The following is a 57,671-nucleotide window of genomic DNA, read 5'->3' as shown; positions in this document are numbered from 1 at the left end:
TAGGAACTGAACGCCGTCACTCGCGCGCAGTCCCGTGAGTACAACTCCTGCACGGGCGTAGCGGATACCGGCGGTCGGAAACAGATCAGGCAGGATCACACTGGCAGCTTTCGTAAGCGCGATCGGGTCATCGGTCGGCATGGCCAGCGGAACAGCCCGGTGGGCTGAATGCGGGACGGTTCCTTCGTCGGCCCAGCCGGTCGAAGCCCACACCGAGAGCACGCCGGCGACGGACCCCTGGGCCCGAAGACGGGCTGAGACCCGCTGGGCGTAGATCGACAGAACCTGATGCATCTCGTCAGGGTCCGTAAGCTTGCGCGAGAAGCTCCTGGAATAGATCAGCTGGTCCTTGGCAGCCGGCGGCTGGGTCTCCAGCCCGATACATTTTTGCCCGCGCAGCTCCAGGATGGTTCTTTCCATGACGACGGAGAACCGTTTGCGGAGCCATTTGGCATCAGCGTCACGCAGTTCTCTGGCCGTGTGGATGCCGAGCGCAGCCAGGCGCTTGCCGTTACGCCCGGCGACGCCCCAGAGGTCAGTCACATGGAGGGAGTCAAGGATCCGGTCAAGCTGCTCCTCCGAAAACCGCCGGAGATCGAGAACTCCATTGAACGCGGGGTTTTTCTTGATGCCGAGAGCCGCTACCTTGGCGAGGGTCTTCGTGGGACCGATCGCGACGCGGACAGGAATTCCGGTCAGCTGGAGGACAGTCCGTCGGATCTCCTGTCCCCGTGATTCGAGTTCTTCAGGAGCGCCCCGCAGCTTCAGCCAGCTTTCGTCGATCGAATACACTTCCTGCCACGCACTGAAGCGGCCCAGAATGGTGGCAACCCGTGCACTCAGCGAGCCATAGAGCTCATAGTTCGATGACCTGGCTTCGACGCCCTTGGCCTGGCACCAGCCGCGGATCTTGAACCACGGCTTGCCCATGATGTCAGGATCGAGCTCCTTCACCAGCGGGCACGCGGCAACCACACAGCCGTCATTGTTCGAGAGGACAAGGGTCGGCCGGTCATGCAGCGTGGGGTCGAAGACGCGCTCCGCGTTGGCGTAAAAGGAGACGCAGTCTACGAGAGCGATTTGATCGGATGCTGGGGTGAGAGTCGTCATTGCCACGGCTGGAGACTATAGGCGGGGTCTGACACCACGTTTGGTTTTCGCAGGAGACAGAATCCATGTGACCACGCCCCAGACTGACATCTCGGTGTGTTCGTGGAGAACGACGTCCGCATAGTCAAGGTTCTCTGCCACGAGAACGGTACGTCCCTGGATGACGTCCAGCCGCTTGACGGTGTATTCGCCGTCAACGACGGCGATCACGATCTTGCCCGGAACGGGATCGATCCCCCGGTCCACGAGCAGCAGGTCGCCGTCATTGATTCCGGCTCCGGTCATGGAATGGCCGGCTGCACGCCAGACAAATGTACATGTTGGGTCCCGGACCAGGTGCTGGACAAGATCAAGGTCCCCGGACCAATATCCCTCTGCAGGGCTGGGGAAGCCGCAGGCGACGGCTTCCGGCGCGAACGGGAGTATCAGCGGCTCGTCGAGCGCCAACGGTTCTGGCTGCGAGGCCTGCATGTCCACTTCCTTTTCGAACATATGTTCGATGGAATCGTACGCCCGGGCGGGAACGGCACGCAACGTGGAGCAACTGCCGGGCGGACCGGACAGGCCTGGGCTCTGGGACTGCGGGCAGGAATAAAGGCCCCGGTGCGCTTCATGCGCGTCGGGGCCTTCTCTTTTTCGCACGAACGGGAGGTGCGAACCAACGTTCAGCGGCCCCGGCCTTGGGGTCGAGGAACCGAGGCCGCCTGGGACACGCGATCAGGCGCTGACCGGGTGACGCAGATGACTCCACCTCTCTGCCCGACCTCTCCGCAAAGGTCTGTCACAAGTCATTGCCCAATCATTCGTGACAGACAATCGAATGACGTTAGAATGGACTCGTACATCAGTCGAATATGACAGGAGAGGCCAGACATGACCGTCGTCGACGAGCCGAAGGCTGCGCCTCCCGCTGCGCGGGCTGCGACCAGGTCCGGTGGACCGAGCATCGACCAGAACGGCAGCGACCGCAGGGAGCGGGTCTTTACCCGCCTGTCCTCGGACGAGAAGCAGCGGGCGGAGTACTGGGCGCAGCGGCGCGGCTACCCCTCCGCCAACGAGTACTACGCCGAGGCGATCGCCGAGAAGATCCGGCGCGAGAATCTCGACTTCGACATCCCTGATCTGCTCACCGCGCGTATCAACCAGGTCGTCGACGAGCTCAAGGCGCTTTCGACGAACAACGCCAACCTCGAGCGGGTCGTGACCATGGGCTTCGATTCCCTGCTCGGGCTGACCAGGGGCGACAACTATCTGCTGGACGAGGAGAACGGGGAGCTGACGTGAGCCAGGGGCTGAACGAGATCATGCCGTCCACCGACGAGCTGATGGACGTCGACACGTCCTTCCTCGATGCGTACCGGACCGGCGGGAGCGAGGGCCTGAAGCGGGCCCAGGAAGGGGCACAGCCGGCGGAGCCGGAGCAGGACACGCCGGAGAAGGATGAGGCCCCGCAGCAGAGCGCCGAGAACCTTGACCGGGACACCGGTGCCGGCCAGCGTGGAGGCTCGGGAGCAGGCAGCGCCACTCCCCCGGCCCAGAGCGACGCCGTCGCCGTGGACAAAGCAGCGATGCCGCAGGTGCACGACGACGCAGACGCCGAAGCACACCCCGCGGCCCTCCCGGTGTCGCCGCCGGAAGATGCCAGCCTCCTCCCGCCCGTCCCGCTCCAGCACACCGACCATCAGGAGGCCGTGCAGTCTGCGGCGGCCAGGGGCGGCTCCGGCGGAGGGGACGAGGGCAGCGAGTCGTTGCCACAGAGCGGCTTCCGGCTCGACGGCGTGAAGAGCCAGCCTGCCGTCCGGGCCCTGCCCGAGGCAATCGTCGGCGCGCTGCGGGAGCAGCTGCGCTCAGCGGCCGTCCGTGAGCTCGGTGTCGGCGACACGGCAGCCCGCGAGTTCGCCGAGCGGTTGAGCCAGGCAAGCCTGGTCACGGCCTTTCTGCTGGCCCAGCTCGACCTTGGACTGGCGACTGATGCTGCCACCCGGCGCGCGGCGCAGCTGTTCCGCTCCCGTGATCCGCTGCTGGGCAGCATCGCGGCGCGCATGGAATCCCTGGAGCGGAGGGGCCGTGAGCAGACCCAGGGCCTGGCCGCGCTGCACGGGCAGCTGGGTGAGGTAAAGGAGACCAGCGCGGCGATCGAGCAGGCACTCGCGTACTCGATCGCGGACCGCACGAGCAACTTCCTGCGCGGCTCGCACAATGTCCACGAGGCTCCGATCACGCACAAGGACGCGGTCTTCGTCCGGGACCGGGTGCGGGAGGCGACGAAGAAGCAGGCGAAGCTCGAGCGCGAGCGGGAAGGGCGGCCGATCCGATGAGCGCCGTGACGCACTGGAATACAGCGAACGGTCCTGGGGTGCGTCTCCGCGAACCGTAAAAAGGGTGGCTTGTGACGGGACAATTTGTCGAATCGGTGAACTTTGCCCGACGATCAGGGCATGGAAACTGCTGCCGGGTCCGATCCGAACTTCAGCCGCGTCGGAGCAATCGCGCTCGACACAAACATCTTCGCCGAAGCGCCCGGCATGGAAACACTGAGGTCTCTTTGTTCCCGCGCTGATAAGCACGGGCGCATTGAAATCTGGGTAACGGACACCGTTATCTGGGAATGGGGCCAGCACCTACACGGCCACCACGTATCACTCCGGGCTGCGACAAAGAAGCTTCACAGTGCCGGGTTTTCGGTGGAGGTCCCGGATGAAAAGACAGCCAAAGACATCGCGCTGGACCTGAGCGGGGTCATCACATCCTTGGGGTCCAGCATCCGTGTCCTCAGTACCGCAGATTTTGCCCATGAAGCTCTTCGTGACCAGATCCTGCTGGAAGGACCGGCCAAACGAAAGAGTGAGGTAAAAACCGGCGCAGCCGACAGTGCTCACCTCCGGGCGTACATCCATGAGGGGCGAAGCCGGGACCTGGAGTATGTAGTTGTCTCGGCAGATAAGGACACCCGCACCGCCTATCAGCAGTGGCTCGGGACCGAAGGTCCCCACATCTTCAGCGATCTCAGGAGGGCCACCGAAAAGATATTTGGTTCAGTTCCAAGTGATGCCGACGGGCTCAGCTTGGCTCTGCGGCTTGCCTACGAGGGCAATGTTCTGTTGCGGGACGTCACGATCAGCGAAGGGAATATGGGTGACTGGGAGGATCTGGTACCCGACGATATTTCCTCCCTTTCGTTCGACGTCGATGCCGCCTCGGCCAAACTCGTCGGACTCAACCACACCAAGCAGGACGCCACTGCATTGACGTTCACGGCCTTCTATCTTGCGGAGGTGAGGATCGCAGGTCTTCTGGAATCTCCGTGGAGCCGTGGAAGCACCAGGACGCAGGAAGCAACTGTTCCAAGGGCCCTTCTGCGAGCGGATATTTCCCTGCCCGCGGGGTCCACGTCAGCTGAGGATGCGCTGGTGACAAATTGCTATGTCGATGCAGGTGGAAGTGGCTGGAGGGAGCAAAGTGACGCGCTGGACAACGTCATGGATGCTCTTACTCTGGTCCCGGGGATCACCGTCGAACTTGATGGTCTGGCGTCTTGGCCGGAACAGAGGAGGAGTCAATCCTCCAATCTGCTGGTAGACGTTGCCGGGGTCCCCTTGGATCTCACCCTTTACGGCAGTTACTTCGGCAACTGGGAGTTGACGGCTTCGTATGGCGAGCGGAAGGTCATGCTGAAATGCGACGACCTTGGGGTTGGCTTTACCGATCCGGAAGGCGACGGCATCCCCGAGTACTACGACATCACTGCATTCGGCAGCGAAGCGTGGTCAGGGAACGCGGAGTTCGCAATCAATGAAATGCTGTTTGAGGCCCGACGCGCAGAGTTGACAGGCAGTGCCAACGATACTGAAGAAGAATCGCCGCAGTGAATGCGGCTCTCCGGCGCGTCGGAATGGCGAAACCGGCCGTCCCGTGAACCTGGGCCGCTGACCTGCGCCCCTCTGTAGTCGAAACGATCAGCCCGTTGCCATCAGGCAACGGGCTGATTTTCATTCCAGAGGCTGCAAGGAGGCCCACGGCCTGGCCGCTACGACCGGACGGTGAGCCGGCCTTCCTTCATGTCGTCGCGCAGCTGCGACAGCATGTACCAGTGCGCGCCTTTGGGCTTGAGGGAGATGTAGTGCTCGTGCTGCTTGCCATCCTGCTCCCAATCCAGGACCATCTCCGGACGGCGCAGCAGGCCCTGGTATTCGTCGACGTCGGCCCGGATTTCCACGCGCACACGTTCGTCCGCAGGCGGCACCAGCAGCACCGCGACGTCGCCCTCGTAGCTCAGTGAGACCTCCTGGGCGAGGAGCCGCCGTACGTCGGCCGTGCAAATCTCTCCGCGGGCGACGTCGAAGACGTTCTTGCCGTGCGTGGCGCTCTCCCAGGCGTCGATGCACTCGATCAGCATCGAGCACCCCTGGGCGATACGGATGATGTCCGCCTCGTCCGGCGGCCAGCTGCCTTCCTGCATCTCGATGAGCATGCTGCTGAAGTCCTGTGGTGTGCGCAGGAAAGCGTGGTCGAGGGCCATGGGATTCGTGCTCCTGGGTCGGGCGTGAGCGGGTGGCGACTCTATAGACGTTACCTCGATCCGGGGTCGTCGTGAATGATCCAGGCCCTCTCTGACCGGCGTGCCGGCGCGGGCCCTCGCCGCTCCCACTCGACTCGCTGGGCGACTCGCTCAGACTCGCCATTCGACTCGTTCTGTCGATAGACTTGTGACTGATTTATGAGTCGACTGGTTTATGAGTCACCGACGAAAGGGAGTCATGATGGTTGTCGGGATCCTCACCGAGAAGCCGAGCGCGGCGCGGCACTTCGCTGCAGCCCTCGGCGGCATGAACGGCACGTACAACGGGGAGCAGTTCGTCATCGCCCACGCCCGGGGGCACCTGTACGAGTTCGTCGATCCGCACCGGATGGTGGCGGATCCGGACGTGGCCGGGAAGTACCGGACCTGGGACCTGGGCAACCTGCCCTGGGACCCTCAGCAGCTGGACTGGAGCCTGGAGGTGATCAAGAACGCGAGCTCTGTCGCCGCGGACGTGAAGCGGACCCTGTGCAAGTGCGACGAGATCGTGATCGCCACCGACGTCGACCCCACGGGCGAGGGCGGCATGATCGCGGTCAATGCCTTCCTCGAGTTGGGGCTGAAGCCGGGCAAGTGGTCGCGCATGTACTTCACTGATGAGGCTCCGGCCTCGCTGCAGAAGGCCTTCGCCGCGCGCAAGGTCATTCCGTCACTCCTGGACTTCGACGAGTACCGCAAGGCGCGCTACCGCTCACAGTTCGACCTGCTCTCGATGCAGTTCACCCGCATCGCCACGAACATGGCCCGCCAGTCCGGGCAGGACACGGTGCTGCGCCAGGGCCGGTTGAAGTCGGCGATGGTCAAGCTCGTCGGCGACCAGCTGAAGGCGTACAACGACTACGTCAAGAAGCCGTTCTTCCAGAACCGGTTCCGTGACGAGAACGACGTGATGTACACGAACCCGGAGGAGCCGCGGTTCGACCAGAAGGACCAGGTGACGAACCAGTACGGCCCCTCCCCCGTCGTGCTCGACGGCAAGGCGACGAAGCAGACCGCGCCACCGAAGCTGCTGGACCTGGCCGCACTGTCCTCGCTCCTGGTGGGCAAGGGGATCAAGGCCCAGCTCGTGCTTTCGACCTACCAGTCCATGTACGAGGCCCAGGCCGTCAGCTACCCGCGCACTGCCGACGTGACGATCACGCCCGAGCAGTTCGACGAGCTCGCGCCCCTGGTGGACAAGATTGCCGGGGTCGTGGGTGTGGACGTGAAGCTCCTGACGCACCGCCAGCCGCGCAAGACGCACGTCAAGCCCCAGGGCGCGCACGGTGCGAACCGGCCGGGCCCGAAGGTGCCCGCTTCACTGGACGAGGTCGAGCAGCGCTTCGGCAAGGCCGGCCGCCTGATCTACGAGACGCTGGGCAAGAACTACCTGGCGATGATCGCCGAGGACTACGTCTACGAGCAGCAGAAGGGCCACGTCAAGGACTATCCGGACTTCGTGGGCATCGCCAACGTGCCCATGTCGGCAGGCTGGAAGGCGGTGTTCGATCCGGACGCCGGCGACGACACCGCCGAGGGCGACGAGAACGAGTCGGCCAAGGGCCTGGGCACCAACGCTGAGCCCTTCGTCTTCGAGGGTGCGAACAAGCGCCCCGAGCACCCGAGCATGAAGTGGCTGATGAAGCAGCTGGAGAAGCGCGACGTGGGCACGGGTGCCACCCGGACCTCGACGTACTCCGAGGTGACCTCGACGAAGACGAAGTACCCGCTGCTGCTGGAGAAGGGCCGCAAGCTCACCCTCGCCGAGGCCGGGGACATGAGCTGGCGGCTGCTTCCGGGCACCCGGATCGGCGACCTGGCGCTGACCGAGAAGGTCTATGCCGATATGAAGGAGATTGCCGCAGGCACCGGCCCGAGCGCAGAGGAGCGCCTCGCGGTCGTGGCCGACTGGGTGCGCGAGGACATCGCGACCATGCAGAAGAACGCCGCGACGATGCGCTCCGCACTGGGGCTCAAGGAGGAGGCCGTCACCCGGAAGGAGCGGGCGCAGGGCACCTGGGCCAAGACGGGCAAGGATGTGGTGTTCGCGCGTGAGTGGGGCGGCCACCGCTTCACCGACGACGAGGTCGCCCGGCTGCTGGCCGGGGAGACGATCGAGTTTTCGGCGAAGAGCACCACGGGCAAGGCCTATGAGGTCTTCGGCGAGCTTGGCGAGGGCACCTTCAAGGGCCGGAAGTTCGTCGGGTTCCAGAAGCTCGGCTTCGGCCGCCGCGACGCCAGCGGCAACGCTCTGCCGCCGGCGTCCTGGTGCCACTACACCTTTACGCCCGAGGAGATCGACCTCCTCATGGCTGGCGAGGGCGTCGAGTCCAGCGACTTCGTCTCAAAGAAGGGCAACCGCTTCCAGTGCAAGGTCTTCTTCCGCGAGGAGAAGAAGGGTGAGGGTAAGAAGATCGTGCCTGACTTCGAGGCCTCCCTGGACTCCCCGCCGAAGAGCTGGTGCGGGGTTGCCTTCACCGACGATCAGCTCGCGGCACTGGCCGCGGGCAAGACGATCAAGGGTACGGGCTTCACCTCGAGCAAGGGAAAGAAGTTCGACGCGACCTTGGCCTGGAAGGACGAGGGCGGCAAGAGGAAGCTCGTCCCCTCCTTCGGCTGAGGTTGCGCAGACTCGTTCCTGAATGATTATTCGGAGGTCAGTCCGATAGACTGTCCGTCCACGTACATCAGCACGCCACGGCACCGCCCGACGGCATCGGATCGCACGTCCGAGTCCGTTGGGCGGTGCCATTCTTGCGTCAGCCACGCTCGATTCGATAGGTCTATCTAAGGTAGAGTAGTCATGTATCCCTCGTCTATGAGGGCATTCGGACAGGCACAGACAAATCAGTGGTGGCAGCAGGGAGAGATTCATGGCGAAGATGTCGTACAAGGTGCCGACGAGCCTCAACAGGTCGTTCCTCGACCACGAGATCACGCTCAGCAAGGGCGGCTGGGCGGCGAAGCCCTCCCCCATCAAGCAGCTGTTCTTCTTCGGCGGGGGCGCGCTGGCGCTGCTGTGGGCGGTGACGCAGACCTTCGTGGCGAGCTCGGGTCCGGTGTTCATCACGCTCTTCGTCATCTGGGGCCTGGCACTGATCGTCTACTTCGGCGGCATGACCAAGACGAAGGAGCTGCGGGCGATGAACGTGCCCGCCCTGCTGGCGTACGCCCCGTCCCGGGCACGCAACGTCTTCACCCGCCGCAGCTCGGACCCGAGCGACTTCTACTCGATCGTCGGCATCGACGGCATCGAGGAGGACGGCCGGATCCACTTCTCCGACGGCGGTGAGGGGCAGGTCTACCTGGTCGTGGGCTCAGCGTCGTACCTGCTCTTCGACGAGGACCGCATCGGCATCCTGGACCGGGTCGACGCCTTCTGGCGCAAGATCGACACGAACTGCGAGTGGTCCTTCGTCACCACGAAGGAGCCGCAGCGGATTTACCACCAGGTGGCCTCGCTCGAGCACCGCAACCACGCCCTCGAGGTCCGCGACCCTGACCTGATCGAGCTGCAGAACGAGCAGTATGACATCCTCACGCAGCACGTCGGTGGCAAGTTCACCTCGATCCACCAGTACCTGCTGCTCAAGGGCAAGAGCGCTGACGCTCTGCGCCGGGCGCACATGGTGCTGCAGTCCGAGGTCGAGGGGTCCGCGCTGATGATCAAGGAGGCTACGGTCCTCGACCGCGAGGAGACCGAGCCCATGCTGCGGGTCTTCTACCAGGGCATCGAGGACGACCTGCACTCTCTCAAGGCCTCACTGAACTGACCGGGCCGAGCTGGACGAACAAAGGAAGGACGAAGGGTGACATGGCGCTGATGACGAAGGCCCGCGCGCAGCTGGGCATTCCGGGGAAGAAGCCCCGGGGCGGGGACGCGACGGCCGTGCCGGGCGTGGATGAACTGGAGGCCGCTCTCGACGGCGATCCCGCCACGGACGGGACGGCGGAGCCGTCCGAGGTGACCGCGCCGGCGGTCGCCGCTGAGCCGGCCGAGGTGGCCGAGCCGAAGAAGAACTGGTGGCAGCGCCGCCAGGAGATGAAGAAGCTGGAGGGGCGGTTCGACTCGTATCCGCACCTGCTGGCGCTCAAGCCTCGGGAGAAGTACGTCTTCCGCTCCGACTACTTCGAGGTCGACGGTTCCGTGGCGTGCGTGCTCGCGTTCTTCCACGACGACGCCGCGCACGACAACTTCGCCGCGTTCTGGGGCATCGACCGGATCCCGGACGGGCTCGACGAGCGCGTCACCGCGGTCGTCCTGGAGCAGGTGCGCCGGATGGACGAGAAGTGGGTGGATTCGTTCACCAAGCAGTCGGAGAAGCTCGACCGCCTTGACGCGAACGAGCAGGAGGAGACCGGCACGACCTCCTCCAAGCGCAAGGCCGCCAAGATCTCCTCCGACCTTGAGGTCACCATCGGCGAGATCCAGGACGGCGCGAGCTACCTGTCGGTGCACAACCGCCTGTTTCTCAAGGCTCCGGACCTGGAGACGCTGGACGACTCGGTCGACCGCGTCACGCGGCTGTACATCGACCGCTTCGGCACGCTGAAGGCTGCGGCGTACGCCGGCGAGCAGCGCCAGGAACTCTCGGGCCTGTTCAAGAACAACGAGAAGAAGCGCGGCAAGGGCTTCCACTTCACCTCGACCGAGCTCGCGGGTTCGTACTCGCTGGTGACTAACGGCCTGAACGACCGGGGCGGCGAGTACGTCGGCTACATGGTCGGCGACGTCAACAACTCGGCCGTACTCATGGACGTGAACCGGTACGAGCACCACGTTGTCGTGGCAGACGCGACCCTGAGCGAGTACCTGGACCGCCAGCGTGTGTCGAACATGTGGTGCTCGAAGATCTCGCAGGCCTGCATGCTCGGCAACCGCTCGGTGGTCCACCTCGTGCTGGACGGGGCGGACCTGGACAAGCTCGGCCCGAACTTCGAGCGGCTGACCTCGCGCGTGGACCTGAACCGCGGTGACGTCAACCCCTTCGAGCTGTTCGGCGACGAGGACGACGAACTGACGGTCTTCGCCGCGCAGATGGAGAAGCTCAAGCTGATGTTTGAGCAGCTCTACGAGACCACGGACGGGGCAATCGGCTCGATCATCCGCTCCGCGCTGGAGGACACGGCGACCGACTTCTACGTCGAGCAGGGCATGTGGCGGCACAACGCCAAGGACCAGCGGCACCGCCTGCGCGTGGTCAACATCCCGCACCAGCAGGTGCCGCGGCTGCAGATGTTCGTCTCGTACCTCGACACCGCGCACAAAGCCCTGCTGAACTCAAGCAAGACCGACCCCGACCAGCTGCGCGCGTACAACGTGCTGCGCGGCATCGCGAACACGATGCTCAGCACGAACGGCGACCTGTTCAACAACCACACGGCATCGGCCGTGGACGGGGTCCGGGATGCCCGGCGCGTGGTCTACGACTTCTCGCGGCTGATGCGCCGCGGCAAGGGCGTGGCCATGGCCCAGCTGGTCAACATCGTCGGCTTCGCCGTCGGCAAGCTCGGGCTCGGGGACACCGTGGTGATCCACGGCACCGAGCAGATTGACGACCGCGTCAAGAAGTACCTGCGCGACCAGTTCGACCACATGCACGAGCGCGGCGGCCGCGTGGTCTACAGCTACAACGACGTCGACAAGATGCTCGCGGACTCGGACTTCAACAAGTTCGACGCCGCGGACTACACGCTCTTCGGGCCGATGCGCGACCGCACGGTGGCGGAGTACCAGAAGCAGCTGCACCAGCAGATCCCGCCGGACCTCGCCCAGCTCATCACGACCAAGGGCGAGAACCTTACCTACCTTCGCCGGGACGTGTCGAACGTGGTCTTCCACCTCGACCTCGCGCTGGGGATCAACCCCTTCCGCGAGGCCCAGCGCAGGCAGGTTCGCCTGGAGGCCGCCAAGGCCGACGAGGCGGCCCGGATGGACCAGCTGATGAAGGACAAGCCGGCACCCGGCGCGAAGCTCACCAGCGCCCGCCAGGGCGTCGAGTCCGAGGAGGACCGCTCTGAGGACCAGGTGGGGCGGGCCGACCGCAGGAAGGCCATGAAGAAGGCCGGGACCGCCCCGCGGAAGCTGGGCAAGTCATGACGGCCATCACGGACACGACAGACAGGAAGGGAAAGATGAACGGGACCATCACGCTCGCGGCGCGGGCCCGGGCCGCGGCGACTGCCCGGGGCGGGCTGGTGTGCGTCCTGGCTCTGTCGCTGCTCGTGGCACTGGTTGTGCCGCTGCTGATGACGGTGTTCGCGCCATCGGCGCACGCTGCCGACGACGAGGACCGCGACAATTACTCGCTGTACCAGCTGGCGTCGAATGCCTCGACGTACTTCAGTCAGGAGAACTCCCCCGAAGGCAAGGACAAGCCCGAGGATCGGATGAACGAGGACTGGCGGGCGATCACCGCCGACCCGGCGACGGGCGGCGACATGCTCGGCTACGCCGACTCCGAATTCAGCCTCTTCAACGTAGTCGGCTGGCTCTTCGCCGAGGCGACGGGCTCCACGCAGACCATCGGGTACGACACGCTGAATGCGACAGCCAGCGGCAGCGGCAAGAACGTCTACTCCGGCATGGTGGACTACGCCCACTTCGGCGCGGCCAACGCCGACCTCGGCCTGGACACGATGTCCTCGGGCATCGGTGGACAGATCCTGTCGCTCATCGGCGGCGGCGCGATCTGGCTGCTCTACGCGATGGCGCTGGCCGTGGGCACGCTGTTCTATCTCATCATCCAGCTGCTGAAGGTGCTGAACCCGTTCATGTGGTTCTACCAGGCGGTCGCAGGCGTCGCGGACTCCGGCGGCAATACGAACAGCGCGCACCAGCAGGACCTCGCCGACGGGATGACCGGTGGCCAGGCCGGCGGCGGTGCCCTGGCGGGCCTGCAGCACTGGATCGCAAGCTGGTACGGCCTGCTGCAGTCCATCGCCTGGGAGGCGCTGGTCCCGCTCTTCATCGGATTCCTGATTATTGGCCTGGTGCTGTTCAAGAAGATGGACCGCGGCTCGGCGATCAAGAAGCTCGTCGTGCGCGTCGTCTTCATTGGCGTGGGCCTTCCGCTGATGGGTTCGATGTACACCGGCGTCCTGGACAAGTTCGATGACTCGCTGCTGGGCCAGCACGCCGGCCCGACCCGTGTGGTGCTCTCCACGTACGTGGACTTCGAGGCCTGGATGATGAACGACCGTCTCGGCGTTCCCGATGAGGCCGTTATCGCCTGGGACAACGGCCAGGCCAGCAACAACGCGATGATGTCGGTGCGCACGACGGCACTGGCGATCAACAAGCAGGCGCACGGTTCGACCTTCTGCGACATCAGCGTGGGCCCCGGTGCGACCAATGCCGAGACGGCCTGGAAGAACAGCCTGGTCGGCATGGAGGGCAGCCCGGCGGGCGACTTCAACGCCGTGGGCGAGACCTTCGGCATGCTCAACAGCTACATCTCGGGCCAGATTACATCGGCGTCGGACTTCGAGTCGGGCATCAAGAGCGCGATTACCAACCTGCCGGTCAACAGCGATGTGAAGAAGGAGTGGTTCATCGACAAGAAGTCCTACGGTGACAGCGACAACTTCGGCGGGCACGGCGAGTCGGACTACATCCCGACCAACCACCCGGTGCTGGCGGCCGGCGGCAAGGGCCTGACCTCCTCGAACCCGGGCGGGAACACGACGAGCTTCTCGACCCAGGGCACCAAGCACGGCTGTGGGTTCTCGGTCTGGGCGGACAACGCCCCGGTCTCCTGCAACATGTCGGCGCTGTCGGCGTACAACTACCTGAACACCGGCTTCGGCCCCGACTCGATGACGATGTACAGCTCGAACAACGTCACCAGCGGCCTGACCCGCGAGGACCACATGGCGGTCAGCCAGGTCGGCACGGGCCCGGCGAAGTTCATGTACTGGCAGAACGCCGGCGTCGTGTTGGGCAGCATGGTCCTGCTCGGCTTCTGGTACGCCATCGGCATGCTGGTGGGCGCGGTCAAGCGCACCTTCAGCCTCGTGGCCGCGGTGCCGTTCGCCACGCTGGGCGCGATCGCCGCGATCAGCAAGGTGATCGTCTACTCCGTCGCACTGATCCTCGAGGTGCTGGTGACGCTGTTCATCTACCAGTTCGTCTCGGAGCTGCTGATCTCCATCCCGGACATCATCTCCGGACCGGTGTCGGCCTGGGTGTCCCAGGACGGCCTGTGGGGCTCAGGTATGCTCGGCGGGATCATTGTGGTCATCCTGACCCTGATCTCCTCGCTGCTGATCATCGGCATCACCTTGGCGCTCCTGCGGGTGCGCAAGGTCGTGCTGCAGGCGATGGACGAGGTGTTCACCAAGCTCGTGGACAAGTTCCTCGAGACCAACACCGCACCGAAGCCGGACAAGAGCGGCATGCTCCCCGCGCTGGCTGCGGGAGCCGGGGCCGGAGCGGGCATGGCCATGGGTAACAAGCTCGCCTCCGGCGTCGGCGGCAAGCTCGGCGGCAGCGGGGCCACGAAGCCCGGCGGCACCCCCGGTGGCAGCAAGGGCTCGTCGACCAACGCCGGCGGCCTGAACGGTGAGCAGAAGTCGCTTGCTGCCGGGAAGGGCGCGCTGGCCCTGGCCGCCGGTCCGAACGACGGTCCGGAAGCCGGCCCCGACGGCGGCAGCCCCGCCGGCCCCGGTCCGGTTCCCGGCGGTGGTGGTGACAGCGGCGGCCGCGGCCCGTCCGCTGGTGGTCCCGAGGGTCCCGGCGACAAGGGCGGTCCTCTGCAGCTCACGGGCGGCAAGGCGGGGAGCTCCCGCTCCGACAAGGAGACTGCTCAGACCCTGAGCGGCAAGGGCGGCCTGTCGAACCTCGGCTACAGCACCGGCCAGGGTCCCTCCTCGCGGGGCGGCCAGGCCACCGGCGGCCAGACGAGCTTCGGGCTCGGCGGCGCGCAGGGTGCTCCTGGTACCGGGCAGCCGGGCCATGGCCAGGGTCAGGGCCAGAAGCGGGACGGGCTCACGGGCGGCACCGATAGCGGTGCGCACACCAGCCGTGGCCGCAAGGCGGACGCCGGCCAGTCGGCACCGACGCAGTTCGGCACCGGACAGCAGGCGGCTCCTGCCTCCTCGGGCCAGGGCCCGCGCTTCACCGCTGGCACCGTCGGGCCCGCGCAGGTGAACCCCGTCGTCGCAGCGGTCCCGGGGATTCCGGGCACCCGGGCGACGCGGGCCGCCGAAGGCCAGCAGCCGCAGGCCAACGCGGGTTCCGGCTCCCGTGCTGTGCAGGCAGGACCGGGTATCCCGCAGGCCAGCGGCAGCCAGCGCCGCAGCCCGCAGGCTCCGGTCCAGGCTCCGACCGGCCAGGGCAGTGCCCACCGGGCTCCGGTCCAGCCCCGCACCGGCGCTCCGGCGCAGGCGCAGGGCCAGTCCGGTCAGCGTCCGCAGGCCCCGGCTCCTGCTCCGGCTCCTACCCAGCCCCGTGTCGGTGGCCGGGTTACCGGAGGCGCTCAGGGCAGCCAGGGTGTCCAGCCGGCTCCACGCAGCGGACGTCGACCGGCACCGGCGGCTCAGGCTCCGAAGGCCCCGGCCCCGGCCCCGAAGCCGTCGCAGCCGGCTCCGGCCCAGCCGCGGCGGACGGCGGATCCGGCTCCGAAGCGCACGGACGATCCCGTGTCGCGGAGGAAGCCGGCTGAGGACCCGAAGAACTGATCGTTGGTGATGAGGGCGGCGCACTCCGACAAGGGGTGCGCCGCCCTTTGCCTGCCACGGGGGAAAGGATGGACCGGATGAATCTGCGAGGCAAGGCGCGCGACGAGTTTCCGCTGGGCTGGTGGCACTCGGGGCGCTGGTGGCTCGAGGGAGCGCGCGAGCTGGCGGTGAACTGCCTGGCCGCGATGGCTGCTGTGTTATTCCTGCGCGAGGCGCTGCGGCTGGTCCGCGATCGCGACAGCCCCGCTGATCTGGTGCGCCGGCGGGTGCCGACGGAGGGTTGGGCGGCAGGGCTCCTGCTCGGGTGCATGGCTTTGGGTAGTTCAACGGCCCTGGCGGCCGTGGCAGCACAGACGGGCTCCTCCGAACGGGGACTGGTCCAGGCGGCGGTCCTCATCGCCATCTTGTGGTGGCTGGCCAACGTGGTCGTTTCAGTAACTGCGCTTGCGGTGCTGGCCAGGTCGCGGGTCCGGCACCGGGACACCTGGGCCGAGATCGATTTCGTCGAGACATATGCGCCAAAGTACGGACGGCCGCCGGAGACGATCGAGGAGTACCGGGCGCTGCGCCTGAAGGGCGGACGGCTGTAGGACTCATACGGGACTGCCAGCCAGTCAGACACGAGAAGACCCCGTGGACGTGATGTCCACGGGGTCTTCTTTTCCCGTCGGGCGGCAATCGTACTGCAGCACCGGCCTCAATCCCTCCGGGGGCCCTTGTCGAAGATCCGCGAGATGCGGTCGATTCCCTCGGCGCTGAAGATGTCCGAGACGGCACCGGCGGTCCCGCTGCGCGGCAGCTCCGAGCGCAGGGTGAGCTTGGCATACCCCCTGGTCGGCCGGGACTCGATGACGTAGACGATCTCGTGCGAGACGAAGGCCGAAGTGGCCGAGTCCGGCTTCTTCTGGTGGGTAAGCACCCGGAAGCCGGCCCGGGTGCCGATGTAGTCGAAGAAGCGTGTGAGTTTCTCCTCCTCGAGCTGCCGCCGCTCCCCCGCGTTGCGGCCGGAGACTTCGATCAGCTGGATGTGCGTGCAGTCGACATCGTCCGTCGGCCGGCGGATGTCGTCGAAATCCCAGGTGGCTCTTGCTGCGCGCAGCTGCTCGTCGCTGGGGTACGCCACCCGCTCCTTGTAGTACCTGATCGGTCCGATGAGCGTCATGTCCGACCTCCTGCATCCTGTCTGGCGCGCGGGCGCATCCCGGGAGAGAAAAGGCAGAGCCCCGCGGACGCGTGGTCCACGGGGCTCCGGTGCTGCAGGTCGATCGGGGCAGTCAAGGGGTCAGCCTCCTTAGCCGCAGTACTTGGTCTTGACGGCCTTGCCCTGCTCGCTGTCGACGGGCACGAGCACGACGTCGTTGACGCCGTTGGAGAAGACGAACTCCATGGTCGACTTGTCCTTGCCGAAGCTGATCGAGCCGGTCTCGGTGGTGCTGCGGCCAGCCTCGGTCCAGTCCACGGAGGACTTGGACTCGTTGATCTTGCCGGTGCCGCGGACGGTGTAGGCGTCCTTGAGCTCGCCCTTCGCCGCGGCCGCCTTAGGGTCGTCGAGGACGGAGTTGATGGAGTGGCAGGCGAGGTCCTGGCGGCTCGCGGTGTCGAAGTAGGTGATCTGGTCACCGTCCACGACGACGATGTCGCCGTTCTGTCCTTCCGAGGTGGCGAAGTACCGCCCGTCCCCGCCGGAGCTGCTGCAGCCACTGAGCACGAGCGCGGCGCATGCCAGGGCTGCAGCGGTCGCGGCCAGCTTCGTCCGCGTCACGTGTGCGGTACTGGTGATGTCCATGGCCTTCTCGTCCTTCTGGTCGGTCCTGTCGTCCTGGCTCTGTGTCCAGGCAATGAGTGTTCGGAAGGTCCAGCGTCTCGGCTCCACAGTTCAGAACTGTTTCCCCGAGCCCCCGTTCCCAGGCCAAGCCCGGGAGCCGAAGCTGGACTATCCACGCCCGCCTGGACGGACGATCTGCTCAGCCGGGGCTGAGCAGGATTTCCACTCGTATACCTGTTTTCTCTACCAGTATGGCAGACCACGTACCACCTGTACCACCTTGCACATGTCAGTCAGGAGATGACAGGGACAACTCCAGACACAGAGAGCAGCACGCGGATCCCTGCGCGGAGAACACCTGCAGGACCCCGGCGTCGTGTCCGGTGTGCCACTCGGACCCGTCAGGGCCAGGGGTTACACCGCACGCGGGGAGGAGGTGACCGGGTGTGGAGTAGAGGTGGTGGACGGTGCAGGGGGCAGAAGCAGCTGGCATGTCCCCATTGTCGGACACTACGCCGTTTTGTGCCGAGCCGGCAGCGGACCAGGATCAGTCCGTTCCGGACGTTGTCGGAGCCCTTTTATAGCCTGGTGCCCAGGGGATCGAAAAACAGGACCAATGGTGATTCCCGGGAGCGAGGCGGCCGGCCGTAGCCGCCATCTTTGTGGGTCGCCTATTCGAATATGTGTTCTAAGGTTGTGTTATGTCCTCCGAAGAGTTCGCCGCTGCACTGCAAGCGCAGTATGCGCGGCGGGCCGGCCCGATCGGGCTGACCGTGGAAGAGCTCGACTTCGAACACTTCCCGACAAAGAACGGGTATCCCGGAATCCCCGTCAAGGCATGGATCCGGTTCCCGAACTGCGCCGAACTGGTGGACGGCGAGGTCTTCGCCTGGACAGCGAAAGCGGTCGAAGTGACATGGAAGGACGGGCCGGTGACGTACCGGACCTGGGTGTGGAGTTCGGCGGTTACCCGCCGGGAAGAAATGATGAACAGGAATCTTGAAGAGCGGACCCGTGGCAGCAACAGCATCAAATAGCAAACCTCTGGACGCTCCGGTGGAGGTCCGCTTCACGGCGAAGGGGGTTCCCCTGGCCGTCAGGCATGACGGCAGGATCTGGGCCGTGGCCGCGGAACCTGTGCACTGGTTCACCCGTGCCGACTGGTGGAACACCGCCAAGCGGGCACCGGTGGGCAGCGGCGACCTGATCAGCGTCGAACACTGGCAGGTTCAGGTCCGGTTGACGTCCACTTCGGCGCTGCGAACCTTCGAGCTGCGCCGCGACCCTTTGTCCGAGCAGTGGCTGCTGGCCGGGATCAGTGACACCGGGGCTGCCGCGGCCTGAGCCCGCTCCATCCCGTCGACTCATCCCCGAGTGTGACGATTCGACTCGTATCAGATTCCATTCGATTGATCCTCTGACTCATTAGTTGATAGAGTGCCGATAGGCATTCAAAGCACAGCTATCTGAGGCAGGCAGTCATGGCAGGACAGGTCACCACCGCTGAACGCGGTGTGGCTTTGTCTGCATCTGCCTCCCCGCGCAGGCCAGTGCAGATCTCGGCGGCAGCTGCAGCCGCGATCGCCCTCCGCCCGATCCCGGTGGAGGCCATCCAGGCCGGAGCCGCCGTGGCGGCCTCGGTGGCCATCCGGCGGGCGGGGGCAGCTGAGGCTGCCAAGCCTGCGCGCTTGGGTCGCCGTCGGGCCGCCTAGTCCCCGAGAGTCAGCTCCAGGACTGGCGTGAGCCCTTGACCCCGTGCTTGTTGCGGCGGTGGCTGGGCAGCCCGGGCAAAGGGAATTCCTGGCCGCACTCAGGACACGGCACTGGCTGCGGGTGCGCGTAGTTCATGTGGTGGCGCAGGTTGTTCCGGTAGCGGAACGTCCGGGGTTCTTCGCACTTGGGGCACTGGTAGCTGCCGTTCGAGGGCATGAGCGAGTACCCGCCCCCGCGGCGCGGCTCCTGGTCGTCAGCTTCGCCGAGATACCAGAAGCCGATCCGGCTCAGGTTCGTGCCCTGGGAGCCGAACATCCCCTTGACCGACCCGCGCTTTCCGTCGTCGGCGTAGACCACGACCTTGCGGAGGAAGGCCCTGATGATCGACTTCTGCTCTGTCTCGGAGAGCTCGAGGAACTCGGCCCCGCTGATGTCGGGGATCGCCCTCGGTCGCCCCTCGGTCTTCTCCGAGATCCGCATCTCGATCTGTCCCTTGAGGGCCTCCTCCTCACCGATGCGGTTCAGCAGTGCCGACATCGCGCTGGCCGGCGCGGTGTTGATCTGGGCCCGCAGGATCAGGATGGAGTCCCCCAGGGCATCAGCCTGTTCGTGGAGCTCGGACAACTCCGAGCTCGCGCTCCCTTCCGCGGCCTGGTTCAGCCTCTCGGCCTGCAGCTCCATCACCTCGGGGCTGTCGAGCGATCCGGCGACGACGTCGCGGATGAAGCGCTCCAGGGCTTCCCGGTTGATTGCAACGCCGGGGCAGTCAGCGCCGCGCATCCGTCCGTTGCACACGTACGATCCCGACTCACCCATCGACCTGTTGCTGGTCATCTTGGTGCCGCAGCCGGCGCAGTAGACGAGGCCGACCAGGGGAAGGCCTCCGGCGCGGGCCCGGGTCCGCTTGAGCGGTTGGGGTTTCATCAGCAGGCGCAGGGTTTCCCACTCGGCCTCCGTGCAGACCGCCTCATGACTCTTGACCGGACGCCCATCCTTGTCGATGACGATCTTGCGCGTGTCGCGGAAGTCCGGACCTGGGCCGCCGCTGCGTCCATCGGCCTTGGCCGTGAGGGAGTTGTATCCAGCCAGGAGCGGATGGCGCAGTAGGGAGGCGACGGCGCGGTATTGGAATGGCCGGCCCTCGCGGTTGGTCAGGCCCTGCTGGTTGAGCTCCCGGACGATCTCGGCGACGGAGAGTCCGTCGAGCCGCCATTCGACGATGCGGCGGACGGTCTTGCTCTCCTCCGGGTGCAGCTTCAGCGTCTTCACGCCGTCGGCGTTGCGCTGTTCGGGCCGCATCCAGCCGTACGGGGCAGGGCCGTTCCAGCCGCCCTTCTGGCGGATGTTCTCGGCGGTGCGCTTCAGCCGCTTGCTCGTGGTCGCCGCCTCGGTCTCCGCCAGGCCGCCGAGGACGGAGATCAGCAGGATGGTGTCGGGCGATCGAGGGGCGAACACGCGGTCATGGGTGTAGATCGTGACGTTGTGGCGGTTGCAGGTGTCGACGATGCGGGCGGTGTCCATCAACCGCCGTGCCAGTCGGTCGAGGTCCCGGACGTAGAGCGCCTTGACGTCGCCTTCGGCGAGGACCCCTTCGAGGCGGTCGCGCTCGGGGCGGTGCCGGTCACGGTAGGCACTGACGACTTCTTCGAAGATGTCGTGCTTGGCGACCGTGTGGTGGAGCTTCCGGCTCTCCGCCATGATCCAGGCACGCTGGTCGACGAGCGACGCGTTGCCCTCGGTGGGGTCTTTGGACCTGCGGATATAGGCAACGGCTCGCACCCGTAAAGCATACATTTTTAAGGGTGGTGACCCGCGTGGTCTGCGTATCGGTGTGATGATGGCCTCTGCAAGTGCTGCATTCCGCAAGGCTCGGCTTGGCCGACCACGTGGGTTGGACGCGTCAGTCGGCCAAAATATCGCCAAGCGTAGAACCTGCGCCTCGGAACATGGAAGGCATCCTTGTCCCTAACTATCAGCGAGTTTCATCGTTCCATTGCAGGTCGGGTACCCGGCGCAGCCGAAGAACCGGCCGTAGGGCCCTTTGCGTTCCCTCATCGTGTGTTTCTTGCATTTCGGGCAGACCACTGGGGTGATGTCGTCGCCTGTCGCGGATCGGATCTTGACGACACGATCTCCGACCAGCTCGAGGAGGAACGCTGATTCCCTACCGGCGCGCGTGACCAGGAGCGCTGAGCGCTTGGCACGGGTCAGTGCGACATAGAACAGGCGTCGTTCTTCTGCGTGTGGGTAGGAGTCAGGGGCGGACATGGCCAGTTGCAGGAGAGCATCATCCTCGACAATGCTGGGGAATCCGTTCCTCTCAAGGCCGAGCACAACGACGTAGTCTGCCTCCTTTCCTTTCGAGGCGTGCACGGTGTTGAACTCGATGGTCAGGTTGGCGTATCTGGCTTCCAGGGCCGAGGTGACATCGTCCTTGGACCGGGAGTACCGGCCGAGCAGCAGCACAGTGGCTGGCTCCGTGAGCTCTGAGTCAAGGGTTGTCAGGTGCTGCCGGACGGCCGATCCGTAGTGGCTGCGCTCCCGTACACTGACGGCGCATACGGTCTCGCCAGCCTCCGGCGCTGAAGATCGGACGTTCTTGGAGATTTGATTGGGGTTTTTCATCACGAACCCACCCGCGACATCGCACAGGGACTGCGGGGACCGGAAGGTGCGGTCCAGCCAGATGGTGGACGCTGTCCCGAACCAATTATCGAAGCGGGTCATCACACCGAGGTCTGAGCCCGCGAACCTGTTGATGGACTGCCAGTCGTCGCCGACCGCGTACAGGTAGTTTCCAGAAGTCTTCATCAGCGCCCGAACCAACGCCGCGCGTGCAGCGCTGGTGTCCTGCATCTCGTCGACCATGACGAGCCGGTATGGACTCGTCCACCGGCCCGACTCGACGTGATCGGTTGCGAGATTCAGCATGTCCTCGAAATCGATCTGGCCCGCAGCTCGGAGCTGACGGTCCCATTCGGCGAGGATGACGCCGTACAGGCGTGTGAAGAGCCTGGCCCGCAAGGTTCGGCCGGCCCGCTGCGTCAGCACGTCAGGGGTGAGGCGGTTGCCCTTCGCGTGGGCCATGAACGACCGCATCAGCGTCATCATGGCTGGTTCGGTGATCGGAGACTCCCCTACCGCCTCCCGGTAGGGGTCTTCCTCGAGTTGGATTCCGTGTCGGCGGAGCTCCTGTTCGAGGTGCTCGAACCCGGACCCGTCCCGGATGGTTGCCGAGGTTGTCTCGATAAGTCTTGTGCTGTATCGAGTGTGGGTCTGACGCCGCCACGCCATACTCTCGGCATACCCGTCAAAATTTGGCGGCGGGTTGCCGTCTGAACCGAGCGCCCAGTGCTCATGCCAGACGTCGATGTCCGGATAGTAGAAGTCCGGCTGATACTGACGGTGGTGCGCGTCCGCAACGTCGTGCGCGTAGGGTCGCTCGTATTCGTATCGGACGCCGTTCAGGAAGAGCCAGTTTGCGATCATCACCTCTTCCTGGCTCTTAACGACCTCCCCTGCGAGAGTGCCGAAGCCGTTAATACCTTTGTTCCTGTCCCACGTCTCAGGCTCGTCTTCGTCCCCGAGGTCCGGCAGTTGCCTGCCGAACACGAGCCGGAAAAGGTCCCAGTCACGCCGGAAGGCCGGGTCCCGGTCACGGAGCCCATCAACGATCGCCGCGAGCCGCCCGATCCCGTTGCCATTGGTGATGTCATCGGGGACTGAAGGTTTTCGACCGGTGGCTTCACCGACGACTCGCAGTCCGAAGGCGTGAAAAGTGCTCGACGCTACCGACGCACCGTCATCGCCGAGGCGGGAGACAAGCCGCTCCGAGAGCTCACCGGCTGCCTTCTTGTTGAATGCGAGGGCAAGGATCTCCGTCGGCTGGGCGATGCCACGCCGGATCGCATACCCGGCGCGGGCTACCATCGTCGACGTCTTCCCGGAGCCCGCGGCCGCGATAACACGCACCCGGTTGTCGAAGCAGACCGTCGCCCTCGTCTGCTCTTCCGTCAACGGCGACTTCTCGACCTTGCGGAAGAAGTCGGCAAGGTCGTTTTTCTCCCACTCCAGGAACGCCTCGTTGCGCTGGGCAGCCCACCTTGACAAGTCAGTGGTGCAGCAGGCGTCGACTGCGGCACGCTGGTCCTCACGTTTGCCCCTGGGAAGCCCGGAGAGCCGCGGATCGCTGTCGGCAGCCAGCCACACAGCGACGTCCGGACGGGAGTCCGCGAGCGCGGCGATCGTGTCCTGGTCCGCCCACCGTAGTCGGTCCATCACATCCCGGACCCGGGACCACCACAGGCCGGCCGCCTCGCCCTGCTCCTCAGCCTTTGAGAGCAGGGCGGCGAGATGCCGTCGCTCATCGAGCTCGGAGCGGTACGCAGCGGCAACCTCACGCACCGCGCGACGAGACAGCCCATTGAGCACCGTCTCCGTCCCGTGGACGAGAGTGACGATGAGCTGCCCTGAGCCTTCATCGACTGCGAGTCTGAGGACGTCGATGACATCAGCGTCCACCTCCCGGGGGATTCCGCAGACGCGCAGGCGGCCCTCACGGATCGACAGCACCCATGACCCGGCACCTCTGAACGCGCGTGCCCACCAACCCGGCTTCCACTCCGTCATGCTTCCCCCGACTCACACACGTCTTCAAAAGGAGACTATTTGCCCTCTTTCCACGGTATCAGCGAGGAATTGTGTGTCGTCGAGTGCGTTCACCGGGTTCGTGCTGATCCGCAGGTACTGGACTCGGCGGGCTTGCCCGTCAACCCTTCGATGGCATGGTGGAGGTGGACCTCCCCATCATGGAAGGATATGGCAGAGGTCTTGGGAGAAGGAACGGGTTGTGAGCACCACACACGAAGAAGTGAAAGCCGACCACGGGGCGAAAACGAAACGGCCGCTCGTCCGCGTTGAGCCGCAAAGCCACCGTGACGACGGGTCGCCCATCGCAGGTGAAGGTCAGGCGTATGTGACCCGGTCGGGCAAGCTGTTCCACACTCAATGGTGTGGGATCATGGACGGCCACTGGCGCGCCACCAATGGAGGCATCTACTTGACCATGCTTGCGGATGTGGGCCTGCGGGGACGTTGCCCGCAATGCGACCAGGACCCTGCAGAGAAGAAGCGCTCCAAATTGGAGCGTGCGGAGAAGCGGGCAGAGAGGCTGCGACTCAAAGAAGAAGCGAAAGCTGAGCACCGGGCAAAGGAACGGCCGCTCGTTCGCGTTGAGCCGCAAAGCCACCGTGACGACGGGTCACCTGTGGCAGGTTACGGACAGGTGTACGTCACACGAACCGGGAAACTGTTCCACACTCAGTGGTGCTCGATCATGGATGGTCAGTGGCGATCCGGCCAAAGAGGCATCTATGTGACCATGATGGCTGATGTGGGCCCGAGGGGACGCTGCACGCAATGCGACAGGCACCCTGAAGTGATGAAGCGCTCCAAATTCGAGCAGGCAGAATTGCGGCGACTCAACCAGGAACTGGATCAACTGGGCAGGACCATAGCGCGAACCCTCGTGGTGAAGGGACCGGAGGGGGTCAACACATTGGGCCCTCAAGTGATCCGGTTCAGGGAAACCGAGGCAGAGCTGACTGCATTGTCCGGTCGCGTCGGGGGCTCGTTTCCGTACTCATACGAAGCTCCGAACTCGTAGCTATTCCTTCATCGGACGACATCGGCCGGCTGCGAAGCTGGCGCGGGCGGTTTCGAGATTCGACCAAGTTTGTCGTGGCTTCGCTGTGCTTCAGCCGGCGATTCCGAGTTTGCCGGCTCGCCCGCCCTTGATGCCATGGTCCTTGCCGTAGCGCCACAGGATGGCGTCCATGATGCGCAGTTCGGAAATGGGTGTGTGGACCGTAGAAAGCTTGTGAATGCGCCCCAATCGTCCAGCAAGGTCGGGGTCTTTCATGAAGAGATTGTGCCAATTCAGCCATTGGCCTTCAGAGGTGTCTTTGCCCACGACTGCCCCAATTTACTTTGTCCCAGATGGGGATGAGATGCGGTCGCTTCCTCGCCATGATCTTGCTGGCTGTGGTGGCCCCGACATCCCAGCGCGTTTTGGGTGTGCGTCTCAGCTCCTGCCAGAGCAGCCATGAGGGGCTGCCCTCCCCGAGAGTGGCTTCCGCTTCCGCGACCGTGAGGTCGCTCATCTTCACGTCGGTGGGTATATCAGCCAGGAGATCCTGTATTTTCCCCGCCAACAGCTCCTCCTGCAGTCCGATGATGGCCTGGGCCGGCACTTTGACGCTGAGCATGGACACGGCGACAGCGTCGCTGTCGGTGATCCTGTCCCTCACCTGCGGGTTGTCGCCGCGGTTCGCCCATTCATCAAAGTAACTGCCGGTACTGAGCAGCCCCGTCTTTCTGGACGGTTCAAGGTAGTAGCGCCGGAGCAGTTCGGCTGCGGCTTCGACGTTCTCTTCTTTCAGGATGGCTGGTAGTTCCATGAATCCCCCTATGGCTTCAATCCGCGGACTATGACCCTGACTGACCCTGCGACGTCGCTGGGTAGTCAGTCTGTATGGCGAACCTCAATCCCGGGGTGGTTCTCCATGACCCAAGCGGCCATCCGACGGTTCCGTGCCGCGATGAACTCCAGCGTGGCCTCCCGGTACGTTACGTACTCGTCTTTTGTGGCCGGCATCCCGGAACGCTTGAAGTTGTCGAAGGGAAGGTAGAACCGAACCTCTTCGTAGTCGGGCGTCACGAGGTCTTGAAAGTGGAAGAAGTCCACGAACTCCTTGAATCCGTCGAAGAACGCAAAGAAGTCCGCGTACGCGTTGATGACATTGGCCAGTGGGCTCTCCGGTTCTCCTGCGTAATGACGCCGGATGCACTCCAGGGTCAGATCCATCCGGTCGGCGATGAGCGACCTGAGCCCCCTCGCCTGGTTCATCGTGGGTCGGTCCTTCTTCCTGACGGGCCAGATCATCGCACTGCCGATGGTGTACGGCGGCTTCAGGTAGCGGGCCCGCTGCTCCTCATTCAGCGAGGCGATGGCGTTCGCCAGAGACGCCGTACGTGCCCGGCCGGTGTAGGAGTGGGTGATGGCGTCACTGCCGTACCAATGCATCGCTCTGGAGGGGTCGGTGAAGATGAGGTAGCCGTCCGTACGCTTCGGCGGCGCGGTCGGTTCGAACAGGACGCCGGAGTTCAGCGTCTTGGTCCACAGCAGCTCGTGGTCCGCCCGGAGATTCGGACTGCCACTGTCCGGGTCAGTCCCTGGAGGGGTGTCGGTCATGTAGTTGAACGAAGTATCGAAGACGCGCGGCTGTTGCTGCTGCGGGTATTCCGGATCACTCAAGGTTCCCCCAAAGACCAGAGTTATAAGACGAACGAACCGGTGGTTGGGTCCGCAAATGTCGCGGCCATCGGCTCTGTCCCAGACTAGGTGTCACTTCCTGATATTGAAACCCCACGTGTGCGACTGACTCTCGGCAATGCTCATGTTCCCTGGGGTTCTGATTGTGTGCCCATGCAGCCGCTTTTTTATGGAATTCTTCCCGTGTCCTGTACGTTGCAGGATCGGTAATCCCCATCAACAGAGAAGAGATGCACCTCCGTGGCAACCGATTACGATGAACTGCGCACCGACGTCAAGGAATCCCAGGAAAACTCCCTGGAGGCCCTGAAGTCCGCCAAAGCCCCGGATGCGAAATCCGTGGTTCAGGAGCTCGACGAGGCTGACGCCCTGGACGGCCTGACCCCTGGCGGGGAGTTCATTGCCGAAGAGCTGGTCGTCCAGGTCATCCCGCAGGCTGACGATGAGTTCACCTGCTGGTCCTGCTTCCTGGTCCGCCACCGTTCGCAGAAGGCCCGCGAGAAGGACGGCCATGCCTACTGCGTCGAATGCGAAGGCTGAGCGGTTTTGGCCGGCTGTTCCGGAGCATATCTGGAACAGCATCCGCGAAGAATTCACCCTGCCGACAGCGGCAGACCTGGAGACGCATTTCCAATCCCTCGGCGACCCGGAGGCCATGCGCCGGGCAGTTCGGGTATTCATCGGCGAGGGAACCTTCTGCCCGGGCTTCCAGCTCAAAGATGGGCTTTTCCACGAACCTGTGCTGCGTCTCTTTGATCAGGCGATGATCCTGAAGATTCCTCATAACGTGTTCGCCGCCTGGATGGTCAGCCCGCTGCCGGCAGAAACCCGTTCCCGGCCAGTGGACATACTGGGCAGCATGACGCTGCTCCAGAGCTCCTTGGTCGCCTTTGGTGACAGGTACCGGCCGGCCGAAAAGCGCAACTAGCGGCTTGGCTCTGCCGTATCCGAAGTCAGATGGCTTCGTGGAGGGCATGGATAAATGGCTGCACATGTACCCGACCTAGCGGGCATCCTGCCCGCGGTCCAGAATCTGACGAACCTCGCGAAAAGCTTCGAAACGGCGGTTGGCACGGGCTTCCCGAACTGTCGGATCAGGGTCTCTGAGTGCCGTCCTGCCGGGGTGGTAGGTTTCCACTGCTGCATATCGGGCAGCGACACGGGGGTGTTTGCGGGCGAACCGCTTCCACAGGGTCTGCGCTTCGCCGCCTTGGAGGAGTACAACTTCGAGCTTTGGCATCAAGTCGATCAACCGGGCCAAAGGGTTCAGCCCTTCCGTGATCTGCGGGCTCCTCAGACCGCTGGACTGATCGTGGCGGTACCACGGGTAGGCGTTCCAAGGGGTCAGGTCAGCAGGCGTCAGGTCCACCGAGGCGAGCAGTTGGCATTGGAGGGCTGCGGAATCGTCGTCGTTCTCCACGCACAGCATTCCGGAGCCCATGGTCTCGTGGGTCATCGGCCCGGGATCACGCAAAATGCTCAGGATCCGGGCCTCCGAGCCCCCATGAAGAGGCGCGACGTACGGCACCCACCCCCGGCCGGTCGAAGGCTCAGGCTCCCGGAGGGACTCGACCAGCTGGTTCACTGCAGTGACGTGTGGAAGGTGCACACCGGCGAACTGCTCAGCTTTGAAGGCCGCGTCCCTCATCTGTTTGACCATCCTTGGATACTAGCCGCCGTCCAGCCCCATCCCGGTCCGTGGCATTGTCGTGTTTCCGCCCTCACGGGACCGCTAGGACAAGCCACCCGGAACGGACGCTGCACCAGTGAGATACTTAGGGGCATCCAGGAAGCCGCCTACGAAGCGACAAGATCTTAGTGTTCCGGCTAGCCGCCAAATGTAGAAAGTCAGGCCTGCAAGGGTTCGTCGCAGGCTTTGCAGGCCTTCCGGCCGCCAACACCGGTCTCCTCGACGACCAGAAGCCGTTTCGGGTTTTCGTCCCAGACATTGCCCACTGAGTTACACCAGGCCGGGTGATAGACCTTTCCCGAGCTCACCGCGTAAACCTGGCCCGGGCCTACCCTGGGTGAACCATCGCTACGGCGCGACGCTGGTTCAACCGCGTGCAGCTCCCCCAATTCCTTGGACTCCTGCTTGGCTTTTGCTGCCGCCCGCCAGGCACGGCGTGGACGTGGTGTCATCTATTGATCAGTTTCTGTCGGGGCCGAATTGTCGTGTCATCAGCGCGTCCTTGTAGTGCGACTCCGCTGAATCCACTTTCGTGGAAGGTGTGCTGGGTCCGAAAACGCTCAAAGGTTGAAGACAAAGTGCCGGGCGTGGTCTGTCTTTGTAGTCTCTCCGGCTGCATTGTCGTAGGCAAGTTCGCGGAGAGCGACGTTTCCGCCGTGACCATCGCCAGCGTAGCTCGTCCACCGACCGAGGACACGCTCAGCCCCGTCCGCCTTCCCGATGTATTGCTTACCGTTGGTGGAGTCGGTGATGAGAGAGCAGCATCGGCCTGGTGCGGAGCAATCATGGAAGATCAACGGCACACCTCAACCCTTCATGCCAGCCAGTGCCTCGTAAGCCGACCGAAACTTCGCCGTCACGTCGATCCCACTGCGGCGCGCCCGAACCATCGGAAGTCTCGGACCACGGGCGTGAGGGCTGACGAGATTCCGGAGCTCTTCGCCCGTAAACTCCAGCGCCCAATCCAACGCGTTCGTTTCCCGGTCGAATCTAATGCACAGAGCCAGATCGATGTCGAGCGAGTCGAACTGGAACATGCGGTCCACTCCCCTCGGCAACGTACGCGTCTTCACCTGGATCTTGCGATCCAGCGCGTCAGTTAGGTCGTATCCCTTCGTCCCAGGGGGCGCAAGGACGCCACCGTAGACCGCCAGCGCCAGAGCTTCGCCGACCTCACCTTGAATACTGCCGGATGTGCGGGAGACACCGCGGCGAATAATCTCCTGTCCGATGCGCGATTGCAGTTGGAGCAGCTCAGAAAGAGTAAGTGCGCTCAAGTCAGGAATCGTCACGGGATCATCATAGATTCATGGGTAGATCAGCATCGCGGTGAATCGGCGAAGTCGGTGCTCGGACGACGCAAGACTTCGGCAGCCTGATCTTCTCGTGTCGTAGGGCCCACGTACGCTAAGGGCATGAACCAACGGCCAAGTTTCTTAGAGCGTGACCAGAGTTGAGCCTCACTGACTGTTTGAAGGATTCCGGCTCACCGGTGCGGGCCTACCTTGAGCGGGTCTCACCGCGCCTTGAAGCTTCGGCCGGCAACACCGCGGGCGCGCGGATTGCTGCCGGCGAACTCGGACTCACCGCGCTCGTTGACGCTGAAGTCGTTATCCCGCGGGCGGCCGGGGTTGATGGCACACTTTCAGGCACGGCTTTCGATTTCCGTGCACGGATCGAACTCGGTGGTTTCGATCCGCGGGCATCAGCCGCCGCGGCAGGCGTAGCCCGGGCAGCCGAATACACTGCCTGGGTCGAGAACGGTCACCATCGGGTGTCAGTTCTCGCTGAGTCATTCGACGTCGCGCAGGCATTGCTGCACCATCCGGCGAATGACACTGATCTTGATCGGGCCTCAGTCCTTCTTGCCCATTGCGAGCGTGTCCTGCGGTCCGGGGCACGGGCGCTGAGCGGCAGAACCGGGAAGCTGCTGGACAATGCCAGCGACGGACCCTCTTTCGCGGACCAGATCAGCCCGATGATGGTGGCCGACATCGGCTCTCTCGTCGAGGCCGGCCGGATGCAGCTCGAGGAATGGTGCGGCGAGATCGCAGACGGAACAGATTTTGCGTCGAACCCCGGGTTCGCGGGGTCGGAGCTCGTGGGCGGCGCGGACGCTGATTGGATCATCGGCGACACTCTGATCGACTGCAAGGTGTACAACCGGCTCAGCGTGTCCGAGCTACGCGGCTTCCTGTTGCAGCTCCTCGGGTACGTCATGCTCGACCTCGACGACCGTCTCGGCATCCGCCAGGTCGGGATCTGGCTTCCGCGCCAGGGTCTGATGCCGACGTGGAGCCTCACGCGGCTGCTTTCCGGGGACCCGGAGATGCTCCTCCCCTCCTTGCGGGAAGGCTTTGTGCGCACCACCGGAAACCAGCAGATCGCGCTCAAGGAGCCAGTGCCCGAGCGCCACAAACACCAGATCCTCGCCGAGAATCGGCACACGCACTTTGAGAAGCTGGACAAACTGGCCCTGAGCGAGGACCCAAGCATCCGGAGCCGCGTCGGGCGCAACACTGTCACACCAGAGGCAACGGTGCGTGCGCTTGCCGCGGATCGCGCATGGAGTGTCCGCAAAGGCGTCGCGATGAACGAAGCGGCACCTGATGACATCCTGCTGACTCTTGCGCGCGACAAGAGCGTCGCGGTCCGCCGCGCTGTCGCCGCGAATCCACGTGCGAAGCATGAAGTCATCAAAGCCCTGGCGTCGGATCCGGACGCCAGCGTGCAGTGGACGGCGCGCTCGAACGACGGAGCGGTCGTCCTGTTGTCTCAGCCAGGAGCGCGCCCTTCTGGGATGCCCGCTCCGGCGGGCACCATCATGAGCATCGACAGGGCCCCTGTCAGCCCGACGTCGGACGCAACGTGGCTCTGCAACTTCATCATGATGATCAACGGCGCGTCAGCGATATGGGCAACTAGACTGCCGATTCCGGACGCGAGCTGGCGCTGGGGTATGCAGGCGAAACGCCGGCTTGAGGTGCCTGCATGGCTCCGGGCAGGACTGCCGAATGACATCGCATCGGATCTGATGAGCGCCGACCGTCCGGCGCAGCTGCGGAGAGCGGCAGCATGGCAACGACCTGTCGATCATCACGGAATACGTGACGCCCTGCTGCAGGATCCTGACCCCGCCATCCGCTGGCGCGCGCTCTGCCGGACGGTGCACAAGGTCGACGACCACCTCGCTTCCTTGCTTACTGAGCTCGGAACATCACGCGCTGCACGGCTGCAGTTCCGCACGCACGGATCCAGCGATTTCAATAACATGGATCGTCAGGATCGGGCACGATACAACGACGAGGTGCTGTCGGTTCTGGCCTCGCATCGTTCCACTCCCCCTGACGTGCTGGAGCAGCTGCTTGCCAGCACGTCGCCGACAATCCGTGCGCGACTGGTGGCGAACCCGTCCGTCGGCGCGGAGGACCGAGGCATACTCATCGAGAAGATGCTCAAGAGCCGGGATGCAGGTTCACGGGTGTTCCTTGCGGAGCTTGATGACCTCCCGCTCGGCGTGCTCATGCGGCTGGCCGCCGATGATGACTTCGATGTCCGTTGCGCCGTCGCACGGCATGAACGGCTCCCCCAGAGCGCTATGGTTGCTCTTGCTTCTGACCCGGAGTGGGAGGTGCGCCTTGAGGTTCTTCAGAACCCGAGCACGCCCACGGAGCTCATCGCTGATACGGCGACCTCGGTTTTGCACGACGCGCCGGACTGGCGTCTTCCTGGTGTGCTCGCCGCGGTTATCGATCTGGCGTCTTCGGAGGTACCGGGGGGCGTGATCGAGGAGGCTCTGGTCCGTCTGTCCAAGAGCCGTCATCGGGACCCCGATGTCCGCGACGTTGCAGCGAGTCACGAGCGAACACCGCCCGCTGTGCTGACCAGGCTCGCCCGCGTTGCGGACCGCTACATCCAGGCGGCCGTCGCGGCAAACCCACGCACGCCGGTCGACGCTCTGGAGAAGCTCTCGATGGACCCGGACGAGTACGTCCGAACACGGGTTTCAGGAAACGAATCGACTCTGCCAGCGACGATCATTGCACTATCGCATGATGCGTCGCCAAGGGTGCGTCAAGGCGTAGCGGACCGGGCCAATCTCCCTCTCGACGTGCTGGAGCGCCTGCTGAATGACGAATCACAAGAGGTGCGGGAAATTGCATTAGCGAATCCTGGAGCACGAGAGGTGTTCCACCGCCGGGGTGAATCGTTCGATGATGCCGTTGCCGAATTCAACCAGAAACAAGCCCCGACACCGACGAACCGCGCCATGCTCCTTGAAATGGCTGCGAACAGCCGGGCCCAAGTGCGGCTGCTGGTGGCCTTTGACCCGAACGCAGACGCGGACATCCTCTCCTTCCTCGGCGGAGAACGACGAAGCACACACGTGCGACGAGCCGTGGCTGCGAATCCTCACTCGCCGGCAAACCTGCTCGCTTCCCTCGCCGAAGACAGCGACGAGCTTGTTCTTCAGGCAGTCGCCTTCAACGGCGCTACGCCTGCCGGCGTACTTCTTGATCTGGCGGCACGCAGCGTCGACCTGGCATTGCTCGTTGCACTGAATCCTGACACGCCCGATGAGGTTCTGGACGTGCTGACGAACGATGCCGAGCCGCTGGTCCGGTTCGTGGCGAACGGCATGAGCACAAGGCGGCACGCGTCGATTTCTGCAGGCACATCACGAGCGTCGCTCCCAACAGTCGGCCACCCGCACAGCTGTCAGTAGCTGACGGGCTGAACAGGGTCTGGCCGGAACAGGAGACGCATGCGACAGGAAGATCAGCGCGGCGTCGTGAAGATTGGCTCATGTTCAACGTCGTCGTCCCAGTAGTTGAAGCGGTCGCCCAGGAGTCCGAGGAACGATCGTGGGTCCACACGGTTGAGGCGCACCTCCAGTCCCCACCGACGTACGGTCGTGAGCGCGGCGTTCGAGAGGTGAAACCACATCCTGTCTTCGGTGAAAATCTTCAGCGGCGGCTCCGGGTCCTCCTCCCGTTCCTCCTCCTGCGTGAGCAAACTGACTCGTTCGACGTCGGCCTTGGTAATCGAGGTTGTCATGTTCAGGCCGCGCTGCGCTGCGCGTCCATTGACCACAATGTTGACGACCGCGAGGAGAAGGTGCCAGTCCTTCCACCCTTCGGCACGCAGCGATGTCACAAGTTTGATGAAGTCCGTGTCCCCAGCAAGCCGCGGGAGCGTCAGCCGCACCGGTGGCAGCATTTTCTCGTATCGTGCGGCGATCGCATCAATGGACGCGGCACGGTCGTAGGCCGATGCATGTTCCGGAAGCTTCCTGCGCAGTCCGGTGGCGGGCTTTGGCGACCGCGGCCTGTCGGCTCCGATGAGACCCCCTGACAATCCGCTGATCCCGTCGTAGAACGAATCTTTGTGAACGTCGACGAGGTCGTCGTAGGGACGCACGCAGGTCAGCATGTGCGGAAGCCCGCGTTCGAAGGTCCGCTCCATCACGGCGATGAATGCCGGCTGCCCGAGGAGCGACTGGGTGACGATCGCCTGGAGCACAGCGGAGGTGACCTCGAGCTGGTCCGCTTCGGGTGCCAAGGCTCCCGAACGGGAGAGGATCACCCGATGCCCGACTGTGCCACGGTCGCGCTCCGACTCCGCGGTGAACACCGATCCGGGCTCCACGGGCCGGTCCGAGACTTCGACCTCGACGCGGATCTCACCTGGCACGAGAAGGAGGTCCTCGCCGGCGAGGTCAGCGAGGGTGATCTGCACAGCCGCCACGAATCTCTCGGCCGCGAGTACGTGGGCCCGCTCGTTCGGGGCGGTCACGACCCATACATTGCCGAGCGCGGCCCAGCTGTACTCGCGCACCGGGCCTGCATCGGAGAAGGGCCGCCCAAGGCCCCCGCGGTCCGCCGCGTCTGCGGTCTCATCCTCTCCGGGGGGCTCAATGTGCGCGACCGAGGCCAGCATCGGAGCGACGAGCTCATCGAGCTCGGTGGACTGGACCACGCGTTCGATGGCAGGCAACAGCCCGGGGCGAAGCGAAGACGCGGCCCGCAGGACGTGGCACTGGTCGATCAGCATGTCCATGAAATACGGATAGCGCTCGAAGCTCCACGGATCACCCGCCAGTTGCGCCTGCGCCCAGATCCCGATTTTGAACGTTTCGGTGGCGGTTAGCCACTGGCCGGCCTGGTGCTCGTACGTCGCAGTCAGGATGATGCCCCGGGCCACGAGGACGGCGAGATCGGGGCCGCCGCTCATTCTTGCGACCGATACCGCGCTCATCGCGTACTGCTTCGCGGCCAGCGGAAGTCCGAGGTCGCTGTATACGGCCGACGCGAGCAGCATCATGATGGCCGCGCCCTCGGCAGCGTCGCCGTTGAGCCAGCTGAACTTCGCGGAATGAATCTCACGAAGGGCGTCTAGGGCCCGGCCTCCTTGGAGCAGAGCCATGGCGCGGCTTTGTGCCCGATCTCCTGCCGAAGCCCGCCCCGAGCGCTCGATCGTTACATCGTCCAGCGCTTGGCGCACCTTGAGATAGTCAGGGTGGTCGATCAGGGCAGGCGATGTGAAATCGAAGATCGACATGAGTTCATCCAGGGGTACCATCGGAGCCTCCGGCAGGGTCTCCACGAGGTCGACCAAATGCCTCATGCCTGCTTCGAGGTCGCGCAGCTCCGCGTCGGACGGCACACCCGGAAGCCCGCGTCCTTCCCGCTTGGCGGCGCTCAGTTTCTGGTGGATCTCCGACATCAACGGACCAGGTCCGGAGACTTCGTCGAGCTCCTCCGGCGTGAAGCCCCGGGGACCGAGAGCGAGGATCGCACCGGCTGCCAGCAGGCCCGCCTTCGCATTCATCCCGGGCGCTGCACGCAGCTTGGCTTCAAGCACCCTCTCCAAGTCCTCGGTCCATGCCTCCGCTTCATCCGATGTGATGGTGGTCCCGCCTCGCGGCAACGTCGCCTGCACGAGGCGCAGCAGGGTGATGGCGTCGACCAGCACGCCGGAGTCGGATGCTTGGGAGGTTAGCCGCCCGAAGTAGCCGCGGAGGATCCCGTCGACCGGCTTCAGTGTGTTGAGCCCGAACCCGGTTGCGAGGACGATTTCGTAGTCGATGCGGTTGAGCACATCGTCTCTTCTATGTGCCTCATCTCTCAGTGCCCGCGCCGAAGCGAGCCAGTCGGGCAGGTCGGCACGCGCCTCCGGATTCAGGCTGGAGAACCGAAGGCCTTCCCGCAGGTCGACGAACTCCCCCATCGAGCCTGAGCGGGCTGAAGGTGTTCGCCAGCGATTGCGTTCCTCGATATACCAGTCAGGGAGCTCATCACGGGACTCTTCGCGCGCGGGCGCGAGGGAGGATGGCAGATGGAGGAAGTCGACGGCGAGGTAGAACAGGTCCGCACTGGCGATCTCGTTCGCGATCGCCTGCGCATCCCAGATCTGCAGTGCAATCGAATGCAGTTCGCGCGCGTGTGCCTGGAGCTCATGCCTCTTCGCCGTGTCGACAGGCGCGACGGTGAAATAGATGACACGGTCGACCGGCTCCCCCTTGCCGCAGATCTTCGCAAGATCAGACCGGATCTTGGACGGAACGTTCTCGCGCTGCGCAGTTACTGCGAGAACGACTGCATCCTCAGTGGCAAGAGCGGTGAAGAGTGACGTGTCCGGCAGCTCCTTGGCCACCATGCTCCAGAAGCTCTCGGCGTCACGTCCTCCGTCGCCGCCGGCTGAGACCGGGCCCGTCGCAGGCAAGACGTTACTGACGATGCGACGGCGGGTCAGACCGAGACACAGCTGCTCGAACGGGTGATGCGCGTTGGTCTCGCCAAGGGTCTCGAGGTAGAAGCGGATCATCGTGGCGAGCTGGGCTGGCGAGGTCATGGTGGAGGGCTTCCGGATAGGTGAGGACTTCATCGTGGCATCTCATGATGGGAATTGATCGCCACTCCAAGGGCAGTCGTCTGGCCGCTCATGCTCGTCGGCGGCCGACCCATGCCAGATGCCGGTCTGCCACCACACTCCCACACAGTCGACGGCCGCGCAGGATGCCCACACGGGTGCGCCCTTCGACAAGCTGAAGACTGAAATCTCCCGGGTTGACTAGGTCCCGGTCCAGCACGATCGGCCACCGCTTCCAGGTGCCGTGGACTTCCCAACAGAGCCCCACACCCATGTGTACGCCGTACCTGCGAACGGCGACCCAGTGGTCCGGATTCTCTGCGAAATCCTCTATGGCTCCTCGGTCGGACGGTCCTGTCGGCATCACCATGAAATCGTCGACGGGCAATACTTCGACCTGCCAATCGATCTGGGCGAGATCGACCTCCCCGTAGTCATTCAGGAACGAGACATTCTCGGCGTGGTCAAATACCCATTGCTCCAGAACATCATCCGGCCAACCAAGCTGGTGGACCCTCTCCAGCTGCCGGAACTCGGCGAATCCGTACCCGCTCTCACGGCATTGCCGGGCGAGCTGAGAGAAATCACCTAGGCGCATGCGGCGATCGTTCATATGGCTCCGTGCACATCAGGAGTCCAGCTGTGAACATCACCGCTCAGGGCATTCGCAGTGCCTCGGCTCATTTGGTGCAGCGCGGAGCGTTGTCCGTCGCCGACTATCGTCGTCATGTGGAGGTTCTCCTGGATCTTGAGTGCACGCTTCGAATGTGGTCAGCAATTGCTATAAAGATACTGTCCGGCACCGACACAGCATGCGAACCTTGGTGCTACCGACTCGGAGACCGCAACGCATGGCGTAGAAGGCGACAGCGGAAGATGCTCCGACGGCGAGGCGGCCACCTGACTCAAGCAGGCTTGAACCGGGAGGCAACCGTCTCACGCATCCTCGCCACGTCAACGTCGCCGGCGGGCTCTTCTACAAGCACTTTGGCCAGCCGTTTCGGCCAGAGTACATGAATGCCATGGGTCGAGAATGCGCCCCCGATCAAGGGCCAGTCGGCTTCAACAAAGCACAGCGCCCCGGTGACCGGAACATCCCCAATAAGGTCTCGCACGACGTCGATCTGTTTGAGCACCCCATCGACCAGCTTCGTGCAATCCCGTCGGCCGACGAGGAGTTTCTCGACGCGGGGGCGAAAGATGCCACCCTCGACCTTCAGTTCAGGCCGTCCCTTGTACCGTTTGGCGTCAATGACCCAGATTCCACTGGGAGTGATGGCTATGTGGTCGATGTTGGCCTTCGATCCGGGGATGCGTCGGTCGTGAAGGACGGCCAGGCCATCAGCGGCCAGGGCATCCAGCCGAGCGCCGAGGCGTTCCTCGCCAATCGCGCCTCGATCCCAGGACTTGGTGCTTTGGCGTTCGTCAGAGAGGGTGACTGCGATGCCGCCGAATGGACCCCACTTCTCGCGGAGCTTTTCCTCGTCTTTCGCTTTGCGACGCTCATACTCGCGTCGGGCTGACGAGCCAGCTACTCCGGATACAGCCGACAACGACACATCACCAAGTCGTTCCAGGTCGGGGGTTGTTTCCGGGGTCTCGGTGGCACACTCCAAGCATCGGACGGTCTTCGTCTCGCTCTCGTAGATCGCTTCCGTCCCGGCCGGAAGAGATGCACCGCACAGCCGACACGCTCCGGCGTACCGGAGCCTCATCTTCTTCATGAGGACACAGGGTGGAGCATCGACACGGACTCAATCTGCTTGTAGATCACGGCGGTTAAACCGCGGATACGTTTACCATGGCTCAATCCTCGCCCACCGCATGTCAATTCCCTGCAACCGTCCCAGGAGCTGAGTGAAAATGTCGACCGCCGGCCTTCCGGTGAGCTGTAGTGACCTACGATCGAACGCCCGTAGGTCACTATGTCGTCTGCTGGCTGTCTGTATCCGGGAATTCACGGAGTGTGGCCGCTATGGCCCTGACTGCCGCCGGGTCCTCGGTCCAGTGCCGGGCCGTACGTGTACAGGCGTGGAAGTTTGTCACTTTCGATGCCTTGGCGGCCTCAGTTAGTTCTGCCCACGCTTCCCGCAGTTCCGCTTGGAGCTCAGGTGACATGGGCGCGCCTGGGACAGGTCCTGCGGCCACGACTGGACCTATGGGTGCCGCGGTTGCGGCTTTTCGTTGAAAAAGACTTCTAAGACCCATTTCCGTGTTCCCCCTTTTCCCCTCTGCCCAGAGTATCAATGTCCCCTCAAAGCGTCCGGGACACTACGACCGAGCGCCCAGCCCCATGGCCGGGCAGATAGCAGCAGCCGAACAGACGCGTTATTCCCGTGCGGCGGGCGGCGTTTCCAACGCCGGAAACAACCCCGATCCATGCCCCGGACAAAGAGAAGAACGACAACTTGGAACTCGTTTGTTTCACCTCTTAGTCCAGTCGATGTTCCATGCGCGCTGCTGTAGCGTGGCGTGCTGAAGGCCTGCCGGTCCCCCATCGGTGGGCCTTCTTTTCCCTCACTGCGGGGCACGATGGGCGAATTCTTGGCCGAAGTTGCCCCTGAAGTGGCTAAGAGACTGACGAAGCAGCCGCTGGATGTCAGTCCGCAAGGGTACGGAGCTTGGCGGCGCTGAATTCCTCGTCAGAGAGTGCACCCTTCGCATGGAGTTCTGCAAGGAGAGCCAGTTCTGCCGCTAAGGACCTTCTGCCCCGCATTTTGCCAAACAACCTCCGATGCCCGCCCGTGCGGGCTCGGGCTGCCGCTGGTTCCTGCGCCTGCCGTCGTGATGAACCTTTGATGGCAAGTGCGATGAGTAGGGTTATCGCGAGGACGCCTAGCGCGATTCCCAAGGGGGCTCGGAACGGCTCTGTTGCGTTTGCCACGACGGCCATAACCACCGCAGCAACTGCACACGTCCCAGCTATCCGAAGCCACCCTCGGCTGAGGCTGAACGCAAATATGTATTGACCTGGTTCGGTCGGTACTGCATGTTGGTTCATCTGCCGAGGATAGCCCTACGAATACTCATAGAACATCCCCTGATGTGAACGCGATGAACTGCCGAACGCTGAACTCGTCATAGGCGTCCTTGGTCCGCTTCCCGTTCCCATCGGGGGTGTAGTTCTTGCGACCCTTCCCAAAATACGAAGTCAAGATCGCGTCGTTGTGAATTCAAGCGTTGCCTGGGTTGTCGAGTTGCTTGCGCAGCCGCTGGACTTCAGCCTCCGCCGCGGCGAGTCGAGCCTCGATCTTCTCCCGATCGAGGTTCGTCGACGGACGCGGTGCCGGCGTCGTCCTCGTAACGAGCCAGCCGATCCGCTGATAGCCAGTGATCCGCCGCACCTGCGTACACGTGAAGCAGTCCCTCTCGGGCTCGGGGCGCGGCCAGCGCAGATCGATCATCTTCCGGATGTGGTCTCGCTCGACACCCTTTTCAGGCCATCCAGGGTTATCCGCTGCCGCCCAGCTTTCCTCGAAATCACGGCGGATTTCCACGATGCGCTCCTCGGACACCAGCTTGGGCCCGTCCTCGGGCTTCCAATCCACATCAGTGCAGACTTGCTCATAGTGCCCGCAGGAGAGCCTGACCCGCCAGAACGCCGACGTGTGTGGCTTGGGTTTCCGGATCTTCGCCCAGTCCTCGGCGTCCATCCAGTCGTATTCCGGCTCCACAGGGTCCGCCGGGAACTCCGTGACCTTGCGATCGACCCACTCGACGATGTCCCGATACGGCTTCTGAGCAGGTCCGTGGTCAGTCGTACACCAGAACTCCCCGGCGGGAAGCCTGCACTGACTGATGAGGTCGGGGAAGCGGCGATCGTCCGGATACTTGTCCTCTCCGTGCGTGTTGACCTCGTGCTTACATCCGCACTCCAACTCGACGCGCCAGCGAAACATGTTCTTGGCTTCCGGGACGAAGAGCGGCCAGAATACCGGGTCGTAATGCTGACGCAACTGGGCGACACCCTCCTCGAACTCCCGGAGGGCCTCCTTCTGAGGCCGCGCCCGCCCAGGTACTCGCTTCAGCAGTCTTGCGGATTCACGTGTCTGGTCATCGACCAGGGCAGTGTCGGCGGCGCTCACTATTCAATGCTCGTCCACAGCGTCACCCAAGTCTAGGAACAAGCCGGACATCATCCCGAAAACGTAGCTTTGAACAAAAGCCCGGTCCTGCGCAGTTCCAGCTGATGGTTTCTCGTTCGGCTAATTGTTGGCACCAATCTGCTAGGAGACAGCAGCCTGGTGTGGACGGATAATGAGCGGCTATGGAACCAAATGCTGAGGTTTCCCGTAGTCCCTGCCCGGGGGAAGAGTGGGCCTACAGGCAGCGTGACAATGCGCCGTCCGAGCGGGTGCACATCGTGGCGGTGCATCAGGAGGGTCGAAGATTCCGGGTCGACATCCGTCACATGCACGGCCATCCACCGGGCAGGGAGGAGAACGTCCCTCGCTCGCGGCTCAAGGTACCGTGGGAAGACGTAGTCCCGTACGATGCCGCAATGGATGGCTGGAGGCGGCTCAAGGCCGAGGCCATCGACGAACATGAGGCGTCGGCCCTTTGGGCGGCCCTTGAGCTGGTTGTACCTTCGGAGGTCGCCGAGCTGTCTGTCGCTTCAAGCGACGATTCGTTGACGGTCCACGATCACGTCGCCTTCGAAGCGCTCACCGGACAGACCGTGGCTGCCTTCCAAGCCCGATTTTCCTGGCTGGTTCACGACGGCGAGGTGTTCCTATCGCCGCGTGCGGCGCTGGCTGTCGTGGAGCTGGCCTGTCGCAGGAACCCGGCCCCGGTCCTGGACCTCGTCATGGCCCAGGAAGCGGTGGCTCGAGAAAAATCCAAACGGGGCGGAACAATTGAAAACTGGGAAACCCGGGAACCGTTAACGACTTCTGCCGAGTTTGAATACGACTATTACCTGCGCCGCCAAAAGCCCGTTCATGAGATCCTCCGCCAATGGTGCGGTTACGGCTCGGTGACGGCCCATGAACGGCTCTTGGCTGCAGAAGCGGAAGTCAATCGCCTCGACGTCCTCCTGACATGGGCTGTGGACCACATCCGCAGGACTGACAAGGGCACCGCAGAAATGATCGAGAGGGAGCACGAGGAGGACCGCATCACCCCTTACACCATCCGCCCGGTTCCCCAACGTCCGCTGAAACCGCACGAAATCCCGCGGATAGAAGTACCCACCCGCCGCGGCTGGTACCGCTGACACCTACCCACCGGCTCAAGACCTCAGGTCCAACGCCTCCGCGACATAAGCCACCTCTCGCACACTTTCACGCATACTCGGTTAAAGACATACCCCCGGCACTGGAGCGTTGTCTGGGAGAGCTTCTCCAGTTTCGCCGGATTGCGGAGCAGGATCTCCGCCGGACGCCAGGGGTCGAACTTGCCGTCCAACGCCTCCAGCCTGACGATCAGCCGATCGGGACCTCCATCACTTGACTAGCTCTGGCACACCTCCCCGAAGGTCCCACAACATCGGACATGCAGCCGTGCTACGCGGAGGAGCATGTCGCTGATCGTCGCCTAGCTCGACGGCAGGCCGAGCCTATCGAAGAACGCCCTGTTCCGCTCTGTGGCCGCATTGACGAGACCGTCGAAGCTGATGACTTCGACGTAGGCCTTGTAGGGCTCGATGTAGCCGAAGTACCCGAGCCCGTCATGTGTTTTGGTCAGGGTCGACAGCTTGCACATGCGCTCCATCGTCGGCGTCAGGTCGGCGATGACATAGCAGAAAGCCGGCGGCTCCTGCGCGCTCGACGGGATCGGTCGCCCAGTTGCAGTCGCCGCCTTGCCCTCACGGACGCGCGCGACGTAGTCGAGGCACTGTGCGATGGGGTTCTTATCCTCCGCCGTCGCATCATTGCGCATGGGACGCTTGAGCTCGACGACGACGATCGACTGCAGCGGCAGCTTCTGTCCTTCGGACGCGAGCACGGGCAAGTCCGGCTCGAGCACGCGGGTTGCCAGAATGTCTGGTCTGTTCGTCGAGGCATCGTCCGTGACGGGCATATTCTTGAACGTCTTGTCGGACGCGAGGTAGTCGTGGAAGACGAGCCGCTCGTCGAGGATCCACAAGTTTGACGCGTCGACCCCGACCTCGTTCGAGTCCTGCCGCATCGGGAAGAGCAGCTCATGGATACGGTCCTCGCGGGCGTACTTGCCGTTGCCGTCCGACTCGATGAGTTTCGCGAGGATGTCGAGGGTCGTTCGTCGTCGGGCGACGTAGTTCGCCAGGTCGGACTGGTTGAAATCCTTCACTGTCACGAGGTACTTGGCGAGGCGCTCGTCGTAATCTTCGGGCTTGTCTCCGCTCGAATCCGCGAATACGGCCTGGCCCTCTGCCAGTAAATCGGTTTCGATCCTCTGGGCATGCTTGTGCAGCTCCATTTCGAGGTCGGAGTCCTTCATCGACGGGTCCACGACGATCCCGGCTGATTCGATGCGCTTGATGAGCGGGCGGTACTTCGGCCCCTTGGTGCTCACGTATTGGTGGATCCGCTCCTTGCTCGCGACCCGCGCCGATGCCAGCGGCTCGGTCAGCGCCTTCGAGACCTCCTGCAGGACGCCTGTACGGATGTCGTCGAGCGTCGGCTCGTCGATCAGGGCGTCGCCCGCCATGCGCTCCGGCAGGTCGAAGTCCGTGCGGTCGGCCCTGACGTGGTCGTTGAGGTAGGTCGAGGACAGGTAGCAGACGTAGGTGAACTCGGTTGAGGTGCCGTCTTTCATGCGCGCGTAGAGGCCCGGCAGCTTCCCCGCGATGCTCTCGTCTTTGACGACCCGGTTCGCGGCGCACCAGTGCAGGCGCGGCGTCGCGTTGCGGGCCGAGGTCTTGAGGCGCAGGTTGAGCATCTCGAACGTCTGGCCCTTGACCTCGAACGACGCTGCAGTCTCGGAGTGCCCGAGCTCTTCGACAAAGTCCTTGAGCGAGAACGTCTCATCGTCGTCAGACACGAACACGTCGGGAGCGCCGCCGTCGCGGAGGAAGTACCAGATACAGTGCTCGAAGATTTCGCGCGCGATGGCCTCAACCGTCTTCGCCGCGCTCTGCTGGTACGGCTTCTTGAAGCCCTCCAGACACACAGAGCTGCCGGCATCGGTCAGTCCGTCGGGCGCGTCGTCGCGCACGACGTCCTGACTGACCGAGAACCTGAACTGACGTCCCGCAAGGGTCCCACCCTCGTAATAGGCGCTGCGCACCTCGACGCGATCGAACGCCACCAGCCAGAGCAGCCGACCCACGCCGCGGCAACCCATACCGGCCTTGTAGTCGCTGTCGAGCGTCTCGAAGGACGTCATGTTGTCGGGCGTGAACCCGATGCCGTTGTCCTCGACGCTGAAACCGGTGATGATCTTGAGCGGTGCGCGGCCGGGAGAGCCCGCGCTAAGGTCGAACGCGCCCTGCCGCTCCCGGTGAATCCGGACGGTGAGACGCCCTCGGCCAGCGGCATCGTCTGGGAACCGCGCGTCGATCGCCTGGATGCCGTTGACGACCGCCTCGTGCAGCGGGAGCAGCGCATGGGTTTTCGGCAGTGTCGTGTTCCGCACCCGCCCTGCCAGCGACGTCTTCAGCGCCATGGTACCTCCTCCATTCGTTCGATGTTATGGACATTAGCCGCGACCACTGACGTTGAAACTGATCATGCCTCGTTCCAGTCTGACTCAACCACTCGGCCGGCAAAACATGAATGTCAATGGGAAGAGCAGTCGAGCACGGCCACGTCCGGATCCCCAACGTGACGGTCGCGCGCCCTTGGATCACCATATGCTCATCGGCCTCCGCTGACGCTCAAGCTAGCGATTTTGCTGGCAAACCGGGCAAAAGTGGCTGGAGCGATTCATGAACTTTTCGCGTACGATCGGCGTTTCGCATCGCTTGCAGGCGTGCCCAGCGAGCCAATAGACACTTAGACTTCCGGAAAACCAAACCCAACTTCCCACGTTAAGTGGGCAGCGCTGGAGCGATGAGCACCACGTGCGAGTGGAGGAAATTCCTGTCGTTACAGTGAACACATCACGCGAATACTTAAGGACATGTCCCCGGGGGTCCATGTGAAGGGTAGGTTTTACGCTCACTTAGCGAGGAGAAAAGATCCCTGCGAAATCAGCACAAACAGGCCCATCCCAGTGCGATCACCACATACATACTGGTTGGCGAGCTCGGTTCCCGCGATTGGAAAACTGAGGCGATGTCAGATATCTCGTCCCCTCCCCTGTCACGCACAGCAGGCTCGGCGGATATGGCCGGGCCTTTGGCTCGAGCTGTCCGTGGGAAGCCCGGCCATGTTCGAGCGCGCTGTGGCTTTCATCGAGGGCATGGGCTGGTCGCTGGTCGCTGGAAGCCCTCGGCCCCGGCGGCTGGACACAAGGCCCAAAGAACATGACAGTTAGTAGGCTGTTAAAGCTTTCGCTCGCTACGTTGAAATGGGGATCATGACTCGCAAGGATGACTACAGCACAGCGGTAGACTCCCTCCTCAAGACCAAGCTGGACACAAGGCGGGGCCAAGTGGTGCCGACCTCAGATTCAATAAATCTGAACAACGGGGGTGTCTGGCTGAAAGCGGTTTATCTTTACACAGACATGGAAGACTCTTCCGGTTTGGCCAAGAATCACTCCGCTACGACGGCCGCTCAGATCGTGCGTGCTTTCTTGGCTGCTGTCACGCGAGTAATTCGTGACAACAAAGGTGAGATCCGAAGCTACGACGGAGACCGCGTAATGGCCATTTTCATCGGAGACAACGCCCCGACTGTGGCTGCAAGGACGGCCCTGGAAATCAAATGGGCAGTGGACGAGATAGTCAGGCCCAGCCTGGCATACCGCCTCAGCGAGTACCTCAAATCAAGTTGGGTGCTAAGCAGCAGGACCGGAATCGATCTTGGAGATGCGCTCGTTGTGCGTGCTGGCGTTCGCAACAGTAACGACCTGGTTTCCATCGGGGACGCTCCGAACATAGCCGCGAAGCTAAGTGACCTGCACGGAGCACGCACGACCATCACTGACCGGATGTGGAAAGAGATGGCCTATTCAACGTGTTATAGCAGCGGGGAGGGGAATGCTATGTGGAGTCTGGCGTACCCGAAAGATATCGGTGGTGGCCGCGTAGAAGAGATCAGAACGTCTAACTACGGCCTCAAGATTCTCTGACCGCCCGGGAATGAATCAAAGTCGCCGGTTAGTGTCAGCCCCTCCCCATAGGCTTGGATCCATTACTAGATAGCGAAGCAAGGAGAAGCATGACGCTGAGATCAGCCGTCGAGGATGACATCGTGAAGACGGTCAACACGAGTCTCACGACGACAGTGAGGAATGACGGTGTTATTGAATCCGTTCCTGATCCAGCCAAGATGGGGTACTCACAGGGTGTGTATCTGCCATCAACTTACCTCTACGCTGACATGGCGGATTCATCCGGGCTCGTCGCCATCGCTCCCCCCGACACAGTAGCCAGGGTCATGAAAGCCTACTTATCTGTGAGTACGCGGATCATCCGCGCCAACAACGGCCACATCCGCAGCTTTGATGGAGATCGGGTCATGGGGATCTTTGCTGGCACGGACAGGAACACAAGAGCGGCCAAGTCAGCTCTGCAGATCAAGTGGGCTATGAACAATCTGGTGCAGCCCGCTATAGCGAGCCAGTTTGGATCTATCAAGAAGAATGGTTGGCAGCTCAAGCACGCATGCGGAATAGCAAGCGGCAAGTCTCTCCTCGTCCGAGCAGGGTTCAGGGGCAGTGACGACATGATTTCCGTGGGGACAGCCCCAAACCTTGCGGCGAAACTGAGCGACATACGGCAGGACCACTTCACCACATTCATCGGCAAGGGCGCATATGACGGCCTGAATGACTCCGCCAAACTGAGCAAAGGAGTCAATATGTGGCACGGCCCGTTCAGCTACGCGATGGGTGGCAAGACCTACTCCTATTACAAATCCTCGTATCGCTGGTCGGTCTGATGCGTCGGGGCAAAAATGCAGAAGCCGGATCAGGCAAAAGCGACAAGGATGCGCTGGATACTGCCTGGCGTATCCACGGCGCTCTCGTCGACTGGACTGGAAAGGTTGACGCGAAGGCCTCCTTCGCGTTTGCACTCGAATCAGCCGGCCTAGCGATGTTAGTTACCCTCTCGGGTAAGGACCGTCTGTTCAACCGCCTCGAAGGCCCGGTCCAAGAGATCACATACTACGGAGCTGGAATTGCCCTGATACTGGCGGCCGGTTGCGCAATGTGGGTGGTTATCCCCCGGTTGCGTATGTGGCACGTTAAGAAGGAGTGGAGAGACAACTTTATCTACTTCGGACACCTGAAGTTCTGGCCTCTGGAACAACTGCCGGCCAAGATCAAAGACGCCGATATGCTGCCAATCCTATCCAATCAGATGGTCCGCATGAGCAAGATTGCCTGGACGAAGCACCTCCTCGTGAAGTCATCCCTGATACTCGCCTCTGTCGCAGGGGGAGGGCTGATCACGTGCGCGGCCTTGGTGAGGCTCGGTCTCACACCATAGTGGAGCTCCGGATGTCGTACCGGGCTTTCATGCTTGAGCAGTGAAAAAATTTGATGAAGGCTGCCGCCGATCATCTTCCGGATGTGGTCGCGCTCGGGGCCCTCGTGTGGCCAGCCAGTGTTCCCCTGGGTCGCCCAACTCTCCTCGAAATCACGGCGGATCTCCGCGACGCGCTCCTCGGACAACAACTTGGGCTCATCTCAGGCTTCCAATCCACGTCAGTGCAGACTTGCTGATGGTGCCCGCAGTCGAGCTTGACCTTCCAGAAAGCAGACGAGTGTGGCCGGGGTTTTCGGATCTTCGCCCAGGTCTCTGCGTCCATCCAGTCGTAGTCAGGTTCCTCAGCATCGGGCTGGGAACTCCGTGATTTTCCTGTCAACCCACTCGACGATGTCGCGGTAGGGCATCTGGGTAGGTCGGACGGGCACCAATACTCGCCGGCGGGAAGTCGGCATCGGGTGATGGGGTCGAGGTGGCTGCGATCGTCCGGGAACTCGTCCTCCCCGTGCGTGAAGACCTCGTGAGTGCAGCCGCACTCCAGCCGGACGCGCCAGCGGAGCATGTTCTTGGCCTCGGGGACGAAGAGCGGCCAGAACACACGCTCGTACTGCTGACATATCCCCCACGCTCCTTAACGATGCGCACTTGGGGGATTTTTTACCTCGAATCTAGTCTCCGCTCTCGGATACGGATACCTGGTCGAGACCGCTGGCGTTTATGTTTACCTGGGCGACTGGACCCCATACGGATGCACCATGCTCACCACCCCGAAGCTCGGAGGGAAGAACCCGATGGAACCAGCCATTGGCCATCTCGGGAACAATCGGTTCGATGCAAGGCAAGTACATTCGCAGCTCAACAAACAGTGCGACACCCATCCGAACGCACTCTTGGATATTGGCCTCATCGTCGGCCATGACCTCTTCCACCCAACCAGGTCCGGAGCTCCGCAGGATCGCATCGACCAGGGCTCCCGGAGTCGCATGCGCGTGCTCGGACCATGCGCTATAGAGAAGCTTGTACTGGTGCTGGCGCATCTTCAACGGCGACTTCTCGCACATTTCCCAGATTTTCCGCGATGCCCAGCTGGTGATGAAATCACCCTTCTTATTCCGGAACTCATCGAATTCAGAAGTCTCTAGGTACTTCTCCAAGGCATCAAGCTTCGCAAGGTTAACTGGGTGTCCGGCTTGTGCGTCGTATCTCATCTCGTCGCGACGGGCTTCGAGCTTCTCCAGGACACCGAACTTCACATACCGCCGCATGGCCTCGCCGCGGTCCTCCTGATGGTGGAGGTATTCGATGTTCACGACCAGCTCGAACAGCTGGCGCAGCACGCCTTGTGCCAGCTCCCAATGCCCGTTCTCAACCAAGATACGGATGCCCTTAAGCGCGTTGATGCCGCGAGTGAGGATCGCCGCGTCGAAGTCGTACTCGCGGGACGGGTGATCCGGCCAGCTGTGCCGTGCGGCAGTGTGTGCTTCGTCATCGATGTCGCCAAGAACGGCAACTATCGTTTTCGTCTCAGGTGAACTGGCGACCACCTTTACGTCGGATTGGATCCCATTGGCAGGGCGCGTTGAATTGCGCTTCTACTTGCGGCTCATGGGTCGATCAAATCAGATCTGGAGCCATGCACCTAGATCCGCCAATACAGAAGCGGGCCGTGTTTTAGCCCTGCAGTGCGAGCGAGACGCGTTTGCGTTCGGGTTGGACCTCAAGAATCCGGACATTGACGCGTCCTCCGATAGCGAGGCCGTTCCCCTCCGGCCTTCGCATGGTGGACGGCAGTCGCGAATTGTGGATGAGGCCCACGATGCCGTTTTCGAGGGTGACGAACACTCCAAAGACGGCGAAGCCTTGGATCCGGCCAGGAATCGTCTCTCCGGTGCGAAGCCGTGCCCATGCCTCATCTGGAGGCGTCTTCCTCGGCTTTCGGTGCCGTGGTGGCCGGCTGCTGTGGCCCTCACTGTTGTCATCTTGGGCATCGGATGCAGCGTTTGGCGACGTGCTCGAGGTGCTGGCATCGGGAAGAGCGGCCCCGGACGGGTTGGGAAGGTTGCCGACCACCTCCAATGCCTGCTCTCTGACCTGGTCCAGATACCGCTCATAGGCAAGGTCGGCAAGCCTGCGTTCACGGACGAGCGTTCCTTCCTCCATTCGGTACCGTCGGCTCCTGTCCCCTCTGAACGATAGCCAGTTGAAACTTGTCGTGACATAAAAGTCGTCGCCGACGAGCACCTTGGCGTGGGTGTTCTTCAATCGCACTACGGCAAGCTGTTTTGACCGTCGCGCTGCCGAATGAAGCTCGGTGAGGGACTCGTCGATCTTAGGCTGGTCTTCATATCCCCAGGCGATGATGACAGGGCACTTCGCAGCCAATTTCTCGATTTGCCTGATCCAGGTCTTTGTGACCACGGCACTTGTGATCCACGGGCTGATGATGAGGAGTCTCCGCCGGGCCTTTGTCACTGCTTCATCGAGAATCCAGGGATGCTCATAGGTGCCGAGCCACCGTATCGCGGCCGAATCGACAGTCTGGCCGGCTTCTGCGCCGGTATCCGGATGGGGTCCCACTGTCCCGGTTTCGGGACCGTCTGCCATCGCTTGGAGCGTGAGAACCTCTTCTCGCGCCATCGTCGGGGTAACGCCGGGCTCCGGTGAGTCGGTCCGTGTTTGGCCGTCGGCGGGCGACTGCGGTCCTTCAATTCTGATGCCGAGTCGATCGACGGTCTGAAGGCGCTCGAGTTGCACCTCGTGGGCCGGACTCCACGTACCGTCAATGTCTAGGCCCAGACGAACCGAGTCGGAGTCGATTCCTTTATAGATCAGCAGGATGGCTTCTTTGAAGTACTTCCGGTTCTCGGTGACACCGAGAGTGCCGAGTATCCGGTTGACCTGGTTCCTGCCCCCGAGAATTGCGGTGAGGTCGGCGGCGGACAGTTCGTCTACGGCTGCAGGTTCGCCTGACGCTGGCGGCAGGACCAATATTCCTACACGGTTCCCTACCTCGGCTGCGCGTGTGAGGGATCGTTTAGTCCAGGCGACTGGTTTGCGAACGATCCTGTCAAACATGACCGAGAGCGTGACGACTTTCGGAGCCTCTGCCACAGTATCCTCGAGTGCCTCTTGCCCAGGGGGCAGGAGTTGTATGTGGCGGTGGTCGGTGTCGAGCGCCCTGTAGTCGATCATCTCCCTCTGCAGCAGGGCCCCGATCACATTCGCGGTATCGTCTTGATCGAGTCCGAGGAACCAGGAGATTTCCTCGATCCGCTTCAAACCTAATTTGATGGCCCGGAGGGTGTATCGCTCGGCGACGCCGAGCTCGCTGGCTCTTTCGGCCAGCAGGTCGACGGTGAGCACTGAGGCTGGGATGGCGCAGGGCTCTGCGGACACCAAGAGGTGGCCAGGGATGACGTGGGCGTGGCGTCGGGCAGCGAGGGCGAGGGGGTCGGTCACACGAACTCCATTCGGCAATCGTCGGTGTGTTCTATGTGGTGGAGCACTCTTTTCAGCGGTCCGTCTTTCGCAGTGCAGAATTCCGAGTCTCCGACAATCCAGAGGAGTTCGCGTGCGCGTGAAAGAGCCACATTGATGCGGCCTTCCCCGAAGGACTCGGAGAGGAAACCCATTTCGAGTCGGGCGTTGCTCCGGGTGACGGAGAATATTACGACGTCCGCTTCTCTGCCCTGTACGGCGTCGATCGTTTTGACGCTGGTGTCGAGGTGGGGAAGATTAAGGGCCCGGACTGCGCGGTCCAGCATGTGGAGCTGTCGTTGGTATCCGGTGAGGACAAGGACTTCGATCCGGTTGCCGTCCAGACGGTGGAGCTCGCCTCTTTCGGCCATTTCTTCCAGTCGGGAAAGTCGTCGGCAGACGATGTCGACCTCGGTCGAGTTCGAGGAGCTTTTCGCCTTGGCCGAGTCTTCATGTCGGGTTTCGCGACGACTTGTCGAGAACCACGCCACGCGAGGTTGCCCGCTGAGGGCTTCTCCGTCGAGTGAAGGATGCGGATCGTGCACCAGTTGCTTGTCATAGAAGGTGTTGGAGATCAGTTGTCCGATGGGGCGAGCCATCCGATGCTGCGTGACGAGGCTCTCTCTGCAGTCATTTGGTGACTCTGCAACCAGGATGCTGAACAGCGAGTCGGAGCCGAGCAGTTCGTCGAGATTGTAGGTATCGACAAGCTCACTGTGGTCCATGACCTCTTCGCGCATCGGCGGGAGCTGTTTCGTGTCGCCCACGAGCACCCACCGGCGCGAACGCACCATGGGGACGAAGAGTTCGGTGGAAGTTGCCCGTGACGCCTCGTCGACGATGCAGAGGTCGAAGTCGATATCGCGGACGCTCTGGTTTCCCAAGAATCCCATGCACGTCCCGGCGATGACGGACTGTTTCGGAAGGAACAGCAGCTCGGCCGCGCGGGGATCCTGAAGGCTTGCCAGCCAGTCGGCTTGGGCGCGCATGATGTCCCGGAGGCGGGCAGCGTCGGGCCTACTATCCAGGCACGCTGCGGAAAGCTGGGTGAGTGTTTCGATGGTTTCCTGTTCGGCGACATTGGCATCAACGGCACCGGCCTGCTGTCGAACCGTGTCCAAGGCGAGGGCTGCCGCCTTCTCAGCCCTGTCCAGCCGATCCGTCAGTTCGTTTTCGACGTCGTCGTCGCTGTCCTGTGGGTCGAATGATTCGAGTTCTGCCTTACGCTGGTCCCGGAGCCGCAGCGCGGCTGCGGCCTCCTCTGCGGCGAAGGCCAATCGGAGGCTCAGGGCGGAGACGTCGGCGGCAGCGGCCAGCTGCTCGAGCCCTTGGCCAGCCCTGTGCCTCACTTCCTCCGTCCAGGCTTTGATCTTGTTCGGCAGGAGGAGATGGACCGCCTCCTGGGCTACCTGGTCTTCTCGCGTCGAGAGTCGGACAAGGCCGTCCACTCCTGCCCTGTCGAGACGGCTTACGGCGTTGTCAAGAGCAACGTGCATCTGGCTGACGAGGAGGATCCTGTCATTTGGACGGGCCCTCAGGTGCTGGGCGACGAGCTCGCAGATGAAAGACGTCTTTCCGGTGCCCGGTGGGCCTTGGACGAGGAAGAGGTCAGAGGCTCCGAGTGCCTTTGCCACTGCGACCTTCTTGTCGTCGTCGAGGTCCGCGTTGATGGGCGCGAACTCCACTGGCTGGGCAGGAGAGCTCGACGCGGGGTCCAGTACCAGGTCGCGAAGGTCCGGGCGCAGGCTTCTTTGGTCGCGGAGCGAGCCGAGTGCTTCCCGTTGTCGCCGCACTGCGGTGTTCGAGGCTGTCCGGTTCCTGACCAGGACTCCGTCTTCAGGAAAATCGGCAGGGTTTCCTGAGATTCGGACGGTCGCCTCGTCTCCGTCGATCTCCTCCACGACGCATGAAACAGCGGTTCCGGACGTAGGCCGGGCTGTTTCGCGGGCCAAGAGGTCCTGGTCGAGGATTTCCTCACGCGGTTCGTGGTCCAGTTGGAGGTTTGCGGTGTTCCAGTGACGGGAGTTGAGCCTGTATCCGACAGGGTCTTCGAGTTTCCTGTCGAGTTCCTCCTTGGCCTCGATGAGTCGTGACCAGCCGTCAAGTCGGCTTTGGCGGAATCGTTCGCTGTCGCGGTCCTCGGCATCCTGGATGGCCTGCCGAAGGAGTTCGTGAAGCTCGTTGGTCGCGCGGTATGCAGCCAGCGGGCTCGCCGGTTGCCGGGCGGTCCAGATGTACTGATCTGACGGCAGGAGGACTGCTGCTGGCGAGCGACGGCGTGCCTCAAGTTCGTAGAAATCGCGGACGTCGGCTCGCGTGCAGACCATGCCTCCCTGCGTGAACTTGACGACGAGGCAGAGCTCGTCGCCGACGAGCTCGAACTCGTCCGGGTTGAGGATGACCGCTGAACCCTTCTGGACTCTGCGGGGGACGGCGTACGTGGCTGTTCCCATGAGGGTTGGCTGTGACAGGTTTGGATGGCCCCGGTAGGGCGGTTATATCTGGCCCCACTTCATGACTCGCCGGGCGCTTGTGACGGTTATTTGTGGCCCCACCTTCAACGTTGGATTCATCAATGGATGGATGCGGCGGAAGGCTGGTCTGGATGGAGTCGAGAGTGGAGTTGTTCGCGCGGATTCGCAGGGACGCCCGGGTCGAGGGCTTGTCGGTTCGTGCGTTGGCGGTCCGGCATGGAGTTCATAGGCGAACGGTAAGGCAGGCACTGGATTCAGCTGCACCTCCAGAGCGTAAACAAAGACAAGGTGTGTCGCGGAGGCTGGAGCCGTTCAAGGGCGCGATCGACGCCATGCTGATCGAGGACACGACGGCACCGCGAAAGCAGCGCCATACTGCGCGTAGGATTTTGGCCCGGCTCATCGAAGAGCATGGTGCCCAGGCACTTTCGTATTCCACGGTGCGTGATTACGTCAGGGTCCGTCGCGGCCAAATTGATGTGGAGGCGGGACGCCGCGTCGAGGTGTTTGTCCCTCAGGAACACGCGCCGGGCGCGGAGGCCGAGGTGGACTTCGGCGAGGTCTATGTCGTGCTGAACGGGGTGAAGACGAAGTGCCACATGTTCATCTTGCGACTATCGCATTCGGGAAGAGCCATCCACCGGATCTACCCCACCCAGGCCCAAGAAGCCTTTCTCGAAGGGCACATCGAGGCCTTCAACGTTTTGGGCGGGATCCCGACCAAGCACATCCGCTATGACAATCTCACCAGCGCTGTCACCGCTGTGGTGTTCGGGCAGGGCCGGCAGCGCCGGGAGAACGACCGCTGGGTGTTGTTCCGTTCGTTCTACGGCTTCGATCCCTTTTATTGCCAGTCTGGCATCGCAGGGGCCCATGAAAAGGGCGGCGTTGAGGGTGAGGTGGGCTGGTTCCGCCGCAACCGGCTTTCACCGATGCCTGTCGCGGACTCCCTGGACGAGCTCAACCACCGGATACGTGACTGGGAAGCCCAGGACGCGGACCGGCGTATCAATGACAGGATCCGCACCATAGGCCAGGACTTCGAGATCGAACGGCCTTTTCTGGCACCGTTGCCGGCGGATGAATTTGATCCAGGTCTGGCCCTGAGCCCGAGGGTCGATAGGTCCTCGATGGTCACAGTCCGAATGGTGAAGTACTCCGTCCCAGCCCGGTTCATCGGCCGGAGGCTTAGGATTTCCTTGCGGGCGTCCGAGGTTGTTGTGTTCGATGGCCGAACCGTGGTCGCGAGGCATCAGCGGGTCGCCTCCCGGTCCGGTCAGTCTGTCCAGTTGGATCACTATCTCGAGGTCCTCAAAGCCAAGCCCGGTGCCCTTCCAGGCTCCACTGCTTTGGCCCGGGCGCGGGAGTCCGGGGCGTTCACCAGCGCGCATGAGGCTTTCTGGGCTGCCTCCCGCAGGGTCAACGGCGACGCGGACGGCACCCGTGAACTCATCGACATCCTGCTCCTCCACCGGTCCATGGACGCCGAAGACATTTATGCAGGGATCACCGCGGCGCTGGGAGTGGGCGCGGTCAGCGCCGATGTCGTCGCGGTCGAAGCCCGCAGACACGCCGCGACGTCTTCCAGGGGTGGGGCCAGTTCCGACCGTCATCCTGGTGCCCATGCTGAAGTGAATGTGCAACGGGTTGTCAGTCTCACCCAACGCCGCCTTATGGAACCCGCGGCCGTCATTGCCGGGTTGCCGCCTGATAGCCGGCCACTGCCTTCAGTCTGTGCCTATGACGAGCTGCTGGCCAAACGCACGGAACACCCAGCAGGAACCGCGTCAAAGGAGAACATCTCATGAGCCCCACCGCCCCAGGCCCTACCGTCACCCCGACCCTGCGCCGACGGCGCGGCCTGACTGAGCAGGCCGCGGTCGCCGCGGTGGATCAGGCCTGCCGCCGGCTTCGCCTACCCACCATCCGCGGGGTCCTCGATGAAGCCCTCACCGTCGCGGGGAAGGAACAACTCTCCTACCAAGGCTTCCTGGCCGAATTGCTGCTGGCCGAGTGCGACGACAGGGACCGACGCTCCTCGATCCGCCGCGTGAAAGCCGCAAACTTTCCCCGCGACAAATGGCTCGGGGACTTCGACTTCGACGCAAACACGAACATCAACCCCGCCACCATCCACACCCTGGCCACCGGAGACTGGATCCGCAAAGGACAACCCCTCTGCCTGATCGGGGACTCCGGGACCGGCAAATCCCACCTGCTCATCGGACTCGGCACAGCCGCCGCGGAGAAGGGCTATCGGGTCAAGTACACCCTCGCCACCCGGCTCGTGAACGAACTTGTCGAAGCTGCCGATGAGAAGGTCCTGGCCAAGACCATTGCCCGCTACGGCCGTGTGGACCTGCTTTGCATCGACGAGCTTGGCTACATGGAACTGGACCGCCGAGGCGCCGAACTCCTCTTCCAGGTACTCACCGAACGTGAGGAGAAAAACTCCATCGCCATCGCCTCAAACGAATCATTCTCCGGCTGGACAAAGACCTTTACCGACCCGCGCCTCTGCGCCGCTATCGTTGACCGGTTGACCTTCAACGGCACGATCATCGAAACAGGCACCGATTCATACCGCCTCGCCCACACCATCGCACAACAAGCAGCTAGCTAAAAACCCCATGGACGCCCATCACAGGGTCCGATCGTCTTCCCGTCTGTTCCTTCGCTTTTCCTGCCACACATAAAGGGGAACAAAGACCACCACGAACGCTGTACCAAGTCCCGCGATGCCGCCAAGGCCTTGGTAGATGATGGTTAACAAGGGTGATGACTCGTGGTCCAATTCCCGGATCATGAGGGCCGCTACTAAGGCCACAATCGTGACCGCCAGAACAATCAGCGTCGACTTCCTCAACCGGGCCTTGGTCAGCGGCTGCATGGCCATCGATATGTCCATTCTCCGTAGGGAACTGGCTGGACAGTTGAACAGCCAGTCGGAGCCAATGACGTGAGTGTTGCAGGGGCCAAGCCTAACTGGCAATAGATCTCATGAACTAGGAGCGCACCGCCTGGACCGAGGCTAAAACAAATCTGCCTCAGTGGGGCCAGGTATAACCGTCCTCCTGGGGCCAAAAAGGGTTGACATAGTCAGAGGGTTTCGATCGAGCGTTCAGGGATCGAGTCAGCACGTGCTTTCAGCAACTGCGTGCGGGCCTTCGTGGTGAGGTTGACTGCCATCTCGGTTTGGGCGCGCCATTTCCGGCTGCGGTTGGAGTGGAGCTTACGGAGCTCGAGGTCCAGGACCTGGCCATCTTTGGGCCTGTTGCTCGGGTCATTGCTCAGACAGCGCTTCAACAGGTCCATAACCTGTTCAGGGACATCTATGCCGTCTACGTCGTCTGACAAGGCTCGTGAGATGTCTGCATAGTTGCGCAGCTCGTAGGGGACGAGACAGCGGACTAACGTGGCTGCGAGCCCGTGGACGTCCCGGTTCGCTGCCGCCTTCGTAACCTTTTCCGGCGGTGCATAAGGCGTGGAGGCGTGGTCCACGACTGTGGCATCTCCCGGTGCAGCCACTTGGTTCTTAATTTTGCTAATGCCGAAGTCGGCAAGCAGCGGTCCATGGCCGTCCCACAAGACGTTGGTGGGTTTGATATCCCTATGCAACACACCGTTGGCGTGGGCGTGGGCTAGCGCGCTCGAAAGGGGGAGCCCAATAGTCTCGCACAGATCATCCCACCCTGGGGGCTCGCCCAGGGCTGCGAGCCATTCCGTCAGGGAGTCTGGAATCCACTCGAGGACGATGTAGTAGTCACCACGTTGGGCGTCGAAGCCTTTGTCGAGGAGCCGGGCGACGTTGGGATGGTCGAGTCGGGCAAGTGCATCCGTCTCCCTCGTGAAAAAGATGGCGTTGACCGCATCCTTTGTGCCTGGAATGACCTTAACCGCGACTTCTTTACCACTGTCCAGATCGACGGCCTTGAAGACATCGCCTTGTCCACCTTGCCTGTGGCTACCCCTGATCGCCGCATACCGATCCGCGATGAACTCTTGCGCCATTCCCCCAGCTGACCTGAGAACTATTACCGTCATCCTAGCCGGGACCTGCAGCAAAGGTCGGCGGGAGTGACACCAGACAACGATTTTCGGGTCCTCCAACCTCTCCCTGAAACGGGACCACGGCGTTGATCTCCCGGAGGATCGCGAGATGTCGCGCGCATGGTTGACGGCAAATCGGCCACTGCTCGTACGCCTCCACGCATACATGCTTAAGGGGATAGACCCGGAGGAAAGCGAATAACGGTGTGAGCGAGGGTGCTGCGATTCTTGCATTATCAGGCAGAACGGTGCGAACACCACATGAACACCAGGGTCGGACTTCTTCCTGCTTAGGCGCATGGACGCGCCGGGAGACAGGAGCCGCGGCATGGACGGATAATGAGCGGCTATGGAACCAAATGCTGAGGTTCCCGCGGTCCCTGTCCAGGGGAAGAGTGGGCCTCGCCTGGTTCAGTTGATGTCCGCGCGACGCATGCCGGGCCTCGGCATATCCAAGGGTTCTTGCCAGTCCGGTCTGCATGACGAAAGAAAGAACCCCGACAGCCGGGGCTGTCGGGGTTCCGTCGAGGCCTGTCAGGAGCCGCTGATCTTCCCTGCCGCGATGAGCTGCTGGGCGCGATGCTGCTGCTCATCGTCGCCAAAGCGCGTCACCGCCGTCATCAGATCCATGCCATCCTCAAGTCCGCCATAGATCTCCTCCAGCCGCTCGCGCGAGCCGCCGAGCAAGTTGATGCCGCCCAGCGCGTTGATCTGCTCGAGCTGCAGGTAGGCGCGGTACACGAGGTCGACGTGTACACCGTCATCGGCGGTGAAGGGGTTCGGGACGTAGTCGGCGTCCGGCGTAAGGCCATCCGTGTCGAGGCCCAACTGGGCCAGCTCGTTCTTGTTCATGGATGCTTCTCCTTGGTTTTGGGACTGTCACTCGGCTGTGACGACTCTCGATCTGAGACGGTCAGGATGCCCCCGGCCGGGCTCCGCCTGGCTGGAACGCCTGCGGGCCGACCATGATGATCACATTGATTTGGACGTCACTTACCTGGCGTACCAGGACGTCATCGACGCCTTTCAGCATACCGATGGGTGGACCAGCAAGCGTGGCAGGAAAGCGTAAAGACCATGTGTGCGCGCCCTGCTGACATCGAAATTCTGGCTGATTGGTGGACGGTAACCAGGATCGGTCCGACCAGCTCTGGGGTTCTCGTGGGTACCGCAGACCTACAAATTCCGTTGCATGTCCTCCAGAATGGGGATACACCAGGGCTAGGCTGGCGGAACACAAAGTCGGAGGAGGATCCCCTGAAGCGCAGCACCGGGTTGTTAGCGGCCAGGAATACTGCCCACAGGGGCGGGGAAGCCCGGGTCAACCGCCGCTTCGAAGCGTTTCGCGAGGTCCGCCGGCTATTGAACGGTGACCCGGTGGTATCTAGGCGAGGCTCTAGCTGCGCTTTTCGAGCGGACGATACCT

The 57,671-nt window shown here is 63.0% G+C and carries 46 protein-coding genes (1 of these 46 running past the window's edge); 21 read left to right on the top strand and 25 right to left on the bottom strand.

What is annotated here, in order from left to right; all coding sequences use genetic code 11:
• Together QRM95_RS11020 and QRM95_RS11015 are read right to left on the bottom strand one after the other, a co-directional pair.
• A protein-coding gene (locus QRM95_RS11020; RefSeq protein ID WP_285247762.1) for a Y-family DNA polymerase crosses the window boundary here: on the bottom strand, positions 1-1,110 show its 5' portion. It extends 195 nt beyond the left edge of the window; only the first 1,110 of its 1,305 coding nucleotides appear in the window; the start codon lies at positions 1,108-1,110; its stop codon lies off the left edge, out of view.
• Between the two features lie 15 nt (positions 1,111-1,125).
• Positions 1,126-1,581: a LexA family protein gene (locus tag QRM95_RS11015; RefSeq protein WP_133830793.1), complete on the bottom strand. Its 456-nt coding sequence runs from the start codon at positions 1,579-1,581 to the stop codon at positions 1,126-1,128.
• 402 nt (positions 1,582-1,983) lie between these two features.
• Here QRM95_RS11015 and QRM95_RS11010 point away from each other — a divergent pair, with 402 nt between their 5' ends.
• From QRM95_RS11010 to QRM95_RS11000, 3 genes are all read left to right on the top strand, one after another.
• Positions 1,984-2,394 carry a hypothetical protein gene (locus QRM95_RS11010; RefSeq protein ID WP_208294365.1) on the top strand — a complete coding sequence of 137 codons (411 nt, stop codon included), beginning with the start codon at positions 1,984-1,986 and terminating at the stop codon, positions 2,392-2,394.
• Positions 2,391-3,428: a hypothetical protein gene (locus tag QRM95_RS11005; RefSeq protein WP_285247727.1), complete on the top strand. Its 1,038-nt coding sequence runs from the start codon at positions 2,391-2,393 to the stop codon at positions 3,426-3,428. The genes QRM95_RS11010 and QRM95_RS11005 overlap by 4 nt, the downstream gene beginning before the upstream one ends.
• A 120-nt stretch (positions 3,429-3,548) precedes the next feature.
• Positions 3,549-4,979, top strand: a complete 1,431-nt coding sequence (locus QRM95_RS11000; protein WP_284975260.1) for a hypothetical protein — start codon at positions 3,549-3,551, stop codon at positions 4,977-4,979.
• A 158-nt stretch (positions 4,980-5,137) separates the two neighbouring features.
• On the opposite strand, the gene QRM95_RS10995 is transcribed toward QRM95_RS11000, so the two are convergent.
• Positions 5,138-5,629 carry a hypothetical protein gene (locus QRM95_RS10995; protein WP_056387674.1) on the bottom strand — a complete coding sequence of 164 codons (492 nt, stop codon included), beginning with the start codon at positions 5,627-5,629 and terminating at the stop codon, positions 5,138-5,140.
• A 238-nt stretch (positions 5,630-5,867) separates the two neighbouring features.
• On the opposite strand from QRM95_RS10995, the gene QRM95_RS10990 reads away from it, so the two are divergent.
• From QRM95_RS10990 to QRM95_RS10970, 5 genes are all read left to right on the top strand, one after another.
• Complete coding sequence (locus QRM95_RS10990) at positions 5,868-8,288, top strand: type IA DNA topoisomerase (protein WP_208294367.1); 2,421 nt, start codon at positions 5,868-5,870, stop codon at positions 8,286-8,288.
• Between the two features lie 253 nt (positions 8,289-8,541).
• Positions 8,542-9,441 (top strand): hypothetical protein, encoded by a 900-nt coding sequence (locus QRM95_RS10985; RefSeq protein WP_133830795.1) that lies wholly within the window; start codon positions 8,542-8,544, stop codon positions 9,439-9,441.
• A 41-nt stretch (positions 9,442-9,482) separates the two neighbouring features.
• Positions 9,483-11,768, top strand: a complete 2,286-nt coding sequence (locus QRM95_RS10980) for a hypothetical protein (RefSeq protein WP_133830796.1) — start codon at positions 9,483-9,485, stop codon at positions 11,766-11,768.
• Positions 11,769-11,803: 35 nt separating this feature from the next.
• Positions 11,804-15,349 carry a mediator complex subunit 15 domain-containing protein gene (locus QRM95_RS10975; protein WP_285247726.1) on the top strand — a complete coding sequence of 1,182 codons (3,546 nt, stop codon included), beginning with the start codon at positions 11,804-11,806 and terminating at the stop codon, positions 15,347-15,349.
• A gap of 77 nt (positions 15,350-15,426) precedes the next feature.
• Positions 15,427-15,939 carry a hypothetical protein gene (locus tag QRM95_RS10970; protein ID WP_133830798.1) on the top strand — a complete coding sequence of 171 codons (513 nt, stop codon included), beginning with the start codon at positions 15,427-15,429 and terminating at the stop codon, positions 15,937-15,939.
• Positions 15,940-16,046: 107 nt separating this feature from the next.
• Here QRM95_RS10970 and QRM95_RS10965 read toward each other — a convergent pair whose 3' ends face one another.
• Positions 16,047-16,511: a hypothetical protein gene (locus QRM95_RS10965; protein WP_133830799.1), complete on the bottom strand. Its 465-nt coding sequence runs from the start codon at positions 16,509-16,511 to the stop codon at positions 16,047-16,049.
• Between the two features lie 129 nt (positions 16,512-16,640).
• Entirely contained in the window at positions 16,641-17,135 is a 495-nt protein-coding gene (locus QRM95_RS10960; RefSeq protein ID WP_133830800.1) for a hypothetical protein, read from the bottom strand.
• A 680-nt stretch (positions 17,136-17,815) separates the two neighbouring features.
• Between QRM95_RS10960 and QRM95_RS10955 the strand changes: the two genes are divergently transcribed.
• The 3 genes from QRM95_RS10955 (at position 17,816) to QRM95_RS10945 (ending at position 18,826) form a co-directional block, all read left to right on the top strand.
• Complete coding sequence (locus QRM95_RS10955) at positions 17,816-18,151, top strand: hypothetical protein (RefSeq protein ID WP_133830801.1); 336 nt, start codon at positions 17,816-17,818, stop codon at positions 18,149-18,151.
• On the top strand, positions 18,129-18,458 hold the full coding sequence (locus tag QRM95_RS10950) for a hypothetical protein (RefSeq protein ID WP_374111515.1): 330 nt from the start codon (positions 18,129-18,131) through the stop codon (positions 18,456-18,458). Before QRM95_RS10955 ends, QRM95_RS10950 begins: the two co-directional genes overlap by 23 nt.
• A gap of 137 nt (positions 18,459-18,595) precedes the next feature.
• Entirely contained in the window at positions 18,596-18,826 is a 231-nt protein-coding gene (locus tag QRM95_RS10945) for a hypothetical protein (RefSeq protein ID WP_133830802.1), read from the top strand.
• Between the two features lie 10 nt (positions 18,827-18,836).
• On the opposite strand, the gene QRM95_RS10940 is transcribed toward QRM95_RS10945, so the two are convergent.
• Positions 18,837-20,606: a recombinase family protein gene (locus QRM95_RS10940; RefSeq protein ID WP_166651674.1), complete on the bottom strand. Its 1,770-nt coding sequence runs from the start codon at positions 20,604-20,606 to the stop codon at positions 18,837-18,839.
• A gap of 186 nt (positions 20,607-20,792) precedes the next feature.
• Positions 20,793-23,456 carry a UvrD-helicase domain-containing protein gene (locus QRM95_RS10935; protein WP_284975256.1) on the bottom strand — a complete coding sequence of 888 codons (2,664 nt, stop codon included), beginning with the start codon at positions 23,454-23,456 and terminating at the stop codon, positions 20,793-20,795.
• Between the two features lie 220 nt (positions 23,457-23,676).
• Between QRM95_RS10935 and QRM95_RS10930 the strand changes: the two genes are divergently transcribed.
• Entirely contained in the window at positions 23,677-24,492 is an 816-nt protein-coding gene (locus tag QRM95_RS10930; protein ID WP_243835338.1) for a hypothetical protein, read from the top strand.
• A 90-nt stretch (positions 24,493-24,582) separates the two neighbouring features.
• Here the strand turns inward: QRM95_RS10930 and QRM95_RS10925 are convergent, their stop codons facing one another.
• The 3 genes from QRM95_RS10925 to QRM95_RS10915 form a co-directional block, all read right to left on the bottom strand.
• The gene (locus QRM95_RS10925) at positions 24,583-24,798 is read right to left on the bottom strand and encodes a DUF6308 family protein (RefSeq protein ID WP_285247725.1); all 216 of its coding nucleotides are present in this window, start codon (positions 24,796-24,798) and stop codon (positions 24,583-24,585) included.
• A complete protein-coding gene (locus QRM95_RS10920; RefSeq protein ID WP_285247724.1) occupies positions 24,779-25,285 on the bottom strand; it encodes a DUF6308 family protein in 507 nt (168 codons plus the stop codon). The genes QRM95_RS10925 and QRM95_RS10920 overlap by 20 nt, the downstream gene beginning before the upstream one ends.
• A gap of 65 nt (positions 25,286-25,350) precedes the next feature.
• Positions 25,351-26,142 (bottom strand): DUF6994 family protein, encoded by a 792-nt coding sequence (locus QRM95_RS10915; protein WP_284975254.1) that lies wholly within the window; start codon positions 26,140-26,142, stop codon positions 25,351-25,353.
• 258 nt (positions 26,143-26,400) lie between these two features.
• Between QRM95_RS10915 and QRM95_RS10910 the strand changes: the two genes are divergently transcribed.
• Both QRM95_RS10910 and QRM95_RS10905 read left to right on the top strand, forming a co-directional pair.
• A complete protein-coding gene (locus tag QRM95_RS10910) occupies positions 26,401-26,700 on the top strand; it encodes a DUF4193 domain-containing protein (RefSeq protein ID WP_133830806.1) in 300 nt (99 codons plus the stop codon).
• Positions 26,672-27,088 carry a hypothetical protein gene (locus QRM95_RS10905; protein WP_133830807.1) on the top strand — a complete coding sequence of 139 codons (417 nt, stop codon included), beginning with the start codon at positions 26,672-26,674 and terminating at the stop codon, positions 27,086-27,088. The genes QRM95_RS10910 and QRM95_RS10905 overlap by 29 nt, the downstream gene beginning before the upstream one ends.
• A 75-nt stretch (positions 27,089-27,163) precedes the next feature.
• Here the strand turns inward: QRM95_RS10905 and QRM95_RS10900 are convergent, their stop codons facing one another.
• Both QRM95_RS10900 and QRM95_RS10895 read right to left on the bottom strand, forming a co-directional pair.
• Positions 27,164-27,820, bottom strand: a complete 657-nt coding sequence (locus tag QRM95_RS10900) for a uracil-DNA glycosylase (RefSeq protein WP_133830808.1) — start codon at positions 27,818-27,820, stop codon at positions 27,164-27,166.
• Positions 27,821-28,656: 836 nt separating this feature from the next.
• Entirely contained in the window at positions 28,657-29,142 is a 486-nt protein-coding gene (locus QRM95_RS10895; RefSeq protein ID WP_133830809.1) for a hypothetical protein, read from the bottom strand.
• Between the two features lie 161 nt (positions 29,143-29,303).
• Between QRM95_RS10895 and QRM95_RS10890 the strand changes: the two genes are divergently transcribed.
• Complete coding sequence (locus QRM95_RS10890) at positions 29,304-32,576, top strand: glycosyltransferase family protein (RefSeq protein ID WP_133830810.1); 3,273 nt, start codon at positions 29,304-29,306, stop codon at positions 32,574-32,576.
• A 53-nt stretch (positions 32,577-32,629) separates the two neighbouring features.
• Here QRM95_RS10890 and QRM95_RS10885 read toward each other — a convergent pair whose 3' ends face one another.
• The 5 genes from QRM95_RS10885 to QRM95_RS10865 form a co-directional block, all read right to left on the bottom strand.
• Positions 32,630-35,704, bottom strand: coding sequence for a hypothetical protein (locus QRM95_RS10885; RefSeq protein ID WP_284978251.1), 3,075 nt, complete (start codon positions 35,702-35,704; stop codon positions 32,630-32,632).
• 88 nt (positions 35,705-35,792) lie between these two features.
• Positions 35,793-36,335: a hypothetical protein gene (locus QRM95_RS10880; RefSeq protein WP_208294369.1), complete on the bottom strand. Its 543-nt coding sequence runs from the start codon at positions 36,333-36,335 to the stop codon at positions 35,793-35,795.
• A gap of 292 nt (positions 36,336-36,627) precedes the next feature.
• Complete coding sequence (locus QRM95_RS10875) at positions 36,628-37,446, bottom strand: nuclease-related domain-containing protein (protein WP_243835341.1); 819 nt, start codon at positions 37,444-37,446, stop codon at positions 36,628-36,630.
• An 875-nt stretch (positions 37,447-38,321) separates the two neighbouring features.
• Positions 38,322-38,438 (bottom strand): SHOCT domain-containing protein, encoded by a 117-nt coding sequence (locus tag QRM95_RS10870; RefSeq protein WP_267217940.1) that lies wholly within the window; start codon positions 38,436-38,438, stop codon positions 38,322-38,324.
• A gap of 457 nt (positions 38,439-38,895) precedes the next feature.
• Positions 38,896-39,807 carry a hypothetical protein gene (locus QRM95_RS10865; protein ID WP_285247723.1) on the bottom strand — a complete coding sequence of 304 codons (912 nt, stop codon included), beginning with the start codon at positions 39,805-39,807 and terminating at the stop codon, positions 38,896-38,898.
• Between the two features lie 182 nt (positions 39,808-39,989).
• On the opposite strand from QRM95_RS10865, the gene QRM95_RS10860 reads away from it, so the two are divergent.
• Positions 39,990-40,937, top strand: a complete 948-nt coding sequence (locus QRM95_RS10860; RefSeq protein ID WP_133830814.1) for a hypothetical protein — start codon at positions 39,990-39,992, stop codon at positions 40,935-40,937.
• 320 nt (positions 40,938-41,257) lie between these two features.
• On the opposite strand, the gene QRM95_RS10855 is transcribed toward QRM95_RS10860, so the two are convergent.
• Together QRM95_RS10855 and QRM95_RS10850 are read right to left on the bottom strand one after the other, a co-directional pair.
• Positions 41,258-43,309: an ATP-binding protein gene (locus QRM95_RS10855; protein ID WP_284975250.1), complete on the bottom strand. Its 2,052-nt coding sequence runs from the start codon at positions 43,307-43,309 to the stop codon at positions 41,258-41,260.
• Positions 43,310-43,525: 216 nt separating this feature from the next.
• Positions 43,526-43,783, bottom strand: coding sequence for a zinc finger domain-containing protein (locus tag QRM95_RS10850; protein ID WP_284975304.1), 258 nt, complete (start codon positions 43,781-43,783; stop codon positions 43,526-43,528).
• A gap of 381 nt (positions 43,784-44,164) precedes the next feature.
• Between QRM95_RS10850 and QRM95_RS10845 the strand changes: the two genes are divergently transcribed.
• The 3 genes from QRM95_RS10845 to QRM95_RS10835 all read left to right on the top strand — a co-directional run bounded on the left by QRM95_RS10845 (position 44,165) and on the right by QRM95_RS10835 (position 46,244).
• Entirely contained in the window at positions 44,165-44,881 is a 717-nt protein-coding gene (locus QRM95_RS10845) for an adenylate/guanylate cyclase domain-containing protein (protein ID WP_133830815.1), read from the top strand.
• A gap of 89 nt (positions 44,882-44,970) precedes the next feature.
• Positions 44,971-45,693 carry an adenylate/guanylate cyclase domain-containing protein gene (locus tag QRM95_RS10840; protein WP_133830816.1) on the top strand — a complete coding sequence of 241 codons (723 nt, stop codon included), beginning with the start codon at positions 44,971-44,973 and terminating at the stop codon, positions 45,691-45,693.
• Positions 45,693-46,244, top strand: a complete 552-nt coding sequence (locus QRM95_RS10835; protein WP_133830817.1) for a Pycsar system effector family protein — start codon at positions 45,693-45,695, stop codon at positions 46,242-46,244. Before QRM95_RS10840 ends, QRM95_RS10835 begins: the two co-directional genes overlap by 1 nt.
• 668 nt (positions 46,245-46,912) lie before the next feature.
• Here the strand turns inward: QRM95_RS10835 and QRM95_RS10830 are convergent.
• The 3 genes from QRM95_RS10830 to QRM95_RS10820 form a co-directional block, all read right to left on the bottom strand.
• The gene (locus QRM95_RS10830) at positions 46,913-47,788 is read right to left on the bottom strand and encodes a DUF5677 domain-containing protein (protein WP_285247722.1); all 876 of its coding nucleotides are present in this window, start codon (positions 47,786-47,788) and stop codon (positions 46,913-46,915) included.
• 127 nt (positions 47,789-47,915) lie between these two features.
• Positions 47,916-49,703, bottom strand: a complete 1,788-nt coding sequence (locus QRM95_RS10825; RefSeq protein ID WP_133830819.1) for a S1 RNA-binding domain-containing protein — start codon at positions 49,701-49,703, stop codon at positions 47,916-47,918.
• Complete coding sequence (locus QRM95_RS10820; RefSeq protein ID WP_285247721.1) at positions 49,700-52,174, bottom strand: DEAD/DEAH box helicase; 2,475 nt, start codon at positions 52,172-52,174, stop codon at positions 49,700-49,702. The genes QRM95_RS10825 and QRM95_RS10820 overlap by 4 nt, the downstream gene beginning before the upstream one ends.
• Positions 52,175-52,326: 152 nt before the next feature.
• Here QRM95_RS10820 and istA point away from each other — a divergent pair, with 152 nt between their 5' ends.
• Together istA and istB are read left to right on the top strand one after the other, a co-directional pair.
• Complete coding sequence (gene istA, locus QRM95_RS10815; RefSeq protein WP_285247720.1) at positions 52,327-54,003, top strand: IS21 family transposase; 1,677 nt, start codon at positions 52,327-52,329, stop codon at positions 54,001-54,003.
• Positions 54,000-54,818 (top strand): IS21-like element helper ATPase IstB, encoded by an 819-nt coding sequence (istB, locus tag QRM95_RS10810; protein ID WP_285247719.1) that lies wholly within the window; start codon positions 54,000-54,002, stop codon positions 54,816-54,818. The genes istA and istB overlap by 4 nt, the downstream gene beginning before the upstream one ends.
• A gap of 18 nt (positions 54,819-54,836) precedes the next feature.
• Here the strand turns inward: istB and QRM95_RS10805 are convergent, their stop codons facing one another.
• From QRM95_RS10805 to QRM95_RS10795, 3 genes are all read right to left on the bottom strand, one after another.
• Positions 54,837-55,091, bottom strand: a complete 255-nt coding sequence (locus QRM95_RS10805) for a hypothetical protein (protein WP_285247718.1) — start codon at positions 55,089-55,091, stop codon at positions 54,837-54,839.
• A gap of 203 nt (positions 55,092-55,294) precedes the next feature.
• The gene (locus QRM95_RS10800; protein WP_285247717.1) at positions 55,295-56,239 is read right to left on the bottom strand and encodes a serine/threonine-protein kinase; all 945 of its coding nucleotides are present in this window, start codon (positions 56,237-56,239) and stop codon (positions 55,295-55,297) included.
• A gap of 540 nt (positions 56,240-56,779) precedes the next feature.
• Positions 56,780-57,097 carry a hypothetical protein gene (locus tag QRM95_RS10795; protein WP_133830821.1) on the bottom strand — a complete coding sequence of 106 codons (318 nt, stop codon included), beginning with the start codon at positions 57,095-57,097 and terminating at the stop codon, positions 56,780-56,782.
• Positions 57,098-57,671: the final 574 nt, after the last annotated feature.

This window comes from Pseudarthrobacter sp. efr-133-R2A-89 (assembly GCF_030209315.1).
GTDB lineage: Bacteria > Actinomycetota > Actinomycetes > Actinomycetales > Micrococcaceae > Arthrobacter.
This window is presented reverse-complemented; position numbering and strand designations above follow the sequence as displayed.

What these genes read in the sequence shown, in the direction of transcription:
- QRM95_RS11015 (WP_133830793.1), bottom strand. Translation starts at nt 1,581, where the DNA reads ATGCAGGCCTCGCAGCCAGAACCGTTGGCGCTCGACGAGCCGCTGATA.
- QRM95_RS11010 (WP_208294365.1), top strand. Translation starts at nt 1,984, where the DNA reads ATGACCGTCGTCGACGAGCCGAAGGCTGCGCCTCCCGCTGCGCGGGCT.
- QRM95_RS11000 (WP_284975260.1), top strand. Translation starts at nt 3,549, where the DNA reads ATGGAAACTGCTGCCGGGTCCGATCCGAACTTCAGCCGCGTCGGAGCA.
- QRM95_RS10995 (WP_056387674.1), bottom strand. Translation starts at nt 5,629, where the DNA reads ATGGCCCTCGACCACGCTTTCCTGCGCACACCACAGGACTTCAGCAGC.
- QRM95_RS10990 (WP_208294367.1), top strand. Translation starts at nt 5,868, where the DNA reads ATGATGGTTGTCGGGATCCTCACCGAGAAGCCGAGCGCGGCGCGGCAC.
- QRM95_RS10985 (WP_133830795.1), top strand. Translation starts at nt 8,542, where the DNA reads ATGGCGAAGATGTCGTACAAGGTGCCGACGAGCCTCAACAGGTCGTTC.
- QRM95_RS10980 (WP_133830796.1), top strand. Translation starts at nt 9,483, where the DNA reads ATGGCGCTGATGACGAAGGCCCGCGCGCAGCTGGGCATTCCGGGGAAG.
- QRM95_RS10975 (WP_285247726.1), top strand. Translation starts at nt 11,804, where the DNA reads ATGAACGGGACCATCACGCTCGCGGCGCGGGCCCGGGCCGCGGCGACT.
- QRM95_RS10970 (WP_133830798.1), top strand. Translation starts at nt 15,427, where the DNA reads ATGAATCTGCGAGGCAAGGCGCGCGACGAGTTTCCGCTGGGCTGGTGG.
- QRM95_RS10965 (WP_133830799.1), bottom strand. Translation starts at nt 16,511, where the DNA reads ATGACGCTCATCGGACCGATCAGGTACTACAAGGAGCGGGTGGCGTAC.
- QRM95_RS10960 (WP_133830800.1), bottom strand. Translation starts at nt 17,135, where the DNA reads ATGGACATCACCAGTACCGCACACGTGACGCGGACGAAGCTGGCCGCG.
- QRM95_RS10955 (WP_133830801.1), top strand. Translation starts at nt 17,816, where the DNA reads ATGTCCTCCGAAGAGTTCGCCGCTGCACTGCAAGCGCAGTATGCGCGG.
- QRM95_RS10945 (WP_133830802.1), top strand. Translation starts at nt 18,596, where the DNA reads ATGGCAGGACAGGTCACCACCGCTGAACGCGGTGTGGCTTTGTCTGCA.
- QRM95_RS10935 (WP_284975256.1), bottom strand. Translation starts at nt 23,456, where the DNA reads ATGACGGAGTGGAAGCCGGGTTGGTGGGCACGCGCGTTCAGAGGTGCC.
- QRM95_RS10920 (WP_285247724.1), bottom strand. Translation starts at nt 25,285, where the DNA reads ATGGAACTACCAGCCATCCTGAAAGAAGAGAACGTCGAAGCCGCAGCC.
- QRM95_RS10905 (WP_133830807.1), top strand. Translation starts at nt 26,672, where the DNA reads ATGCCTACTGCGTCGAATGCGAAGGCTGAGCGGTTTTGGCCGGCTGTT.
- QRM95_RS10900 (WP_133830808.1), bottom strand. Translation starts at nt 27,820, where the DNA reads ATGGTCAAACAGATGAGGGACGCGGCCTTCAAAGCTGAGCAGTTCGCC.
- QRM95_RS10885 (WP_284978251.1), bottom strand. Translation starts at nt 35,704, where the DNA reads ATGACCTCGCCAGCCCAGCTCGCCACGATGATCCGCTTCTACCTCGAG.
- QRM95_RS10880 (WP_208294369.1), bottom strand. Translation starts at nt 36,335, where the DNA reads ATGAACGATCGCCGCATGCGCCTAGGTGATTTCTCTCAGCTCGCCCGG.
- QRM95_RS10875 (WP_243835341.1), bottom strand. Translation starts at nt 37,446, where the DNA reads ATGAAGAAGATGAGGCTCCGGTACGCCGGAGCGTGTCGGCTGTGCGGT.
- QRM95_RS10870 (WP_267217940.1), bottom strand. Translation starts at nt 38,438, where the DNA reads ATGCGGGGCAGAAGGTCCTTAGCGGCAGAACTGGCTCTCCTTGCAGAA.
- QRM95_RS10860 (WP_133830814.1), top strand. Translation starts at nt 39,990, where the DNA reads ATGGAACCAAATGCTGAGGTTTCCCGTAGTCCCTGCCCGGGGGAAGAG.
- QRM95_RS10855 (WP_284975250.1), bottom strand. Translation starts at nt 43,309, where the DNA reads ATGGCGCTGAAGACGTCGCTGGCAGGGCGGGTGCGGAACACGACACTG.
- QRM95_RS10850 (WP_284975304.1), bottom strand. Translation starts at nt 43,783, where the DNA reads ATGGACCCCCGGGGACATGTCCTTAAGTATTCGCGTGATGTGTTCACT.
- QRM95_RS10845 (WP_133830815.1), top strand. Translation starts at nt 44,165, where the DNA reads ATGACTCGCAAGGATGACTACAGCACAGCGGTAGACTCCCTCCTCAAG.
- QRM95_RS10840 (WP_133830816.1), top strand. Translation starts at nt 44,971, where the DNA reads ATGACGCTGAGATCAGCCGTCGAGGATGACATCGTGAAGACGGTCAAC.
- QRM95_RS10835 (WP_133830817.1), top strand. Translation starts at nt 45,693, where the DNA reads ATGCGTCGGGGCAAAAATGCAGAAGCCGGATCAGGCAAAAGCGACAAG.
- QRM95_RS10820 (WP_285247721.1), bottom strand. Translation starts at nt 52,174, where the DNA reads ATGGGAACAGCCACGTACGCCGTCCCCCGCAGAGTCCAGAAGGGTTCA.
- istA (WP_285247720.1), top strand. Translation starts at nt 52,327, where the DNA reads ATGGAGTCGAGAGTGGAGTTGTTCGCGCGGATTCGCAGGGACGCCCGG.
- istB (WP_285247719.1), top strand. Translation starts at nt 54,000, where the DNA reads ATGAGCCCCACCGCCCCAGGCCCTACCGTCACCCCGACCCTGCGCCGA.
- QRM95_RS10805 (WP_285247718.1), bottom strand. Translation starts at nt 55,091, where the DNA reads ATGGCCATGCAGCCGCTGACCAAGGCCCGGTTGAGGAAGTCGACGCTG.
- QRM95_RS10800 (WP_285247717.1), bottom strand. Translation starts at nt 56,239, where the DNA reads ATGACGGTAATAGTTCTCAGGTCAGCTGGGGGAATGGCGCAAGAGTTC.
- QRM95_RS10795 (WP_133830821.1), bottom strand. Translation starts at nt 57,097, where the DNA reads ATGAACAAGAACGAGCTGGCCCAGTTGGGCCTCGACACGGATGGCCTT.